Source organism: Neoroseomonas soli, assembly GCF_018129065.1.
GTDB lineage: Bacteria > Pseudomonadota > Alphaproteobacteria > Acetobacterales > Acetobacteraceae > Neoroseomonas > Neoroseomonas soli.
This window is the reverse complement of record NZ_JAAEDM010000035.1, coordinates 1-44,598: the sequence shown is the minus strand read 5'-3', so window position 1 is coordinate 44,598 and position 44,598 is coordinate 1. Positions and strand designations below refer to the sequence as shown.

Below are 44,598 nucleotides of genomic sequence, written 5' to 3'. Positions count from 1 at the left end.
AGCAGGGCCGCGGCCCTCGCGCTCGCCGCCGCGGCATCGGCGCCGGCGATCCAGAGGGTGAACTCGTCCCCGCCGAAGCGGCCGGCGATGTCGTCCGGGCCGGCGCCGTCCCGCAACAGCCGGGCGGTGGCGCGCAGCGCGGCGTCGCCGGCCTCGTGCCCGTGGCGGTCGTTCAGCGGCTTGAGGTTGTCGAGGTCGAGGAAGACCAGGGCCCCGCCTTCTGCCGGCCGGGAGGCCAGCCGCGCCTCCAGCGCATCGAGGAAGGCGCGGCGGTTGGCGAGGCCGGTCAAGGGATCGGTGTTCGCCTGGCGCTCCAGCTCCTGCTGCATGCGGCCGAAGCCGAGCGTGGCGCCCAGCATGGCGGCCATGGAGCGCAGCACGGCGAGGTCCTCCGTGTCCCAGGCGCGGTTGCCGGGTTCCCGCCACGCGGCGAGCAGGGAGCAGGCGGGTAGCCTGCCATGGTGGTGCAGCAGCGCGGCCGGGCTGCCGTCCGCGAGCGGGCCGAGCCAGTCCTGGCCGGTGGCCAGGGCCGGGCCGCCGGCGGCCAGCAGGCCGGGCGGCAGGTCGGCCGTGGCGGCGGCGACCTCCGGGCCAGCCTCGGCGGGCACGATCATCGCCGTGCCGGCGCAGCCGAGCGTCTCCCGCAGCCCGGCGAGGCCGCTGTCCACCGCTTCGCGCGCGGTGCCCGTCAGGCGCACCGTCTCGGCCAGCGCATCGAGCATGGCGGCGCGGCGCAGCCCCGCGGCGGCGGCGGCGGCGGCGGCCTCCTGCTGGGTCACGTCATGCGCGGCGCCGCGCAGCCCGATGAAGCCGCCGCGCACGTCGCCCAGCGGCACCAGGGAGAGCGAGAGGCAGCGCGGCCGCCCTGCCGCATCCGCCACCCAGGCGCGGTGGTTGCGCACCGCCTGGCGCAGGTCGAAGGGGCTCGGGCCCGCGCCGAGCAGCAGTGAATCCGCCCGCCGCCCCAGCAGCCCCGCGGCGCGGTGGCCGAGCACCGTTTCCGGCCAGAGGAAGGTGAAGCGCCCGGCATTGTCAGTCTCGAACACCAGGTCGGCGCCGAGGCCGGCGAGGTCCTGCCAGCGCTGGCGCGATTCCAGCAACGCGCCGTGCAGCGCCGCCGAGGCCGCAGCCGCAGGCGGCACCGTCACCGACCAGTCGTCTGGGTGGAGCGCCGAGTTCATGCCCGGCATGGAACCGCCGGTCCGGTGAATCCGGCGTTAGCGTCACGCCGCCGGGCCTTGCCGATGGTCCCGTCATCGGCAAGGCGAACGGCAGGGTGCACGGGGCTGGTGGGGCGGTCGCGCGCGAAGCCGCGACTCTGATACCGGCCAGCGGCAGGGCCGGCCGGCATCAGGCGCGTTGACAGCCCGGCGCCGGGGCCTCAAGGAACCGGGCCGTTCAAGATTGCCGGAGACCGTCGCGCCCATGGACACCACCGCCCTTCAGGCCCGCATCGAATCGCTGTGGCAGGTGCGCGACCGCGTGAACTCCGCGACCGGCGGTTCCGACCGCGCGGCGGTGGAGGAGGCGCTGGAGGCGCTCGATTCCGGCAAGGCGCGCGTCGCGCAGCCGGACGGCAAGGGCGGCTGGCATGTCAACCAGTGGCTGAAGCAGGCGGTGCTGCTCTCCTTCCGCCTCGTCGATTCCGCGCCGATGGACACCGCCGCCGGGGCCTATGACAAGGTGCCGCTGAAGTTCGCCGACTGGGGCGAGAACCGCTTCCGCGAGGCCGGCTTCCGCGCCGTGCCGGGCGCCGTGGTGCGCCGCTCGGCCTACATCGCGAAGAACGTCGTGCTGATGCCCTCCTTCGTGAATGTCGGCGCCTATGTCGATGAAGGCACGATGGTCGATACCTGGGCGACCGTCGGTTCCTGCGCGCAGATCGGCAAGAACGTGCACATCTCGGGCGGCGTCGGCATCGGCGGCGTGCTCGAACCGTTGCAGGCCAACCCGGTGGTGATCGAGGACGACTGCTTCATCGGCGCCCGCTCGGAAGTGGCCGAGGGCGTCATCGTCGAGCGCGGCGCGGTGCTGTCGATGGGTGTCTTCATCGGTGCCTCGACCAAGATCATCGACCGCGCGACGGGCGAGGTCTTCATCGGCCGCGTGCCGTCCTACTCGGTCGTCGTGCCGGGCTCGCTGCCGGGCAAGCCGTTGCCGGACGGTTCGCCGGGCCCCTCGCTCTACTGCGCCGTCATTGTCAAGCGCGTGGACGCACAGACGCGCGCCAAGACGGCGATCAACGAATTGCTGCGCGACTGACGCGCAGCCGATCCCGGCGCGAGGAACGGAGGCGCCCGACATGACCGCGACGGACCCCGTCCCTCTCGCCCAGGCCATGATCCGCTGCCGGTCGGTGACCCCGGCCGATGACGGCGCGCTCAACGTGGTGCAGCGCGCGCTCGAACCGCTCGGCTTCGCCTGCACGCGGCTCGCCTATGGGCCGGACGACTACCGGGTGGACAACCTGTTTGCCCGGCGCGGCAGCGGCGGGCCGCATTTCTGCTACGCCGGGCACACCGACGTGGTGCCGCCCGGCGACGTGGCGGCGTGGTCGGATGATCCGTTCTCGGGCGTGGTGCGGGACGGCATGCTCTATGGCCGCGGGGCCTGCGACATGAAGGGCGGCATCGCCGCCTTCATCGCGGGCCTGACCGACTACCTCGCCGCGAAGCCCAGCCATGCGGGCTCGATCTCGCTGCTCATCACGGGGGACGAGGAAGCGCGCTCGGTGGACGGCACGGCGCGCGTGCTGGAATGGATGCAGGCCAACGGCCAGATCCCGGACATGGCGCTGGTGGGCGAACCGACCAGCCGCAAGGCGCTCGGCGACACCATCAAGATCGGCCGCCGCGGCAGCCTGACGGGGCACATCACCGTCCACGGCAAGCAGGGGCACAGCGCCTATCCCGCGCTGGCGGACAACCCCGTGCACCGGCTGGTCGCCGCCCTCGGGCCGCTGCTGGCGGCACCGCTCGACCATGGCAGCGAGTTCTTCCCGCCGACCACGCTCCAGGTGACCGGCTTCGATGTCGGCAACACCGCGTCGAACGTCATCCCCGCCACCGCGCGGGCCATGCTGAACATCCGCTTCAACGACCTGCACAGCAGCGCCTCCCTGACCGAGCGCCTGCACGCCGCGCTCAAGGCCGCCGGCTGCCGCTACGACCTGCAGGCGGATTGCTCGGGCGAGAGCTTCCTCACCAGGCCCGGTCCCTTCGTGGATGCGCTTTCCCGCGCCGTCCTGCGCAGCACGGGCGTGGAGCCGGCGCTCGACACCGGCGGCGGCACCTCGGATGCGCGCTTCATTGCCCGCTATTGCCCGGTGGCGGAATTCGGCGCCGTCGGCGCGGCGCTGCACCAGGTGAACGAATATGCGCCGGTCGAGGAGTTGCGCCGCCTCGCAGCCACCTACCGCGTGGTGCTCGAGGAACTTCTCGGCTGAGCGGCACCTCCCCCCTGCCGGCCGGCCCGGTGGCGCGCGGCATTGCGGGCGCGCTGCTCCTGGCCCGCGGCAGGGCGGCGGGTGCGGCGGCCTTCGCGCCGACCATGGAGGACGCCCGCGCGTCCTTCCTCGCCGCCCTGTTCTGCCTGCCGCTGTTCCTGCTCATGCGTGGCCTGGCCGGGCCGGAGACGCCGCCCGAGACGGACGCGCTGCGCGCGCTGGCCGCGGACCTGCTCGCCTATGCCTGCTCCTGGCCCGCCTTCGCGCTGGCCTCCATCCCGATCGTCGAGGCGATGGGGCGCAAGGCGCTGTGGCCGCGCTTCATCGCCGCATGGAACTGGGTGAACCTGGTCCAGTACGTGGTCATCACGCTGCTCACCGTGCCGGTGCTGTTCGGCCTGCCGGCGACGGTGGCGGACACGCTCGGGCTGCTCGGCCTTGGCTATGCGGTGTGGCTGCAATGGTTCGCGGCGCGCGCGACGCTCGGCATCAGCGGGCTGCGCGCGGCGGGGTTCGTGGCGCTGGACTTCGGCATCGCGCTGTTCCTGTCGGGCCTGGCGGTGCGGCTCGGCGCGGGCTGATCAGCGCCAGTCGATCGGTTCCGCGTAGCGCACCCCGGTGAAGACGAGGCCCTCGGCCGGCGCGGTCATGCCCGCGCGGGTGCGGTCGCGCCCATCCAGGATGCTGCGCGGCCAGGAGGCCGGGCGCTTGCCCGCGCCGACCTCGGCCAGCGTGCCGACCATGTTGCGCACCTGGTGGTGCAGGAAGGACCGCGCCTCGGCGACGACCACCACCTCGTCCCCGAAGCGGGAGACATCGAGCCGGTCCAGCGTGCGCAGCGCCGACTTCGCCTGGCAGGCGGCGGCGCGGAAGGCCGAGAAATCATGCTTGCCGAGCAGCATCTGCGCCGCCTCGTGCATCGCTGCCGCATCGAGCCGCCGCTGCACGTGCCACACGCGCCCGAGGTCGAGCGCCGGCCGCGCGCGGCGGTTCAGGATCCGATACCGATACGCCCGCCCGGTGGCCGAGAAGCGCGCGGACCAGCCCTCCGGCACCGGCGCGGCGCCGAGCACGGCGACGGGGTGGGGGCGGGTATGGAAGTTCAGTGCTTCCTTCACCCGTTCGGGCGGCAGGTCGGCGGACAGCGTCACCTGCGCCACCTGGCCTTCCGCATGCACGCCGGCGTCGGTGCGGCCAGCCGCGGTGAGGGTAGGGACTTCCCCGCCGTTCAGGTGCGCCGCCGCTTCCTCCAGCACCTGCTGCACGGACAGCCCCTCCGCCTGGCGCTGCCAGCCGACGAAGGGCGCGCCATCGTATTCGAGCAGGAGCGCGTAGGAGGGCATCAGCCGATCACGCTGCCTGCCGGCAGCGCGAAGCCGCGCAGGAAGGCGTCGGCGTCCATCGCCGCGCGCCCTGGCCGCTGCAGCCGCGTCAGGCGCAGCGCGCCGCTGCCGCAGGCGACCAGCGCCGCGCCGTCCAGCAGCGTGCCGGGCGCGCCGGAACCGGGCTCGACGCTTGCGGAGAGCACGCGGATCTGCTCCCCGCCATGGGTGAAGAAGGTGCCGGGCCAGGGGTTCAGCGCGCGCACGCGGCGTTCCAGCGCGGCGGCGTGCTGCGACCAGTCGAGGCGGCCATCCTCCTTCGTGAGCTTGGGTGCGTAGGTGACGCCTTCCTCCGGCTGCGGCACGGCGCGCGGGTCCTCGTCCAGCGCGCGCAGGACCAGCCGCGCGCCGATCTCCGCCAGCGCGTCGTGCAGCGCCTGCACGGTCGTCTCAGGCCCGATCGGCGTCGCTTCCTTCAGCAGCATGGGGCCGGTGTCGAGGCCTTCCTCCATGCGCATGATGGTCACGCCGCTCTCGGCGTCGCCCGCCAGGATCGCGGCATGGATCGGCGCCGCGCCGCGCCAGCGCGGCAGCAGGGAGGCATGGATGTTCAGGCACCCGCGCCTCGGCGCATCCAGCATCGGCTTCGGCAGGATCAGGCCGTAGGCGGCGACGATCGCGGCATCGAGGTTCAGTGCGGCGACGGCCTCATGCTCCGCGGCGTCGCGCCTCAGCCGGGCGGGCGTGCGGACCGGCAGGCCGAGGTCCAGCGCGGCGCGGTGGACGGGGCAGGGCGTTTCGCGCTGGCCGCGGCCGGCGGGGCGGGGCGGCTGGGCATAGACGGCGGCGATCTCGTGGCCGGCGGCGTGCAGGGCGCGCAGGGCGGGGACGGCGAAGTCCGGGCTGCCCATGAAGGCGAGGCGCATGCGTCAGTTCCCGGAGAGGGGCGCCGCCCCTCTCCGGACCTCTCCCCGCCAAAGGCCGAAAGGCCTTTGGAAACCATCACCTGGGGCGCACCACATCGGCTCGGTCGTTCCCGAAAAATAGGTTTCCAAAGGCCTTTCGGCCTTTGGCCGGAGGGGTTCGGGGAGGGCAGAGCCCTCCCTGAGAGAAACGAGGGGTTCGGGGAGGGCAGAGCCCTCCCTGAGAAGAACGTGAGGTTCGGGGAGGGCAGAGCCCTCCCTGAGAAGAACGAGGGGTTCGGGGAGGGCAGGGCACTCCCTGAGAAGAACGAGGGGTTCGGGGAGCGTGAGGCCTTCCCCGTCAGCCCCTCAATCCCGCTGCTTCGCCTTCAGCTCCTTCACGAGCTTCCTCAGCAGCATGTTCCGCTTCAGCGTGCTCAGGTAGTCCACGAACAGCACCCCATCGAGGTGGTCGATCTCGTGCTGCAGGCAGGCGGCCATCAGCCCCTCGCCTTCGATCTCGCGCTTCGCGCCGGTCAGGTCCTGGTAGCGGACCTTCACCACCGCCGGCCGCGTCACCTCGGCGTATTGGCCGGGCAGGGACAGGCAGCCTTCCTCCCGCGTCGCCAGTTCCTTGCTGGCGGCCACGATCTCCGGGTTCACCAGCACGACCGGGTCCTGCTGCTCGTCCTTCTGCAGGTCGATCACGACCAGGCGCAGCAATTCGCCGACCTGCGGCGCGGCCAGGCCGATGCCCGGCGCGGCGTACATCGCGGCCAGCATGCGCGGCGCCAGGTCGCGCACGCGCTCGGCGTCGCCGGGTCCGATCGGCTTCGCCCTGGCGCGCAGCCGCGGGTCGGGAACGAGCAGGATCGGCAGGGTGGAGGTGTCTGTCATGGCGGGAATGCGCGCATGTAGCCCTCGCCCACCCCCCTTGCAACCGCCCGGCCGACCGCCAAAATCACGTGCAGGCGGGATGCTTCGGGTCCCGCCGACCGCTTCGCTCTCGGATGAGGAGGCTTGTTGCCGTGTCTCGCCAGTCGCTTTTCGGCTCGCCCCTGTTCCTCGGCTTCGACCACCTCGAGCAGATGCTCGACCGGGTCGGCAAGAACGCCGACGGCTACCCGCCCTACAACATCGAGCAGCTTGGCGAGAACCGCCTGCGGATCACGCTCGCCGTCGCCGGCTTCGCGATGGACGACCTGCAGATCACGCAGGAGGACAACCAGCTCGTCATCCGCGGCCGGCAGGGCGACGACACTGAGGGGCGCGTCTTCCTCCATCGCGGCATCGCCGCGCGCCAGTTCCAGCGCGCCTTCGTGATGGCCGAGGGAATGGATGTGGAAGGCGCCTGGCTCGACAACGGCCTGCTGCACATCGAACTGAAGCGCCCCCAGCCCGAGAGCCGGGTGAAGACCATCCGCATCGGCGCCGGCGGCAATGGCGCTACGACGATCGTGGAGGGCAGCCCCGACAGGGGCTGAACCCCTTCATCGCATCCGGGCCCATCCGGGACGGAATATCCGCACGGGCCTTCGGGACGTGCCGGAAGGAGACAACGCAATGACCGACAACGACATCGACCGCGACGAAGACGAGCGCGAGGAGGAGCAGCGCGACGAGGATGTGCTGTCCGCCGAGGCTCTGCGGTCCCTCTCGCCCCTCGCCTGGGCGCGCTACGGCGCGGCGCGCATCGCCTATGCGCGGCCTGTGGTGGTGAACGGCCGGAAGGCCGTGTCGATCCACGCTGCGGACGGCACGCCGATCGGCGCCGCGCCGAGCCTCGACCTGGCGACGGCGGCGATCCGGCAGCACGGGATGGGTGCGGCGCTGGTGCACTGACGCCGAATCTGGTCTGTTCTCTCCCAGGACATGCGGGAGGGTGCCGGCTGTCGGGCGAGGCTGATGCATCGGGCGCGCCGGGAAGCCTCGGCGGCATGGATGCCGGGGCGCTGGCGGACCGGTGGCGCGCATTGCTGGCGCGCGCGCCGGCGCCCGGGGAGGTGTTCCGGGACCCGCGCGACGCCGGTTCGCTCACTGCCACGGCCCTTGAGATCCACACCCCCGCCGCCGCGGCCCGCGCCGCCGCCATCCTGGCGCAGGCGGAACTCGACCCTGCCACTCGCCTCGCCTGCGCGCGCGGGCTGGCGGAAGGGGGGCGCGGGGCGGAGGCCCTCGCGGTGCTGCTGGCCGATCCGGCGACGCATGCACATCCGGATGCCGTGCCCGTCCTGCAAGCCTGCCTGCGCAGCCACCACATCCCGCGACCCGTCGCCGCGATGGCGTGGCATCTCCTGTGGCGGTTGAACCCGCGGCGGCGGGGCGGCGGCACCCGGGCGCCGGCATGACCGGCGCGCCGCCGGCACCGCCGCGTGTCGTCTTCGAGGACGAGCAAATCCTCGTGGTCCACCGGCCCGGCAGGTCGGCTTTCACGGTCGTCACCTTCGGCGGGTTCATGCTGCGTCCGGACGGCATGCGCATCTGGGCCGGCCCGCCCATCGGGGCGCTCGGCCTCGAGGCGATCGGCTTCGTTGCCAAGGCCTCGAACTGGTTTCCGGAACAAGTCGTCGCCCGTGCGGCGCCGCGGGTGCGCGCGACCCTGCGCGGCCCGGCCGTCGGCTACGGCTACAGCATGGGCGGTTATGCCGCCCTGAAACATGGCCGGCTGCTTGGGCTCGACGCGGCTCTCGCGGTCGCGCCGCAGGTTTCGATCGACCCGAGGGACGTGCCGCGCGACCTGCGATACCGGGCGCATTTCGACCCCGGCCTGCACCAGGGGATGCGCGTTCGCCCCGGGGATCTCTGCGAATTCCCTGTCGTCGTGGCCGATCCGCATTTCGCGCCGGACCGTCGGCACGTCGATCTGCTCGGCGCCCGGGATCGCGTGTCCCGCATCTGGCTGCCCCACATGCGCCACGGCGTGATCGGTGCGCTGACTTCCACCGCGGTCCTGGGCCGCGTGCTGGAACTGCTGCTCGCGCGGGATGCACAGGGCATCCGCGATGTGCTGCGCGCCCGGCGGCGGACATCGCGCGCCTGGCATACGGCGATGGCGGCCGCCGCCACCGTGCGCGGGCGCACGACGCTGGCCGGGACGCTCTGGGCCGGTGCGGCCGCCCTCGGCACGCCGTCGGCGCTGCTGGATCGCCAGCGGATGGAGGCCGAACGGGAACGCGACCGGGCCCTGGCGATCGGGTGGCGCGCCTCGGCCCTGGAACAGCTTTCCCGCCGGCTGCTGTCGGCCGCGGAGCGTGGCGACTGGCAGGCCGTGCTGCACGTCGCGGCGCGCATGCCCGCCACGGCGAACACGCCGCGCCTCGCCACCGCGACGACGCACGCCGCGCTGGCGCTCGGAGAGCCCGCGGCGGTGGCCGAGGCGGCGGCCCAGGCGGCCGCGGCCGAATTGCCGGGGCCGGTGCGGATCGAACTCGGCCGGCGTTTCGCCATGGGCGGCCATGGACTGCCGGCCCTGGCCGTCCTGCTCGCCGATCCGTCCGTGCTGGAGGATGCCGCCGGTCGCGCGAGCGCCGCCCAGGTGCTGGGAGCCATGCTGGACGATGAGAGCATGCCGCCGTTCTGGCGGGTCGCGATGCGATCCCTTCGGCGTCGTGTCCTTGCGTCGATCGGCAAGCCCGGCGGGGCGGCTCCGGCATGATGCCGGCAACCTTTCGACTGGCTCGGTTTCAGGGTCCTTGGTTTCGCGCGCGGGGGCGCCGATGGGCCTCGCATCGCGACGCCCATGCGAACCCGGCCGCCCCGCCGGCCCCGCGCGCCATGCGGCCGGGCCTGGCCGATGACGACATCAGCAAGGCTCGCGGGCATGCGCCGTGATGCGGGTCAGTCCGCCGCTATCCAGTGGCGGCCCCGAGGCGGCGGCACATCTTCCGGCAGTTCCGACGGCGGCAGGTCCAGCGGCGAGCCGACATCGGCGAAGCGGATCCCGGGACGGAACGTGACCGCATGCGCGTAGGCCGCGAAGAGGATGTTCTGGTCGATCATCCAGCGCGGCCCCGATGCATCCGCGGCGGCGCGCCGCAGGCCTTCCGCCGCCACCCGCGACAGGATCTCCGCGAAGCGCCGCCCGCCCGCGGTCGGCGCGATCGCGATCGCCCAGGCGGCGACGGTCTGCCACGGTACGGCCCGCGGATAGACGTTCGCCAGGCCGGCAACGCGCCAGTGGTGGCCGACCGTGACCTGTGACCGGAGTGCCAGCCCGACATCGGCGGTTCCGAGCTTCCGCGCGACGAAGTCGGCAGCCGGTTCCCGCAGCGTGCTGTCGATGTCCGTGACGAGCAGGGGCCGCGCGGGCGCGATGCGGCACAGCTGCGCCATCCGCAGCATGCGGGCGGTCGCGAAGTAGTAGGGCTCGTTGACCGTGACCGGCTCGCTGGTGAGGGTCACGCGATATCCGGGAAGGATGCGCGCGAGGCTTTGCAGCGTCTCCTGCTCCGCTTCCGGGTCACCGATCAGGTGGACGTGGAGGTTCCCCTCCCGGCTCCGTCGCCTGAGTTGCTGCGCATAATGGACCGCGTGCCGGCGCAGGTAGCGGTCATTGGCGCTGATCGCGACCAGCGGGCCGTTGCGCACCGCGGGGCGCGGCGACAGCACCGTGAAGGCGGGCGCCGGCGTCGCATCCTCCCCCGCCGCGTGCAGGATGGCCGGCACGCTGCGGAAGTCGATGTAGGTGGAGGCCCCGATGGCATGGGGGGAGGTCTTCGTCGCCACGGCGAAGGCGTCCTTCGCCGCCGCGTAGTCCTCCATCATGAAGGCGAAGTATCCGAGGAACAGGTCCCGCCGCGGGTGGTCGATCCGCCGCAGTAGGCCGGCGAGCGCCGCGGCCCGCTCCCGCCGGAAGGCGGCATCCGTCCACAGCCGCTCGCAACAGGGCAGCAGCGTGTGCGCGCAGGAGATCGTCTGGAAGTCGAAACCCTCCGTGCCGGCTGTGGCCTCCGCCAGGCGCATCGTCTCGTCGAGCAGCAGGATCCGCGCCCGCTCCGCATCCTCGAGCATGGAATACAGCAGCAGGGGCTCCCGGATGGTCCGCCAGAGCGCGGTCGCCTCCTCCCGGGGCGGGAGCGCCCGGACCTCGGCGATCAGGTCCCGGCACCGCGCCTCGACGTCGCGGTCGGCGGTCGTGACCAGCGCCAGCGCCGCCCCGTAGGCGGGATCCGCCTCGAGGTATCCGTCGCGCAGGCGCTGCTGCGCCGCGATCGTGCCGAGCGTGACCGCGCGGTGCAGCAGGAAGATGCGCCAATCCTCCTTCGCCGCCGCGACGATCCATTCCGGCACGTTCAGGGCCCGGTGCAGCATGCGGGCCCCGTGCCTGTCGGCCAGCGCCCTGGTCAGGATCAGCAGGTATTCGGAGGCGAGGTTCCGGCCGCCCGGCCCGGCGCCTTCCAGTGCCTCGAGGGCGGCGTCGGGGTTGCCTTCCACCGAAAGGATGCGGGCGATGCCGATGCGCGGCGCCGGAATCTGCGGCAGCGCTTCCGCCAGGCCGCGCAGGATCCGCTTCGCCTCGTCGCGGACGGCGTCCTTCTCGGCGCCCGGATACCTGGCCTCGATCACGCGCCAGCGGGTGGTGATGGCGAGGATGGCGGTGATGGCCTCGGCGCGGCGCGCCTGCGACAGCCCGGCGAGACGGCACGCCCCCGCGAGGGCGGCGAGAACGTCGATCCGCATGGTCGCCAGCAGCCATTCGGCCTCGGCGCGACATTCCGCGGGCCAGTCCTGCGCGGCTGCGGCGAATTCGCCGGCCAGGGCGTCGTGGAGCGGATGCATGCCGTCACGCCGCCAGTCTGGCTGGAAGCGGAGGTTCCGGAGCCGCACGAGCAGCGACGGAGTCGAGTCGAGATCAGGGGTAGGATGAACCTGCTGGTCGGACAGCATATGCAGACTACGATCGCCTTCGAGGAAAAGGGGGCACCCAGCGGCGGGATGCCCCCCGCGATCAGCATTACGCCGGATTGCTAACCGATACTTAGCCGAATTCGGGATCAATCCATCCCACGTTCCCGTCCGTGCGCCGGTAGACCACGTTCAGCGCGCGCGTCGCCTTGTTGCGGAACATCAGCACCGGCACGTGGGCGAGATCCATGCGCATCACCGCCTCGCCCACCGTGAGGAAGGTGATGTCGGCGGGGTGCTCGGCGATGATGGCGCCGTGGTCGGCGCCGTTGGGCGCGGGCGCCTCCTCCTCCTCCTCGATCGCGCGCAGCACGCGCTCGCGGCCCTGGGGGGCCGCCTCGGCGGGCGCCCCGCGATCGGGCGCGGCGGAGCGGGCGTGTTCGTTCATGCGGCGCCGGTAGCGCCGCAGGCGCTTGGCCAAGTGCTCGGCCGCCTCGTCGAAGGCGCGATGGGCGTCGACGCCTTCGCCTTCCGCCCGCATCGTCAGGCCCCGGCCGGCCTTGAGGTTGATATCGCAGGCGAAATGCGCGCGACTGCGATGGAAGGTCACGTTCGCTTCCAGCGCATGGTCGAAGTACTTCCGCGTGATCATATCGAGGCCGTCGCGGACGTGGACCTTCAGCGCCTCGCCGGTTTCGACCTGCTTGCCTGCGACAGTGACATGCATGGGGCTGTGCCCTCCTTCCCTAGTGAAGGGGAGGGGCCGCCCCGTGGCGACCGATCGCCGGCCCGCATCTCCAGGGCGGGCCGCCCAGGCAAGGTCGGATCAGGCCGGGACGGCCTTCTCCCGTTTGCGCTGCACCGATGACGGTATCCGCAGCGCATCCCGGTATTTGGCCACGGTCCGGCGGGCGATGTCCACGCCTTCCGCACGCAGCCGGGCGACGATCGCGTCATCCGAGAGGATGTCCTCGGCGTCCTCGGCACCCACCATCGCCTTGATGCGGTGCCGCACGGCCTCGGCGCTCACCGCCTCCCCGCCGGCCGCGCCGGCGATGGCGGTGGTGAAGAAGTACTTCAGCTCGAAGGTGCCGCGCGGCGTCGCGATCGCCTTGTTGGAGGTGACGCGGGAGACGGTGCTCTCGTGCATCCCCACCTCCTCGGCCACGTTGCGCAGGATCAGCGGGCGCAGGCCGGAAATGCCGTGGCGGAAGAAGCCATCCTGCCGGCGCACGATTTCGGCCGAGACCTTGAGGATGGTGTTGGCCCGCTGCTCGAGCGACTTCACGAGCCACGAAGCGGTCTGGAATTTCTCCGCCACCCAGGCCTTCTCGTCCTTCGACTTCGCGCCGACCACGGCGCGCGCATGGAAGCCACGGTTCAGCAGGACGCGCGGCATGGTCTCGGGGTTCAGCTCCACGATCCAGCCATCGGCCGGGCCGCGCCGCATCAGCACGTCCGGCACCAGCGTCGGCGCCGCCGGCGCGTCGAAGGAGGCACCGGGCTTGGGGTCGAGCCGCCGCAGCTCGGCCACCATCTCCGCCATGTCCTCCGCATCCACGCCGCACAGGCGCTGCAATGTCCGCAGGTCGCGCTTCGCCAGCAGTTCCAGGTTGTCGAGCAGTGCCGCCATCGCCGGGTCGTAGCGATTGCGTTCCTGCAACTGCACCATCAGGCATTCGCGCAGGTCGGCGCAGAACATGCCGACCGGATCGAAGCGCTGCATGCGGCGGCGCACGGCGGTGACGGCTTCCTCCGCGCAGCCCAGCGCGGCGGCGATGACCGCATCCGGCACCGCGAGCCGCCCCGCCGGATCGACCAGCGCGAGCAGGTTCGCCGCGATCACGCGGTCCCGCGGCGTCGCGAAGGTCAGCCGCACCTGCTCGCCGAGATGCTCGCGCAGGTTCGGCGCCGGCGCGGCCATGGCCTCGACGCCGGAGAGATCGTCCTCGAAATCCGACCGCCCGCCGCTGCCCGTGTGCGGCGTGCCGGCGTCGTAGACATTGTCCCACTCGACATCGAGCGGCGCGGCATTCTCGGCAGGCAGCGCGTCGGACGAAGCGGCCTGCGCGGCGTCGGGTGACTCGGGCGCCGCAAGCAGCGGGTCGGTGCTGCGGCCGGCATCGGGGCCGGGCTCCACGCGCTCGTCGCGCTCGAGCATCGGGTTGCGCTCGAGTTCCTCCTCGACGAAGGCGGTGACATCCTGGTTGGAGGATTGCAGCAGCTTGATCGCCTGCCGCAGTTGCGGCGTCATTACCAGCTGCTGTGAATGACGGAGGTCGAGCCGCGGGGCGAGGGACATCAGCCGGCGCCCCGCATCGGTCGCCGCGCCGTGGTTTCGCGCCGGGCATCCAGGGTCGGTGTGGAGGCCTGATGCACGGCGCGCAAGTTAGAGGCTGAACCTTTCGCCGAGGTAGACACGGCGCACGCCCTCATGCGCGACTATGTCGCGCGGGCTGCCTTCCATCAGCACTTGCCCGTCGTGGAGGATGTAGGCGCGGTCAATGATCTCGAGCGTCTCGCGCACATTGTGGTCGGTGATGAGCACGCCGATGCCGCGATCCTTGAGGTGCTTCACCAGGTCGCGGATCTCGCCCACGGCGATCGGGTCGATGCCGGCCAGCGGTTCGTCGAGCAGGATGTAGGCCGGATGCGTCGCGAGCGCGCGAGCGATCTCGCAGCGCCGCCGCTCACCGCCCGAAAGTGCCAGCGCGGGCGCGCGCCGCAGGTGGGATATGCCGAATTCCGCCAGCAGCGCGTCGAGCATCTGTTCGCGCCGGTCACGCACGGGTTCGACGGCTTCCAGCGCGGCGCGGATGTTGTCCTCGACATTCAGGCCGCGGAAGATCGACGCCTCCTGCGGCAGATAGCCGAGCCCGAGCCGCGCGCGCCGGTACATCGGCAGCGTCGTGACATCGTGCCCGTCCATCAGCACCTGGCCCTCGTCGGGCTGCACGAGGCCGGTGATCATGTAGAAGGTCGTGGTCTTGCCGGCGCCGTTCGGGCCGAGCAGCCCGACCGCCTCGCCCCGCTTCACCGAGATCGAGACGTTCCGCACCACGGGCCGCTTCTTGTAGCGCTTGCCGAGGCCCTTCGCGACCAGTCCGGTTCCCGCGGCGCCGTCCACCACGCGCAGCGCCTCGCTCATCGCGGCGCCTCCGGCTGCGGCGTGCCGCCGCCCGGGCCGGGCAGGCCCTGGCCGCCCTGCGGGACCACCAGCCCCTGGACACGCGCGCCGGGCGCGGAGACGAGGCGCGCGACGCCGGTCTGCATGTTCACGATGGCCTCCTGGCCGGAGAGCGTATTGTCGCCCCGAGTGATGCGCACCTGCCCAAGCAAGCGTGCGAGGCCCGAATTCGGGCCGTAGACGCCGCGGTCGCCGCGCACGACTTCCTCCGCCGTGCGGATCTCGACATTGCCGAAGGCCTCGACGCGCTCGATGGAAGAAGGCTGCTGCGGCCCGCCCGGCTGCGCGCCGGGCTGGCGCGGCGCCGTCGCCGCCGGCTGCGGCCGCGTGGCGCCGGGCGCGGCGGATTCCGCAAAATGCGCGACGAGCGTGTCGGCGCGCACGCGGCGGCCGTCATTCGTCACCACCACCGCGTTGCCGCGCGCCACCGCCGTGCGGCGCTGCGACCAGTATTCGACGCTGTCGCGCGCGGTGAGCGTGTTGTCCGGCGTGGTCAGGCGCAGCGCGCCGCCGGTCATCACCATCACCGCCTGGTCCATGTCATAGACGGCGCGGTCGCCCTCGGCGCGATCGGTCGCCGAGGTGACGACGACATTGCCCTCGGCTTCCAGGCGCCAGATCTCGCCGCCGCCGCCCGGACCTTCCGCGGGCGCGCGGGCGGCGGCCGGGGCCTGCCCACCGCGCGGGCGGTAGCGGGCGAGCAGCCGGTCGGCCTCGACCGTCACGCCGCCGCGCGTGGCGCGCGCCTGGCCGCGGGCGATCACCACCTGTTCCTGCTGGCGCCACTCGATGCCGTCCACGGCAGTGACCTCGACCGGGCCGCCCTGGCTGAGATCGAGGTTCTGCGCCAGGACCGGACCACCAAGCAGCAGCGCGCCGAGCGCGAGAAGGCTGCGCCTCACTGCCCACCCTCCAGCACCGCGCGGGCGTTTCCGGTGAAGACCACGACCTGGCCGCGCTCGATCAGGCGGAAGCCTTCGCTGACCAGCGTGCCGAAGGGGCCCTGCGCGGCGACCGGCCGGTCGCCCGAGGCCGAGCCCTCGTGCAACTGGATCTCCGCCGCCTCGGTGACCAGCATGTTGCCGCCATCCTGCCAGAGCGTGACCTCGCCGCTCAGGTCGAGCCGGTTCTGCGCCTTGTCGAAACGCCCCTCGCGGCTTTCCAGCAGCACCCAGGAGCCGTCGGTGAGCAGGATGTCGGCGCGCGGGCGTTCGAGGTCCACGATGTCCTGCGAATCGGTCTGTGCCGCGACGCCGGCGGTCACGGTGAAGGGGCGGTTCTGCTCGTCGAGGCCCTGGTAGCGCGGATCGACCACCCGCATCGCGTCCGGCTGTGCCTGGATGACGCGGCGGAAGGAGACGCGGGCGCGATCCTCCATCCGGTCGAGCTCGGGCCAGACGGCAATGCCGACCAGCAGGCCGACGCCGACCACGGGCAGCAGCCACTTGGCGAGGCGGACGAGAATGCGGCGGCGGGCGATCTGCCCGGCCGAGGGCGCCCAGCGCCGGCGGGAGGGCGGCAGCATCCGCCGGGGCGGCGTGGCCCCGCCGGTCGCGCGCAGGGCGACGGGCGGGCCAGGGCGGGGATCCTCGCTGCCGCTCATGCGACACCGGCCCGCAGGAGGTCGTGGATGTGCAGGATGCCGACCGGCCGCCCCTCGGCATCCACCACGAAGAGCGCGGTGATGGAGCGCGCGTTCATCTGGTGCAGCGCCTCGGCCGCGAGGGTTTCGGGCGTCACGCTGCGCGGGGCGCGGGTCATGACGTCGGCGGCGGTGCGCGCGAGCAGCGCCTGGCTGCCGCCGGTTTCCAGCGCGCGCCGCAGGTCGCCGTCGGTGATGATGCCGAGCAGCTTCCCGTCCGCCCCCTGCACGCCGAGGCACCCGAAGCGCCGCGCCGTCATGGCGACGATGGCGGCGTCCATGGGTGTCTCGGGCGGGGCGAGGGGCAGTTCCGCCCCCCCGTGCATCAGGTCCCGCACGCGGGAAAGCCGCGCGCCGAGCTTGCCGCCCGGGTGGAAGACGCGGAAATCCGCCGCGGTGAAGCCGCGCCGCGTCAGCAGCGCGACCGCGATCGCGTCGCCCAGGGCGAGTTGCATCGTGGTCGAGGTGGTTGGCGCCAGGCCCATCGGGCAGGCCTCGGGCGCCTCGGGCAGCACAAGGGCGACATCCGCGGCGCGGGCGAGGGCGCTGCCGGCGCGGCCGGTGATGCCCACCAGCGGCAGGCCAAAGCGCTTGGCATGGCCGACAAGGTCGGCGAGTTCCGGTGTCTCGCCCGAATTGGACAGCGCCAGCACCGCGTCACCGGCGATGATCATGCCAAGGTCGCCATGGGACGCCTCGGCCGGGTGGACATAGAGCGCCGGTGTGCCGGTCGAGGCCATGGTCGCCGCGATCTTGCGTGCCACATGGCCGGACTTCCCCATGCCGCTGACCACGACGCGGCCGGTGGCGCTCGCGAGCAGGGAGACGGCCTTGGCGAAGCCGTCGTCGAGGCTGGCGGCCAGCGCGGTCAGCGCTTCCGATTCGAGGGCGAGGACGCGGCGCGCGGCGTCGAGGTCGGGATGGGAGGAAGGGGCGTTCACGACGCTTGTATGGTGCGCCGCGGTCGGAGGGTCAATAAAAGCAACGACCAGCCTTCCAAGAAGCGTGCCAAGTCAAGGCGCAAGCCGGATGGTGGGGCGGCGCGCCGCGGGTGCGGCGGCGGCGGCGGAAGACGGGGGAACCGGCGGCCTCACGGATCGCCGGGCGGAGGTCATCCTGACCGGCTCCCCCGCGGCCCGAGGCCCTGCCTCGGGCCGGGAGCGCGAAGCGCGACCGCGCGCGACCGACCGTGGTCGCCGGTGGACCCTACCCGCGCGAAGCCAAGCCGCGCGGATGCGCGGCGCCCGGCGTCTGAGGGACGATACCCATGCGGCCCGAGGCCCTGCCTCGGGCCGGGAGCGCGAAGCGCGACCGCGCGCGACCGACCTTGGTCGCCGGTGGACCCTGCCCGCGCGAAGCCAAGCCGCGCGGATGCGCGGCGCCCGGCGCTTGAGGGCAAAAAAACTAATGCGCCAGGATGTCCGGGTCTTCGTAGCCCAGCAGGTCCAGCTTCCCGCGGGCCGGCAGGAAGCGGAAGCAGGCCTCGGCGAGGTCGAGCCGCCCCTCCCGCCGCAGCAGCCCCTCGAGCTTCGCCCAGAGCGCATGCAGGTGCAGCACGTCCGAGGCGGCATAGGCGAGCTGGTCCGGCGTGAGATCCGGCGCACCCCAGTCCGAGGTCTGCTGCTGCTTGGACAGATCGACGCCGAGCAGTTCCTTGCACAGGTCCTTGAGCCCGTGCCGGTCGGTGAAGGTGCGCACCAGCTTGGCCGCGACCTTGGTGCAGACGACCGGCGCCGTGGTGACGCCGAGATAGTGGAACAGCACCGCCACGTCGAAGCGCGCGAAGTGGAACACCTTGGTCACCGCCGGGTCGGCCAGCAGCTTCTTCAGGTTCGGCGCCGCATAGCCTTGCCCGCCGAGCGATTCGGGCACGAACTGCACGAGATGCGCCGAGCCGTCGCCGGAGGAAAGCTGCGCGAGGCAGAGCCTGTCCCGGTGCGGGTTCAGCCCCATCGTCTCGGTGTCGATGGCGACGACGCGGCCGAGGTCGAGCCCGTCCGGCAGGTCGTTGCGATGCAGCCGGATGGTCACGCCGGCGGGTGTGAAGAGGGTGGTACCCACGGGATGCGCCGTGCCTCGTCTCAGTCAGATGGTGCCCAGGAAAGGACTCGAACCTTCACAGCCTTGCGGCCACAGGTACCTGAAACCTGCGCGTCTACCAATTCCGCCACCTGGGCAGGGGGCCGGCGCCTTGCGGCGAGGCCGGGCGTTTACGCGGCGCCGCGCAGGTCGTCAAGCGGGTGTGGTGCTTGAGGCGCATCGGGGTCGCCCATATCGTCCGCCATGGGTTTCACGAACGGAGTGCACGATATGGGCGGTCGTCGGGTCGCGACGGTTTTCGGCGGCGCAGGCTTCATCGGCCGCCACGTGGTCCAGCGCCTGGCGAAGCAGGGCTTCATCGTCCGCGTCGCTGGACGGGACACGGAAAAGTCCGGCCGGCTGCGCACGCTCGGCGATGTCGCCCAGGTGGTGCCGGTCAGCGCGTCGGTGGCGGACGAGGCCTCGGTCGCGCGCGCCGTGGCGGGCGCCGAGGTGGTGGTGAACCTGGTCGGCATCCTGTTCGAGAGGAAGCGCGGCGACTTCGTGCGAATCCACGCCGAGGGCGCCGGGCGCGTCGCCCGCCTTGCCGCCGCGGCGGGCGTGCGGCGGCTGGTGCATATCTCCGCCATCGGCGCCGATGCGGGCAGCGAGAGCCTCTATGCCCGCACCAAGGGGGAGGGCGAGGCGGCGGTGAAGTCCGCCTTCCCGCAGGCGACCATCCTGCGCCCCTCGGTCGTCTTCGGGCCGGACGACCAGTTCTTCAACCGCTTCGCCGCGCTGGCCCCGCTGCTGCCGGTGATGCCGCTGGTGCGCGGGAAGACGAGGTTCCAGCCCGTCTATGTCGGCGACGTTGCGGATGCGGTGATGGCCGCGGTCACGCGCGACGACGCGCAGGGCAGGACCTACGAACTCGGTGGCCCGCGCGTGATGACGATGCGGGACGTGCTGGAATTCGTGCTCGAGCACACGCACCGCCGCCGCCTGCTGGTGCCGATTCCGGACGGGCTGGCGCGCCTGCAGGCCCGCATGGGGGAGATGCTGCCGAACCCGCCGCTGACGCGCGACCAGTTGATCCTGCTCGGCCGGGACAACCTGGTGGCGGAAGGTGCGGCGGGCTTCGCGGCGCTCGGCATCGAGCCCAAGGCGGCGGAGGCGATCGCGCCGGCCTACCTGGCCCGCTACCGGCCCGGCGGGAGGCGCTCGCAGGCGCTGGCGGCATGAATGGTCCGAATCGGACCTGTAATTGACGGGAGGGATGACATCGCATTCATCCATTCCGCCTTCGTGGCGCCAATTGGGTCAATAAAACTGACCTAACGGTGCAAAAAGGACTCGCGCGGCGAATTCCCGTGCCGTATGTGACCCGCCGCCAGGGGTCCGGCGACGGATCACGCGCGGCCGACAGGGCCGCAAGCCGCCCCCCGGCAGGAATGACGCCGCCGCGGGGGTTCGCATGGCCGAGAAGATGCTCCAGTTCGTTCGCCTGCAGCAGCGGCAGCCGGAGAAGCGCGACGCATCCGAGCGCCGCGACGACTGGGGCGAGGTGTACCGCCCCTTCGCGGCCGAGGCGGCGGCCCAGCAGGCCTCCCGCTGTTCCCAGTGCGGCGTGCCCTTCTGCCAGGTGCATTGCCCGCTCAACAACAACATCCCCGACTGGCTGAAGCTCACCGCGGAAGGCCGGCTCGAGGAGGCCTACGAGATGGCCTCCGCCACCAACAACTTCCCGGAGATCTGTGGCCGCGTCTGCCCGCAGGACCGCCTCTGCGAGGGCAACTGCGTCATCGAGAAGGGCTTCGACGCCGTCACCATCGGCGCGGTCGAGAAATACATCACGGACACCGCCTGGGAGCGCGGCTGGGTGAAGCCGCCCAAGGCCGTGCGCGAGCGCGCCGAGAGCGTCGGCATCATCGGCGCCGGCCCCGCCGGCATGGCCGCGGCCGAGCGCCTTCGCATCCTGGGCTACCAGGTCACCATCTACGACCGCAACGACCGCGCCGGCGGGCTGATGATCTACGGCATCCCCAACTTCAAGCTGGAGAAGGATGTCGTGGTCCGCCGCTGGAAGCAGTACGAGGCGGGGGGCATCCGGTTCCGGCTCGACACCACGGTCGGCCAGGACATCACGCTCGGCGAATTGCGCCAGAAGCACGACGCGGTGCTGGTCGCGACCGGCGTCTATCGCGCCCGCGACATCTCCTGCCCCGGCGCCGGGCTGGGTGGCGTCGTGCCGGCGCTCGACTACCTGATCGCCTCGAACCGCAAGGGCCTTGGCGACGAGGTGCCGGATTTCGACAGCGGCGCGCTGAACGCCGAGGGCAGGCATGTCGTCGTGGTCGGCGGCGGCGACACGGCGATGGATTGCGTGCGCACCGCGGTCCGCCAGGGCGCGGCCTCGGTTACCTGCCTCTATCGCCGCGACAAGGCGAACATGCCGGGCTCGATGCGCGAGGTGAAGAACGCCGAGGAGGAGGGCGTGCGCTTCGAATGGCTCGCGGCGCCCGAGGCCTTCTTCGGCGAGGACCGCGTGAGCGGGGTGCGCGCGCAGCGCATGCATCTCGGCCTTCCCGACGCGACCGGCCGCCAGCAGGTCGAGCCCATTCCGGGTGCGCATTTCAACCTACGCGCCGACCTGGTGATCAAGGCGCTCGGCTTCGACCCCGAGGACCTGCCCGCCGCCTTCAACGAGCCGGAACTGACGGTCACGCGCTGGGGCACGCTGAAGGTGAACCACCGCACCATGATGACCGCGGTGCCCGGCGTCTTCGCCGCGGGCGACATCGTGCGCGGTGCCTCCCTGGTGGTCTGGGGCATCCGCGACGGCCGCGACGTGGCCGAGCAGATCCATGCATTCATCGCGGCGCGGGGCGAGGCCCCGGCCATGGCGGCGGAGTGAACGACATGACGCAGCACGAGAACGGGCCCGCCTACGTCCAGTCCTACGCCGCCGGCCGCGACCTGCTGGCCGGCACCGCGCATATCGACCTGACCGAGCATGACGCCTGCGGCGTCGGCCTGGTCGCGGCCCTCGACGGCAAGCCGCGGCGCGAGGTGGTGCAGGCCGGCATCGATGCGCTGAAGGCGGTGTGGCACCGCGGCGCCGTGGACGCCGACGGCAAGACCGGCGATGGCGCCGGCATCCATGTCGAGGTGCCGCAGGACTTCTTCGCCGAGGTGGTGGAGCGCGGCGGCGACCGGCTGCGCCCGGGCCGCATCGCGGTGGGCATGGTCTTCCTGCCCAAGACCGACCTCGGCGCGCAGGAGCGCTGCCGCCAGATCATCGAGACCGAGATCCTGAGGTCCGGCTACAACATCTATGGCTGGCGCCAGGTGCCGATCAACGTCGCCTGCATCGGCGAGAAGGCGAACGCGACGCGCCCCGAGATCGAGCAGATCCTCATCTGGGACCCCGAGCAGCGCGACATCGCGACCGTCGAGCGCGACATGTACGTGACCCGCCGGCGCATCGAGAAGCAGGCGATCGCGGCGCAGATCCCGGAGCTCTACCTCTGCTCCCTGTCGGCGCGCTCGATCATCTACAAGGGCATGTTCCTCGCGGAAGCCCTGACCGAGTTCTACCCCGACCTGCTGGACGATCGCTTCGTCAGCCGCTTCGCGATCTACCACCAGCGCTACAGCACCAACACCTTCCCGACCTGGCGGCTGGCGCAGCCCTTCCGCATGCTCGCCCACAACGGCGAGATCAACACGGTCAACGGCAACATCAACTGGATGAAGAGCCACGAGACGCGGCTCTCCCATCCGCTGCTCGATTCCTGCATGGAGGATCTCAAGCCGGTCGTGCAGGCCGGCGGGTCCGACACCGCGACGCTCGACAACGTGTTCGAGCTGCTGGTGCGCGGCGGCCGCGACGCGCCCATGGCCAAGGCGATGCTGATCCCCGAGAGCATCGGCAACAACGCCATGATGCCCGAGGCGCACCGCGACTTCTTCATGTACTGCAACGCGGTGATGGAGCCGTGGGACGGCCCGGCCGCCATTGCCGCGACGGACGGCCGCTGGGTGATCGCCGGCCTCGACCGCAACGGGTTGCGCCCGATGCGCTACACCGTGACCAATGACGGGCTGCTGATCGTCGGCTCCGAGACCGGTATGGTGAAGCTGGCGGAGGACCGCATCATCCAGAAGGGCCGCGTCGGCCCCGGCCAGTGCGTCGGCGTCGATCTCGAGGAAGCGCGCTTCTACGAGGACCGCGCGCTGAAGGATGCGCTCTCCGCGCGCAAGCCCTTCGGCGACTGGGTCAATCGCACCACGCGCATCGACGGCATCGTGAAGGCGAGCGGCGACGAGCAGGCCGAATACGCCGGCGAGGCCCTGCGCCGCCGCCAGCTCGCGGTCGGCTACACGCTGGAGGAGATGGAATCGATCCTCCATCCGATGGTGGAGGACGCGAACGAGGCGGTCGGCTCGATGGGCGACGACACGCCCATCGCAGTGCTCTCGGGCCAGTATCGCGGCCTGCACCATTATTTCCGCCAGACCTTCAGCCAGGTGACGAACCCGCCCATCGACAGCCTGCGCGAGACGCGGGTGATGACGCTGAAGACGCGGCTGGGGAACCTCGGCAACGTCCTCGACGAGGACCCGACGCAGTGCGACATGCTCATGCTCGACAGCCCCGTGCTGTCGAACGCCGAGTTCGCCGCGATGCGCGCCTACATGGGCGACACCGCCTGCGTGGTGGATTGCAGCTGGTCGATCGAGGAAGGCGAGGTCGGGCTGCGCCGCCAGCTCGACCGCATCTGCCGCGAGGCCGAGGAAGGCGTGCGGGCGGGCTGCACCCACGTCATCATGACCGACGAGCACCAGTCGGCCGAACGTGCGCCGATCCCGATGGTCCTCGCGGTGGGCGCGGTCCACACGCACCTGGTGCGCAATTCGCTGCGCACCTTCACCTCGCTCAATGTGCGCGATGCGGAGTGCATGGACGTGCATTCGGTCGCCGTGCTGATCGGCGCGGGTGCGACGACGGTCAATGCATATCTGGCGCAGGAGAGCATCGCCGACCGTCACCGCCGCGGCCTCTTCGGCAAGCTGACGCTGATGGAATGCGTCGGCCGCTACAAGAAGGCGGTGGACAAGGGCCTGCTCAAGATCATGTCCAAGATGGGCATCTCGGTCCTGAGCAGCTACCGCGGCGGCATGAACTTCGAGGCGATCGGCCTCTCCCGCGCGCTGGTGGCGGAATTCTTCCCCGGCATCCAGTCCCGCATTTCCGGCATCGGCCTGTCGGGCATCGCGCGGCGCGTCCTCGCGCTGCACGCCAAGGCCTGGGCCGAGGGCGCGGTCGCGCTGCCTGTCGGCGGCCTCTACAAGCTGCGCCGCCGGGGCGAGGTGCATGCCTTCGACGGCAGCCTGATCCACACGCTCCAGAAGGCGGTGGAGACCGACAGCTACCAGACCTTCAAGCGCTATTCCGACGCGGTGCGCAAGCTGCCGCCGGTGGCGCTGCGCGACCTGCTCGACTTCCGCAAGGAAGGCCGCGCGCCGGTGGCCATCGAGGAGGTCGAGAGCATCACCGAGATCCGCAAGCGCCTCGTCGCGCCCGGCATCTCCCTCGGTGCCCTCAGCCCCGAGGCGCACGAGACGCTGTCCATCGCCATGAACCGCATCGGCGCGCGTTCCGACAGCGGCGAGGGCGGCGAGGACCCCGCGCGCGCCAAGCCGCGGGCGAATGGCGACAACGCGAATTCCGCGATCAAGCAGATCGCCTCGGGCCGCTTCGGCGTGACCGCGGAATACCTGAACAACTGCCGCGAGATCGAGATCAAGGTCGCCCAGGGCGCCAAGCCCGGCGAAGGCGGCCAGCTTCCCGGCTTCAAGGTGACGGGCCTGATCGCGAAGCTGCGGCATTCGACGCCGGGCGTGACACTCATCTCGCCCCCGCCGCACCACGACATCTACTCGATCGAGGATCTGGCGCAGCTCATCTACGACCTCAAGCAGATCAACCCGGATGCGACGGTCTGCGTGAAGCTGGTCAGCCGCTCGGGCATCGGCACCATCGCGGCGGGCGTGGCCAAGGCGAAGGCGGATGCGATCCTGGTCTCCGGCCATTCCGGCGGCACGGGGGCATCCCCGCAATCCTCCATCAAGTATGCCGGCCTGCCGTGGGAAATGGGCCTGTCCGAAACCCACCAGGTCCTGCTGCTGAACCGGCTGCGCCATCGCGTGAGGCTGCGCACCGATGGCGGCATCAAGACCGGCCGCGACGTGGTGATCGCCGCGATGCTCGGCGCCGAGGAATTCGGCATCGGCACGGCGTCCCTGGTGGCGATGGGCTGCATCATGGTCCGCCAGTGCCATTCCAACACCTGCCCCGTGGGCGTCTGCGTGCAGGACGAAGCCCTGCGCCAGAAGTTCACCGGCACGCCGGAGAAGGTGATCAATCTCTTCTCCTTCGTGGCGGAGGAAGTGCGCGAGATCCTCGCCTCTCTCGGCTTCCGGAAGCTGACGGACATTATCGGCCGCACCGACCTGCTCCAGCAGGTCAGCCGCGGGTCGGAGGACCTCGACGACCTCGACCTCAATCCGCTGCTGGTGCAGGCCGATGCCGGTCCGCATGCCTCCTACTGCACGCTGGAAGGCCGCAACGAGGTGCCGGAGACGCTGGACGCGGAGATGATCCGCGACGCCGACGCGCTCTTCCGCCACGGCGAGAAGATGCAGCTCCAGTACAACATCCGGAACACGCATCGCGCGATCGGCACGAAGGTTTCGTCCCGCATCACGCGCCAGTTCGGGATGAGCGGGCTGCAGCCCGGCCACCTCAATGTCCGGCTGCGCGGCAGCGCGGGCCAGTCCCTCGGCGCCTTCGGCGTGCGCGGGCTGAAGCTGGAAGTCTTCGGCGACGCCAACGACTACGTGGGCAAGGGCCTGTCGGGCGCGACCATCGTGGTGCGCCCGGCGCCGTCCTCGCCGCTGGTGTGGAACGAGAACACCATCATCGGCAACACGGTGCTCTACGGCGCGACGGCGGGCGAGCTCTTCGCCGCCGGCCAGGCCGGGGAACGCTTCGCGGTGCGCAATTCCGGCGCCACCGCGGTGGTCGAGGGCTGCGGCGCGAACGGTGCGGAATACATGACCGGCGGCACGGTCGTGATCCTCGGCGCCGTGGGCGATAATTTCGGCGCCGGCTTCACCGGCGGCCATGCCTTCGTCTACGACGCCGACGAGACCTTCGACCTGCGCGTGAATCCCGATTCGCTGCTGTGGGGGCGCCTCGCGCATCCGCACTGGGAAGGGGTGCTGTGCGACCTCATCGCCCGCCACGTGGCCGAGACGGGCAGCCGCTTCGCCGCCCGCCTGCTGAACGAATGGGCGACCGAACGGCTGCGCTTCTGGCACGTGGTGCCGAAGGAATACCTGAAGTACCTGCCCGTCCCGATGGCCGAGGCCGAGGCCGTCGCGGCCGAATGACCCAGCGGCGGGCGCCCCGGCGCGCCCGTATCCCGTTCGTTTTGCAGGCGGCCGCCCCACCAGCCCCGCCTGCGCATACGCCCGGCAAAGATGCCGGGCGTATGAAATCCTGCACACCGTCGCGCGCGGACATCTTCCGTTTGCGTGACGCGAAGGTAATCTTCCCTGCGGCGGGCCGCTGACCCGCCGCAGCGGAGGAGGAATTCGGCGTGCGTCTCCTGGCCCTGGCCCTTGCGGCCGCTCTCGCCATGGCGGCGCCGGTCTCGGCGCAGCAGGTGCGCGACATCGCCAACGTCAATGGCTGGCGCGCCTATGTCGCGCAGAGCGACAGCGGCGTGCTCTGCGGCATGGGGACCGACGCGAATCGCGTCGGCCGCTACTTCTGGATCAAGGTCGAGCGCCTGCGCGGCGAGCTTCACGGCTTCGTGCAGGTCGGCGACCGATCCTGGAACGTTCGCCAGGAAGCGCGCGGCCGCATCGTCATCGCCATCGACAATCGCCGGGCCGAACTGAACTACATCGGCACCGGCAGCCCCGAGATGATCGAGGCGTCCTACCAGGGCGCCTTCAACAACTTCATCAATTTCGTCGAGGCCTTCGCCGCCGGCTACCGCATGCAGGTCATCTTCCCCGGCGAACGCGTCGAGCCGTGGTCCGCCGATCTGCGCGGCACGCGCGCGGTGACCGAGGCTTTCCTCGCCTGCGCGCGACGTATCTGACCGCGTCGCTTTCCATGAATTCCCGGGACGCGGGCCGCAGGCTTTGCGCCCAGAGGGGGTGGGTGGCATAACCCCCCGCATCGTGCGGTTGCTCTTCCACCTTCCCCTCTCTCCCTTCTCCCGCAAGGTGCGCCTGGCCCTCGGCGAAAAGCGCATCCCGTTCGACATGCGCGTGGAGCGCGTGTGGGAGCGGAGGGACGATTTCCTCGCCATGAATCCCGCCTGCACCGTGCCCGTGCTGCAGGAGGACAATGGCCTGACGATCCCGGATTCCTGCGCGATCTGCGAATACCTGGACGAGGCCTATCCGGACACGCCGCTGCTCGGCCGCACGCTGGCCGAACGTGTCGAGGTGCGCCGCCTGGTCGCCTGGTTCGACGGCAAGTTCCACGCCGAGGTCGGCATGAACCTGCTGTACGAAAAGCAGATGAAGCGGCTGATGGGCCGCGGCAACCCGGATGCCACGGCGATCCGCGCGGGCTATGCGAACATGCGCCCGCACCTCGAATACATCGGCTGGCTGGCGGAGACGCGGCCTTGGCTCGCGGGGCCCATGCTCTCGCTCGCGGACCTCGCGGCGGCGGCGCATCTCTCCGCGCTCGACTACATCGGCGACGTGGACTGGACGCTGAACGAGGCGGCCAAGGACTGGTACGCGCGCATGAAGTCGCGCCCCGCCTTCCGCCCGCTGCTCGGTGACCGCGTGAGCGGCGTGACGCCGCCGGAACACTACGCGGACCTGGACTTCTAGAGGCCCTACCGCCGCGCCGGCCCGGCTTCGATCAGCGCCATGTTCTGCGCGGCGAGGTCCGCCGCCGCCGCGTCCGGCGCCAGTTCGATCACGCGTTCCCAATCCGCCCGCGCCGCCGCGCCCTCGCCCTGGATCTGGCGGATGATGCCGCGCTCGAGCAGCGCCTCGACATTGTCGGGCTCGAGCCGAAGCGCCTCCGCCACGCTCTCCCCTGCCGGCCCCACGCGCTCCAGCCGGCGCAGCGCGGAGGCCCGCAGCACCCAGGCCGAGGCGTTCGCCGCGTCCCCGGCCACCGCTTGCTCGGCATCCGCCAGTGCCTCCGCCGGACGGTCCAGCGCCAGCAGCGCCATCGCACGCTCGCTCAGCAATCCGGGGTCGGACGGTGCCAGCGCCAGCGCCAGCGTCAGCGCCGCATGCGCGCGCAACGGCTTGCCGGCGGCGATCCAGGCTTCCCCCGCCTGGCCGAACACCGCCGCGCGCGCAGCGATGCCGGCCTGGCTGCGCGAGGCGATGCGTTCCAGCGCCTCGGCCGCGCGCTCCGCCTCGCCCAGCGTCAGCGCGGCGAGCGCGGCGCAATGCGCGGCCCCTTCGCCGCCGCCTTCCATGCCCCAGGATTCCGCGAGGCTGCGCGCGCCCTCGGGGTCGTCATCTAGCATGTCGAGGCAGCGCTCGTATTCCGGCGCATCGGTCAGCCGCGGCGGATCGGGCGGCGTCGGCAGCACGTCCTCCCGCCCCTCGCCGCCGAGGAACCACCATGCGCCGCCGCCCGCGAGCAACAGCACCGCGGCGCCGGCGATCAGGATCCGGAAGGGAAACATGCGTGCAATCTACCGCCCGCCCGGCAACCGTGCCAGACCGGAGCGTCGGAGGTGACGATGCTGCTCGTGGCGGGGCTCGGCTTTGCGGGGATGGCGGCGGCGCGGCGTGCGGCCGCATCCGGATGGACGGTGGCCGGCACCGCGCGAGAGCCTGCCGGAATCGTCGCACCCGCCGGCGTCGCCGTCATCGCCTTCGCTGCTGCCGGCGATGCCATTGCGCGCGCCTCCCACCTGCTCGTCACGGCACCGCCGGGGGAAGCGGGCGACCCGCTCATCGCCGCCCATCGCCCGGCGCTGGAGGCCGCTCTCGCGGCAGGCACGCTGCGCTGGATCGGCTACGTCTCCACCACCGGTGTCTATGGCGATCGCGGCGGCGCGGAGGTCACGGAAGCGACGCCCCCCGCGCCGGGACAGCATCGCAGCCGCCGCCGCCTCGACGCCGAGGCGGCTTGGCGTGCGCTCGCCGCGGGGCGCGCCGCGCTCGACCTGATGCGCGCGGGCGGCATCTACGGCCCCGGCCGTTCGCCCTTCGACGATCTGCGCGCCGGCACGGCGAGGCGCGTGCTCAAGCCCGGCCACGCCTTCTCGCGCATACACCGCGACGACATCGCCCATGCCGTCCTCGCGGCCATCACGCAGGACCTGCGGCCCGCGCCGCGCGTGCTGCACCTGGTGGATGACGAGCCCGCGGAAAGTGCCGAGGTCATCGCCCACGCCGCGCGCCTGCTCGGCATGGACCCGCCGCCGGGCATCCCCTTCGAGGAAGCGCGCGCCCGCATGTCGCCCATGGCGCTCTCCTTCTGGGCGGAGAACCGGCGCGTCGCGAACGCGGCCACCAAGGCCGCGCTCGGCATCGCCTGGCTCTACCCGACCTACCGGGAGGGCCTAGCCGCCATCCTCGACGAGGAGCGGCGCGAGGGTCTCGCCCAGTAGCGCCAGGTCCTGCGGCCGCGAGAGCCGGTGGTCGCCGTCCTTGATGAGCGTCACGCGCACGTCGCCGCCGGCCAGCGCATCGGCGATGCGCAGCGCGTGCTGCCACGGCACGTCCGGATCCTGCTGGCCTTGCAGGATGCGCACCGGTGCCTCGATCGGGAGCGGCCCGCGCAGCAGCAGGTGCTGCCGCCCATCCTCGATCAGCGCGCGGGTAATGGGGTAGGGGGCGCCGTACTCGCTCGGGCGGCGCCACTCGCCGTCGCGCTCGATCGCGGCGCGAACCTCGGGCGGGAATTCCGCCCACATCAGGTCCTCGGTGAAGTCGGGTGCGGGGGCGATGCCGACCAGCGCACGCACCTGCATCTGCCGCGCCTGCAACTGCTGCGCCTGCATCCGCCGCGCCAGCAGCAGCGCGATCCAGCCGCCCATCGAGGAACCGACGAGGACCTGCGGGCCTTCCGCCTGCGCCGCGATGACGCAGGCGGCGTCCTCGGCCCAGCGGCCGATGGTGCCGTCCTCGAAGCGGCCCTGCGAGGTGCCGTGGCCGGAATAGTCGAAGCGCAGGAAGGGCACGCTGCGCGCCTCGCACCAGCCGGCGAGGAATTCCGCCTTGGTGCCGGTCATGTCGCTGAAGAAGCCGCCCAGGAAGACCACGCCGGGGCCGCGGCCGGGTATGCGACGCCAGGCGAGGCGGACGCCGTCGCCGCGGTCGATCGTACCGTGCTGCTCCATCATGGGGTGGGCGTGCCCAGGGAGGGTTCTGCCCTCCCCGGACCCCTCCCGCCAAAGGCCGAAAGGCCTTTGGAAACCGGGACTTGATCGGGCACGGGCTCCACGGCGGCACCCGTCGTCACGGACGCGCCATGCCGCTGCCCGATGAATCTCATGGGTTCCGAGGGCCTTTCGGCCCTCGGCGGGGTGGTCCGGAGGGGCGGCGCCCCTCCGGGAATCGTCGCGCCCCTCACGGCCGCGGCAGCCCGCGCCGCACCAGCGACGCGAAGAGCGCCCCTGTCCCGAAGGTCCAGGGCGGGCATTCGTCGGTCCGGTCCACCTCGTTCATCAGCGCCCCCAGTCGTGGACTCGAGACGCGCACGATGTCGCCCTCCCTGTGCGTGAATCCCATCCCCGGCGCGCCGCGGTCCTTGGAGGGAGAGAAGGGCGTGCCGAGGAACAGCACCGCCCCGTCCGGATACTGGTGGTGCGCGCAAATCATCTGCGCCGCCAGTTCGGCCGGGTCGCGGCTGATCGCGCCGACCGCGCCGCGCTCGTCCAGCGTGAAGCCGTCCCGCCCGCTGATGCTCAGCGCGATCTCGGCGCGCCGCACGTCCTCCAGCGTGAACCCCTCGTCGAACAGCCGGATCGCCGGGCCGATCGCCGCCGAGGCGTTGTTGTCCTTCGCGCGCCCGAGCAGCAGCGCGCTGCGTCCTTCCACGTCGCGCAGGTTCACGTCGTTGCCGAGCGTCGCCCCCTGGATGCGGCCGCGGCTGTTCACCACGAGCACCGCCTCCGGCTCCGGGTTCGACCATTGCGAGGTGGGATGCACGCCGACCTTCGATCCCGTGCCGACCGCGGCCATGGGCTGGCACTTGGTGAAGATCTCCGCATCCGGCCCGATGCCGACCTCGAGGTACTGGCTCCACCAGCCCTTGGCGACCAGCGCCGCCTTGACCTTCATCGCCTCCGCGCTGCCGGGCACCAGGTTGGCGAGGTCGTCGCCGATGATCCCGCGCACCTCGAGCCGCACGGATGCGGCGGCCGAGGCGTCGCCGCGGCAGCGTTCCTCGATCACGCGCTCCAGCATCGAGCGCACATAGGTCACGCCGGCGGCCTTCACCGCCTGCAGGTCGATCGGCGCGAGCAGCCAGGGCTTCGCGGGATCGCGCGCGTCGTGCGCCGAATTGGCCAGCAGCGCATCGAGGTCGAACGCCAGCGGCGCGCCGGTCCTGCGGATGGCGGCGGCGGGGGTCTCCTCCTCCATCCAGCGCGACATGGTGCCGAAGGCCGGCGTCATGTCGAAGGCCGCGCCGCCGATCATGCCGATGATGAGCGGCCCTTCGGCCGTCATGACGCGCGCCGCGAAGGTGCCGGCCGCCATGTCGGGCGGCAGGCAGGTTCGGTCCAGGCGCATGCTCGTGTATCTCCACCGTTCGACCGGACAGGCTGACGGTGCGGGCCGATGCTGCCAAGGGGGGGTCAGCAGGCCGGCAGCAGCGCCTTGCGCGGCGAGGTGGGCGGTCGGGCCGTCCGGCGAGGCGGGGCGAGGCCCTGGCGTGCCCGCCAGATGGCGTGGCGCGCGGCGATGGCGCGGGCGAGGGCGGCAGGATCGCGCGTGCCGGCCGCGGCCAGTGTCGCCGCATCCGGCGCGCCGCTGCGGTCGACGTCCAGTTCCTCCTGCAGGTCGGCGAGCGCCTGCATCGTCCCCGCCTCCACCGCATAGGCGAAGAGCGCGAGATCCGGCCCCGGCCGCAAGGCGTCGGCGCCGAGCGGCGCCCAGACCATCTGGCGCAGGATGCGCGCCGCGGTTTCCCGGTCCAGCCCGCGCAGCGCGGCGGCATCGGCAGGCCCGCCGATCCAGACGGAGAGCAGGCCGAGCCCGATCCCGTGCGCGGCCGGGCCGCCGAACAGTGGGTCATGCGGGGTGAAGCCGCCGCGTGCGGCCATCACGGTCGCGGCGCAGGCGGCGAAGCGGTCTGGGGCGGCGGGCATGGCGCAGGATGAGGCCACCGCGGTTAAGGAAGGCTTGCGCCCCTGTCCCGCCATCGTGCGCCCGCACCCCACCGGACCCGCGTGCGGACATGCCAGGCTAAGGTGCCGGGCGCCTCAGGGCGGAAGGGCGTCCTTCCACGGATAGCCGTCCCGCGCCTTGGCGTAGCCGTAGTCGAACAGCGCGCGGAGGAATTCCGTCGCGAAGGCCTCGCCCGCCGGCTCCGTGAAGTCGTCGTCGATATGCGCGAGGCGGAAGGCGATGCCATGCCGCGCGGCCGCCGCCTGGATGCGGAAGATGTCGCCCACCCCCGCGGCGGTGATCAGGGTGGAGATGGCCTGCCCGGTGATCGCGAGGATGCTCCGCCGCACCGGCCCGCCGCGCCCGTGCAGCCAGCCGTTGCGCACGACATAGGCGGTGACGTTCGGCGGCGTCAGCCCGGCGCGGATCCGCTCCGTCCGGCTCTCGCCGAGGCCGGGGGGGTAGAGATAGGCCTGCGCGTAGGTGCCGCCGTCCACGTGCATCTCCTGGTGCGGGCGGCCGTTCACCGTCACGTCGATCATCACCGGCGAGAAGAGGCCGGGGACGGAGGCGGAGGCCAGCAGCACCTGGCGCACGAGGGCGAGGGCGCGCGGATGCCCGCTCTCCGCGATGGCGCCGATGTTCCAGGCCACCGGCCGCTGCGCGTCGAGATTGGTGGTGGCGATCACGAGCTGCCGCCCGGCGCGGTAGCCCTCGGCGATCTCCGCGAGCAGGCGCTCGTCCATGTAGTGCGCGATGATGTGCGCGAGCGGCGCGCTGTCGGCCAGCGAATCCTCGCTCAGCAGGGCGAGCCAGCCATGGCGTTCGAGGATGTCGGAGGGGGCGATCGCGGTGTAGGCGGCGCGCAGATCATCGTCGCGGTGCGGCCCGGCGAAGACCAGCGGCGCGGTCAGGGCGCCGGTCGAGATGCCGGTCACGACATTGAAGCGGGGCCGGTTGCCGCGGGCGGTCCACCCGCAGGCGAGGCCGGCGCCGAAGGCACCGTTCTCGCCCCCGCCCGAGAAGGCGATGATCGAGCCGTCCGGCAGGGGTTCCCGCGGGCCGAGGCCCAGAAACCGGCGCTGGCGGCGCCCGGCTTCGTTGAATTCCTCGATCATGCGCGGCAGATCGATGTGGTCGGCCACGCAGAAGCGCTCGTTGTGCAGGCCGAGCACCGTGGCGTCGCGGATATCGCGCACCGGCACCGGCGAGCCGCGCGGCAACAGGCCGCAACCCGCCAGCATCGCCCCCGCGCCGAGGACGATCCCCCGGCGCCCTGTCACCGCCGCGCCCGCCACGCATCCTCCATCCGGGGAGCCTATCGCGGCAATGCGCCGGACAGGAAGGGCCCCCGCGGTCAGATCGGCGGCTGCTTCGTCCAGTCGTAGCCGCGCCGCGCGCGCTGGAACCCGTAGTCGAAGAGCTGGCGCATGTAGGCCTGCTCGAAGGGTTCCGTGTAGGTGCCGGTGAAGTCCCGCCCGATGAAGGCGAGGTTGTAGTCCACCCCGTCGCGCTGCGTGTTGTTCCAGATGCGGACCACGTCGTTGAGGCCGCTCGCCGCGATCATGGTGGAGATGGCGCGGCCCGCGATCGGCAGGGTGCGCCGGTCCACCGAGGCCCATTCCGGGTCGAGCCTGCCGTTGCGGATCACGTAGGCGCTGGCCGGAACGGTGCGGATGCCGCGCGCCGCGCGCTGGCGCCGCGCCTCGCCGAGCTGGCGCGGATAGAGGAAGACCTGCGCGTAGGCGCCGCCGTCCACGTGCATCTCCTGGTGCGGTTGGCCATCGACGGTGACGTCGATCATCACCGGCGGGAAGGCGCCGGGGATGGCGGCGGAGGCGAGCAGCAGCCGCCGCACCAGGTCGAGCGCACCGGGATGCCCGCTCGCCGCGATGGCGCCGATGTTCCAGATCACCGGCATCTGGGCGTCGAGGTTGGTCGAGGCCACAAGCAGCAGCCGCCCCTCCTGGTAGGCCTGCGCGATGGCCGCGCGCATGCGCTCGTCCAGGTGGCGGGAGATGGTCTCGAAGAGCGGCGCGTTGTCCGCCATCGCGTCGTTGAACACCGCGCCCAGGATGCCGCGGCTTTCCAGCACCTGGGCCGGCGTGATGTCGGTGTAGACGCTCTTGAGCGGCGCGTCCCAGTCGGAGCCGAGGAAGGCGAAGGGCGCGGTCAGCGCGCCGGTCGAGACGCCGGTCACCAGTTCGAAGGTCGGGCGCGTGCCCTGTTCGGTCCAGCCGCAGAGCAGCCCGGCGCCGAAGGCCCCGTTCTCCCCGCCGCCGGAGACGCCGAGCATGTCGTAGCGCGCCATGTCCTGGAACCGCCGCAGGCCGAGATGGCGCACGCGGCGCGCCGCCGCCGCCTCGAACTCGCGCTCCAGCGCGTCCATGCCGCGGGTGGGGGAGCCGAAGAAGAAGCGTTCGTTTGGAATGCCGAGGACGGTGGCCTCCGCCTCGCGTTCATGCGGCACGGCGGGGCTGCGCTGGGGCGACGAGCAGCCGGCGACGAGCCCTGTCGCCCCGAGTGCGCCGAGGCGCAGCAAGCTGCGCCGCCCGGTTCGCGTGACGTCATTCGCGCGCGCATGCGGCATGCCGGAATCCCTTGCGATTGGCGCCGAGACCTTAGAGCAGATTGGATCAGGCGGGAAACGGTCGCCGCACTGGATGCGAATTCACGATATCCGGGCGGATCGCATGCGCATGGCAGCGGGGTCGCGTGCGGGAGGACGGCCATGTCAGCCCCGACGCATGCCGGCGACGGTGCGCGGCTGTTGCCGGAGCGCGGCGGCGCGTCCACTCTCGGGGCAAAGAAGACCACGACGGAGGACGCCCATGACCACCCGCCGCGCCGCCCTCGGCGCGCTTGCCGCCGCCGGCACGCTCGCCCTTCCGCGCCTCGCGCACGCCGCCTGGCCGGGCGATCGCCCGATCGAGGTCATCGTCCCCTACCCGCCGGGGGGCGGGGTGGACACCATGGCGCGCGTGGTGCTGCCGGCGGTGCAGGCCAGGCTGTCGGGTGCGCGCTTCGTGGTGGTGAACCGCGCCGGCGCCGGCGGGCAGCTCGGCTGGGAAGCGGCCTTCGCCGCCGCGTCGGACGGCTACACCCTGGCCGCGACCAGCGTGCCGGCACTGGTGACCTATCCGATGGAGCGCCAGGTGCGCTACCGGCCGCTCGACTTCACCTTCATCGCCAATGTGGTGGACGATCCGGGGGGGCTTTTCGTCGCGGCGAACTCGCCGCTGCGCACGCTGGCGGACCTCGTCGCCGCGGCCAAGGCACGGCCGGGGCAGCTCTCCTACGGCACCACCGGCATCGGCTCGGACGACCACCTGCTGGTCATCGCGCTCGAGGACCGCGCCGGCATGCCGCCGATGACGCATGCGCCCTTCAACGGCATGGCGCCGCTCGGCACCGCCCTGGTCGGCGGGCATGTCGATATCGGCGCCTTCAACATGAGCGAAAGCCTGGCGCTGCTGCAGGCGGGGCGGATCCGCTCCCTCGGCCAGGCTTCGCTGACGCGCTGGTCCGGCACGCCGCAGGTGCCGACCTTCCGCGAGCAGGGACAGAACATGGTCAGCGGCGCCACGCGCGGCATCGTCGCTCCGCCCGGCCTGCCGGCGGATATCCGCACGCGACTGGAAGCGGCCTTCGCCGCCGCCATGGCCGATGCGGACTTCGTGAAGGAGGCCGAGCGCCTCGGCCTGCCGCTCGCGCCGCGCATCGGCGACGACTACCGCAGCGACGTCGTGGGGCTGGAGCGCGACCTGCGCGGCCTGTGGCAGCGGCGGCCCTGGCGCGAATCGTGAGCGAGGCGCCTGAACTGAAGGTCCAGGCCGGCGCGCTGCGCGACCTGGTCCGATCCGTCGTCGCCGCCACCGGCAGCACCCAGGAGGAAGCCGAGGAAGTCGCCGCCCACCTGCTGGAGGCCAACCTCCAGGGGCACGACAGCCACGGCATCATGCTGCTGCCGCGCTACGTGGACCACGTGCGGCAGGGGAGGCTGCACCCCAACGTGACGCCGAAGGCGATCCGGCAGGAGGCCTCGCTCGCGCTGTTCGACGGCGGCATGGGCTACGGCCAGCGGGTCGGGCGCATCGCCATGGACTGGGCGATCAACGCCGCCCACGCGCATGGCCATGCGGTGATGGGGCTGCGGGACGTGCACCACCTCGGCCGCATCGGCACCTATGGCGAGCAGGCGGCGGCGGCGGGGATGATCTCCGTCCACTTCGTCAACGGCGTCTCCGGGCCGCCGGCGGTGGCACCCTTCGGCGGATCCGACGCGCGGCTGTCCACCAACCCGGTCTGCATCACCGTGCCGGGGGCGAGGGCAGGGGAGGCGCCGCTGGTGCTGGATTTCGCCACCTCCGCCATCGCGCTCGGCAAGTGCCGCGTCGCCTTCAACGCGGGGCGGCCGGTGCCGGAGGGCGCGCTGGTGGACCATCGCGGCCAGCCGACCACCGATCCCGGCGTGCTCTACCGGGAGGGACCGCGCGGTGCGCTGCTCTCCTTCGGGGCGCACAAGGGCTACGGGCTCGCGCTGGTGTGCGAGGTGCTGGCCGGCGCGCTGCTCGGCGGCGCGACCGCCTGGCGGCCGGACCAGCGCAACCGCGGCATCGTCAATTCCTGGCTCGCCTTCGTGCTCGATCCGGCGCGCTTCGGGGATCTCGATGGGTTCCGACAGGAACTCGCGGCGGTGATCGACGACGTGAAGGCCTCCCCGCCCGCCGACCCGGAGAACCCGGTGCTGGTGGCGGGCGAGAAGGAACGGATCACCAAGGCGAAGCGGCTGGCCGAGGGCATCCCGGTCGATGCGACCACCTGGGGCAACCTGGTGGCGGCGGCGCGGAGCCTCGGCATCGCGGATATCCCGGAGGCGCGCTGACCGCGCGCCGCCGCATCCCCTTGCGTCCTTGCGGGCAACTTCACCCGATCAGGCGGTTCCTCTGATCGGGATCCGCGCTACCCGCCGGGCGCACCGGGCATCATCCGCCCGCTCGCATCCGGCGCGCAGACCAGCCCCGGACCGGTGCGCCCCGCCGCATGGATCACCTGCCCGGCGGCCGGCACGGTGCCCGTCGTCAGCCAGCCGGGCGCCAGCACGTCGACGCCGTCCAGCCGCATCAGCAGGTCCTGCGCCGGGTCGATGACCGCGGCGGCCATGCAGGTCAGGCTTTCATGGATGGCATAGAGCGTGCCGGCCTCGAACACGCCGGTCCGCAGTGCCGCCATGCCTCGCTCGCGCGACCGGGCGAGCGCATCGGCGTCCACGCGGGCGAGGTAGATCGTATCCGTCGGGATGCCGTGCCTGAGCGCGAGGTGGGCGAGCGCTTGCCAATGCGGCGTGACATTGGCGGTCGGCAGGTAGCGGATGCGCGCATGGCGCCGCGCCGCCTCGTCCCAGAACCCGTCCCGCAGGGGCGAGTTCCAGGCGCTGCCCGCGACGCGGGCCTCGCGCGCGATGGGCAGCCAGCCGGCCGCGCCGTCCCCGGCCTGCAACAGGAGCGCCACGGCGAGCGCCACCCGCCCCCGGCCGCGCCCAAGGCGGCGGCACAGGATGATGGCGGCGCCGAACACCACCAGATAGGACAGCGGCCAGATCATGCGCCCCGAGGAGCGAAACATCGCCACCCAGCGTTCCAGCGCCTCCGGCAGCGGGATGGTGACGAGGACGAGGCTGCCGAGCGCGATCTGGTTCGACAGCGAAAACACCGCCAGCGCCAGGACCGCCGCAAGGAAGGGCCGGTAGGGCGCGGGGATCGGCGGGCGCTGCTCCTTCCGCACGACCCACAGCGCCGCGACGAGCAGTGCGACGCCGCCGGTGCCGATATACCCGAAGCCCTCGTAGTCCCCGGCCCCGCGCGGTTTGCCCGGGATGACGAAGGACCAGGCCGATTGCGGGTCGAGCAGCGTGAGGAGGTTGGCGCGGAACAGGCCGAAGCCGAAGTCCGTGAGGCCGCCGCCCGCCATGGGCCGGAAGCCGCCGAGCCACAGCGCGCCGGCGACCACCGCCACCATCGCCGATGCCTCGAGGGCAAGGGCCGCCGCGCCCTGCCCGAGGATCCGCCGCCGCGCGATGTCCGCGAGCCAGAGCGCCAGGCCCATCGCCAGCAGGTAGGCGTTCACCAGCGCCGCCACCACGCCGAGGAGCAGCCAGGCCGCCCCCTGCCGTCGGCCCGGTGGGCGCAGGCACAGCCACGCCGCCCACAGCAGCACCCATTGGCCGAACAGCGCATAATGGCCCGTCAGCGCGTGCGGTCCGGAAAGCCGCCAGAGCAGCACCGGCGAGAAGCAGGCGAGCGCCGCCACCAGCAGCCTCGCCACCGGGTCCGCCAAGTACAGCCCGGCCAGCCGATGCGCGAAATGCGCCTGGAGCACGAAGCAGGTGAGCAGCCAGGCGCCATGGTACTGCCAGGGTCCGGTGGCCGGCGCGATGGTCGCCTTCAGCAGCAGGGCGACGAGTGGGACGGCGTCCACGAAGAAGATCGTCGAGGCGATCTCGAGCCCGTAGGCCGGGTTCCCGGCCGGCGGCCAGGTCCAGGGCGAGCCGCGAAAGAACGACCAGCCGAGGTAGTAGGTGGCCGCGTCCCGCTCCTGCATCCAGGCGATGTTGCGCGGGTCGAGCACCCCCGGCCCGAGGATGACGGCGAAGCAGGCGGCCCCGGCGAGCAGGGCGGCCAGGACCTCCCACCGGGGTGTCGCGGCGGCGCGCGCCTGCCGCGCCTCGGCGGGCCGGACCTGCGATGCGCTCACGTGATCGGAACGCCTGCCGCGTCCTTCGCCGTGCGGATGGTCTGCAGCGTCTGCACGCGCATGACCGAAGGCGCCCCGGTCAGCCGGCCGGTCAACTCGTTCTCATGCGCGGTGTCGCGCGCGACCAGCCGCAGCAGGAAGTCGCCGCCGCCGCGGATCATGTGGCACTCGCGCACCTCGGGCCAGGAGGTGGCGAGGTGTTCGAAGGCGTCCAGCACCGCCTGCTTCTGGGATTCGAGGCCGACCAGGGCGAAGAAGGTGATCTCCCAGCCCAGCGCCACCGGGTCGATGTCGGCGTGGTAGCCGCGGATGATGCCGCCTTCCTCCAGCCGCCGGACGCGGCGCAGGCAGGGCGGGGCGGAAAGGTTCACCCGCCGGGCCAGCTCGACATTCGTCATCCGGCCATCGGCCTGCAATTCAGCCAGGATGTGCCGGTCGACCGAATCGAGTCCGGGGTCGTCGTGTTCGCGGGGCATGTACGGAAATCGCTTGTTTCGTTGCTCGAGTGAATGGTCTGGCGCAATATCATTGCACGTGCCCGCAACATCAAGGCACCAGGGTTGCGACACGCGCGGGGCTGACCGATATCGGACGCAGCGCAACAGGAATGGGACCCGCCTCGTGGCCGAGACGCACCGCACTCGCCTTCTTATCATCGGCGCCGGCCCGGCGGGGTACACGGCGGCGATCTATGCCGCCCGCGCGGGGCTGGAGCCCATGGTGGTCGCCGGGCTGCAGCCGGGTGGGCAGCTGACCATCACCACCGACGTCGAGAACTACCCCGGCTTCGCCGAGACCATCCAGGGCCCCTGGCTGATGGAGCAGATGCAGAAGCAGGCCGAGCATGTCGGCGCGAAGGTGGTGTACGACATCATCACCGCGGCCGACCTCTCGCGCCGGCCCTTCCGCGCCACCGGCGATTCGGGCGATTCCTACGAGGCGGACGCGATCGTCATCGCCACCGGCGCGCAGGCGAAATGGCTCGGCATCCCGGGGGAGAAGGAACTCGGCGGCTTCGGCGTTTCCGCCTGCGCCACCTGCGACGGCTTCTTCTACCGCGGCAAGGACGTGGCGGTGATCGGCGGCGGCAATTCGGCGACGGAGGAGGCGCTCTACCTCGCCAACCTCGCCCGCCACGTCACGCTGGTCCACCGGCGCGATTCCCTGCGCAGCGAGAAGATCCTGCAGCAGCGCCTCTTCGCGAAGCCGAACATCACCGTGCTGTGGGACACGGTGACGGAGGCCGTCCTGTCCGACGCCTCCGGTCGCGTGCCCGTCGCGCGTGGCCTCGCGCTGCGCAATGCGCGCACCGGGGAACGCAGCGAACTGAAGGTGGACGGCGTCTTCGTCGCCATCGGCCACGCGCCGGCGACCGAACTGTTCAAGGGCCAGGTGGAGATGGACGCGGAGGGCTACATCCTGACCGTGCCCGGCACCGCCCGCACCTCCGTCCCCGGCGTCTTCGCCGCGGGCGACGTGCAGGACAAGATCTACCGCCAGGCGGTGACCGCCGCCGGCACCGGCTGCATGGCGGCGCTGGAGGCCGAGAAATTCCTCGACTCCGCCGACGCCGAAACCGAGCAAGTGGCCGCCTGATGCCGATCGACTGGGACAAGCTCCGCGTCTTCCACGCGGTCGCCGAGGCAGGTTCCTTCACCCATGCGGGGGAGACGCTGAACCTCAGCCAATCGGCGGTTTCCCGCCAGATCCAGGCGCTGGAGGAGGCACTCACCGTGCCCCTTTTCCACCGCCACGCCCGTGGCCTGATCCTGACCGAGCAGGGCGAGACGCTGAACCGCACCGTGCGGGAGGTCTTCGCCAAGCTCGCGATGACCGAGGCGCTGCTGACCGAGAGCCGGGAACGCCCGGCCGGGCGGATCAAGGTGACGACGACCACCGGCTTCGGCAGCGCCTGGCTGGCGCCGCGGCTGCGCCGGATGATCGACCTGCATCCCGAGATCAGCGTCACGCTGCTGCTGGACGATTCCGACCTCGACCTCGCGATGCGGGAGGCCGACGTCGCCATCCGCATGCACCCGCCGCGGCAGCCGGACCTCATCCAGCGCCACATCGCGACCTTCGGCTGGAAGGTCTGCGGTTCCCCCGCCTATCTCAAGGCGGCGGGCATCCCGCAGCGGGTCGAGGACCTCGATGCCCACCGGCTGATCGTCTACGGCGACTACCGCCCGCCGATCGACAACATCAACTGGCTGGCCGAGGCCGGGCGCCGTGCCGGCACGCCGCGCCGGGCCGCGATCGAGATCAACTCCCTGCCGGGGATGATGGAGGCGGTGCGCAGCGGGCTCGGCCTCGCGGCGCTGCCCGACTACATCAGCACCGACATCGACGACCTGGTGCAGGTGCTGCCCGGGGTGAAGGCGCCGCGGATCGAAGCGTACTTCGTCTATCCCGAGGAGATGCGGCACTCGAAGCGGGTTTCGGTGTTCCGCGACTTCCTGATGGCGGAACTGGCGGCGGTGGGTCAGTGAGGGCATGCGTCCGCGCCTCACGCGGGCGTGAGAAGAAGCCATGCGGTATCTGCATATCGGAGTGGTGGTTATCGAGGCTCCTGCATGCCGAATTCATGGGTATTGTACGGACATCCGATGACTAGCTCGGATGGGGTCCTCAGGATCCCTCGTCTCCCAGACGTGAAGCCTCCCTGTTGACTTGGCCCGGCGCCTTCGTGGCTGCCGGGCCTTTCTTTTTGACCGACTGCGCCGGCCGGGCGGCCTTTGCGCGGCTGCCCACGCGGTCGATGCTGGCGACCCACGACACGGAGCCGCGCCATGCCCGACCCCCATCGCTGCGCCTGGGCCGGGGACGACCCCTTGATGCAGGCCTACCACGACGCCGAATGGGGTGTGCCCCTGAGCGATTCCCGCGCCCTGTGGGAAATGCTGATGCTGGAAGGCTTCCAGGCGGGGCTGTCCTGGATCACCGTCCTGCGCAAGCGGGAGGCCTTCCGCCGCGCCTTCGCCGGCTTCGACCCGCCCCAGGTCGCGCTCTTCGGGGAAGCCGACATCGCCCGCCTGCTGGCCGACGAGGGCATCATCCGCTCCCGCGCCAAGATCGAGGCGACCATCCAGGGCGCGCGCATCTGGTGCGAGATGGAGGACCGCGGCGAGAGCTTCGCCGCGTTCTGCTGGTCCTTCACCGGCGGCAAGGTGGTGAGGGGCGACGGGCAGAAGCTGCTGGCGGCGACGGAGCTTTCCGAGCGCGCCTCGAAGGAACTGAAGCGCCGCGGCTTCAAGTTCGTCGGCCCGACCATCGTCCATGCCTGGATGCAGGCGGTCGGCATCGTGAACGACCACACCACCGGCTGCTTCCGCCGCGACGCCCAGGATGGCTGACGCGCGCCGGCGTCAATCCCCCCGCAACACCCCGGTCCCGCCCCGGCTCGCATAGTACCGCAGTGCCCCCGGGTGCCAGGGCAGCACGGCATTGCGCACGAAATTGCCCGGCACCGTCGCCGCCGCCGCCGGATGCGCCTCCATCATCTCGGCGTGCGAATCGAAGACCGCCCTCACGATCTCGAAGGCGAGCGACTGCGGCATCCGTTCATGCGCCACCGCGAGGTTGTAGAGGCCGACCGTCTCGTAGTCCGCCATCAGCGAGGGATAAGTCCCGGCCGGGATCACCGAGGCGCCGAGCTCCGGCGCTGCCAGCCGCGCCCGCGCCACTTCCGCCCGCGACAGCGTCAGGTAGCGGATGGCGCGCTGCGCCTCGAGCCCCGCGATGGCCGGGAAGGGGGCACCGGCCGCGACCGCGATGGCATCGATCTCCCCGGCGCGGAAGCGTGCGGCGAGGTCTTCCCAACTGCCGAAGACGGGCCGCACCTCGACGCCGAGGTCGGCGAGCAGCCGCGGCTCGTACTCCGCCCCGGTGCCGCCCTCGGGGCCCATGCCGACCCGTGCGCCTGCCAGGTCCCCGATGCGCCGCGCCGTCGCGTCGCGGCGCACGACGAAGTGGAAGGGCGTGTCGTACATGGCGAAGAGCGCCCGCGCCGCGCGCAGCGGCCGCCCCCCGGTCCAGGGCGCCGCCCCGGCCCAGGCCTGGGCCGCCGCCCCGGTCGTCACGAAGGCGAGGCGCACCTCGCCGCGCTCGAGCAGCAGCAGGTTCTCGTTCGGCCCCGTGGTTTCCCGCACGCGCACCGCGATGCCGAGGTCCCGCGTCAGCACCCGCGCCAGGCCCAACCCATAGGCGTAATAGGTCCCACCCGCCGAGGCGGTGGCGAGCAGCAGCGCATCCGGCCAGTCCGGCTCGGCCGCGCGGGCGCGGGCGACCGGCAGGGCCGCCGCGATGCCGGCCGCGATCAGGGCCCTTCGCCGCGTCATCGCCGCCTCCTGCATGACCACGGCGCTCAGCGTCCGACCGGCGCGCCGGCCGCCTCCCCGGCGATCTCGTCGGCGACGAGCACTTCCTCGGGGCTGTCGGCCTCGGCCTCGGATTCATTGGCCAGCACGCGGCGCATGCGCGCGACGTCGAGCGCGCCTTCCCACTTCGCCACCACCACGGTGGCGACGCCGTTGCCAACCAGGTTGGTCAGCGCCCGCGCCTCCGACATGAAGCGATCGACGCCGAGGATCAGCGCGATGCTCGCCACCGGCACCGTGCCGAGGGAGGCAAGCGTCGCCGCCAGCACGATGAAGCCCGACCCGGTGACGCCCGCCGCGCCCTTGGACGTCAGCAGTAGGATGCCGATCAGCCCGAGTTCCTGCCCGAGCGAGAGCGGCGTGTTCGTCGCCTGCGCGAGGAAGATCGCCGCCATGGTCAGGTAGATGCAGGTGCCGTCGAGGTTGAAGGAATACCCCGTCGGGATCACCAGCCCGACCACCGACTTCTCGCAGCCGAGGTTCTCCATCTTCGCCAGCATCCGCGGCAGAACCGTCTCGGACGAACTGGTGCCGAGCACGATCAGCAGCTCCTCCTTGATGTAGGCGATGAAGCGGAAGATCGAGAAGCCGCAGAGCGCGGAGACGATGCCGAGCACACCCAGCACGAAGAGCAGGCAGGTGACGTAGAACCCCGCCATCAGCGAACCGAGCTGCAGCAGCGTGCCGATGCCGTAGCGCCCGATGGTGAAGGCCATGGCTCCGAAGGCGCCGAGCCAGGCCACCTTCATGATGTAGCCCACGATCCGGAAGAAGACGTGCGCCACCATGTCGATGACATGCAGCAGCGGCTTCGCCGGCTCGCCCAGCGCCTGCAGGCCGAAGGCGAAGAGCACGGCGATGAGCAGAACCTGCAGGATCTCGCCCTCGGCGAAGGCGCCGACCACGGTCGCGGGGATGATGTGCATCAGGAAATCGACGGTGGACTGCTGCGCCGCGCGCGCCGTGTAGGTGGCGATGGCGCGGGTGTCGAGCGCGGCGGGATCGACGTTCATCCCCACGCCAGGCTTCCACAGGTTGACCACGAGCAGGCCGATGACGAGGGCGATCGTCGTCATCACCTCGAAGTAGATCAGCGCCTTCACCCCGACGCGCCCGACCTTCTTCATGTCCTCCATGCTGGCGATGCCGTGCACGACGGTGCAGAAGATGATCGGCGCGATCAGCATCTTGATGAGCTTGATGAAGCCATCCCCGAAGGGCTTCATCTGCACGGCGATGTCGGGCCAGAAATGCCCGAGCACGACCCCCACCACGATCGCCGCCAGCACCTGGGCATAAAGGTGCCGCCACCAGGGATGATGGGCCCGTGAGGCGGTCGCTGCGAACGCATGCGCCATGGCGCGCGGCTCCTGCTTCGGCCGCGGGAACCGCCCCGGCAAGGCGGACGCGCGGCCGCATGGACGGGCGGCGCCGCGGGCCCGCCACGGCGCGCCCATCCTGGAACGACGTCCGCGGATCCGCGGCGTTCCTCCCTCGGGGCACAGCGCAGCACGGATCGACCCCGTTACGGAAGCGCCACGTGCATGGCCCCCGTTCCGCCACCGCAGACTTGCCTTGACGCCGGCCCCCGCGACGCCGTGCCATGCGCCGGGAACCCGCCACCAGGGACGGGACCGCAGGGAGGAGACGCATGGAACCCGCCAACCGCCGGCCGGGCCTGCGCGGCCGTCGTGCCGCCCTCGC

Annotated in this window: 40 protein-coding genes and 1 tRNA gene; 18 read left to right on the top strand and 23 right to left on the bottom strand. The window is 71.7% G+C overall.

The annotated features are described in order from the left end of the window. Positions 1 to 1,190 (bottom strand): sensor domain-containing diguanylate cyclase (locus GXW76_RS13795; RefSeq protein WP_211862660.1); only part of this gene is annotated, 1,190 nt, incomplete at its 3' end. 235 nt (positions 1,191 to 1,425) lie between these two features. Here GXW76_RS13795 and dapD point away from each other — a divergent pair. From dapD to GXW76_RS13780, 3 genes are read left to right on the top strand one after another with little or no spacing between them, the layout of a single operon-like run. Beyond that, on the top strand, positions 1,426 to 2,262 hold the full coding sequence (gene dapD, locus GXW76_RS13790) for a 2,3,4,5-tetrahydropyridine-2,6-dicarboxylate N-succinyltransferase (protein ID WP_211862659.1): 837 nt from the start codon (positions 1,426 to 1,428) through the stop codon (positions 2,260 to 2,262). 40 nt (positions 2,263 to 2,302) lie between these two features. Then, positions 2,303 to 3,445, top strand: coding sequence for a succinyl-diaminopimelate desuccinylase (dapE, locus tag GXW76_RS13785; protein WP_211862658.1), 1,143 nt, complete (start codon positions 2,303 to 2,305; stop codon positions 3,443 to 3,445). Positions 3,446 to 3,474: 29 nt separating this feature from the next. Beyond that, positions 3,475 to 4,026 (top strand): hypothetical protein, encoded by a 552-nt coding sequence (locus GXW76_RS13780; RefSeq protein ID WP_211862657.1) that lies wholly within the window; start codon positions 3,475 to 3,477, stop codon positions 4,024 to 4,026. On the opposite strand, the gene truA is transcribed toward GXW76_RS13780, so the two are convergent. The 3 genes from truA to def all read right to left on the bottom strand — a co-directional run bounded on the left by truA (position 4,027) and on the right by def (position 6,566). Next, complete coding sequence (truA, locus tag GXW76_RS13775) at positions 4,027 to 4,788, bottom strand: tRNA pseudouridine(38-40) synthase TruA (protein WP_211862656.1); 762 nt, start codon at positions 4,786 to 4,788, stop codon at positions 4,027 to 4,029. It lies immediately after the preceding gene. Beyond that, on the bottom strand, positions 4,788 to 5,693 hold the full coding sequence (fmt, locus tag GXW76_RS13770; RefSeq protein WP_211862655.1) for a methionyl-tRNA formyltransferase: 906 nt from the start codon (positions 5,691 to 5,693) through the stop codon (positions 4,788 to 4,790). Before fmt ends, truA begins: the two co-directional genes overlap by 1 nt. A gap of 345 nt (positions 5,694 to 6,038) precedes the next feature. Beyond that, entirely contained in the window at positions 6,039 to 6,566 is a 528-nt protein-coding gene (gene def, locus GXW76_RS13765) for a peptide deformylase (protein WP_211862654.1), read from the bottom strand. A gap of 113 nt (positions 6,567 to 6,679) precedes the next feature. Between def and GXW76_RS13760 the strand changes: the two genes are divergently transcribed. The 4 genes from GXW76_RS13760 (at position 6,680) to GXW76_RS13745 (ending at position 9,324) form a co-directional block, all read left to right on the top strand. Next, complete coding sequence (locus GXW76_RS13760) at positions 6,680 to 7,153, top strand: Hsp20 family protein (RefSeq protein WP_211862653.1); 474 nt, start codon at positions 6,680 to 6,682, stop codon at positions 7,151 to 7,153. 79 nt (positions 7,154 to 7,232) lie between these two features. Continuing rightward, the gene (locus GXW76_RS13755; RefSeq protein WP_246514275.1) at positions 7,233 to 7,511 is read left to right on the top strand and encodes a DUF1150 domain-containing protein; all 279 of its coding nucleotides are present in this window, start codon (positions 7,233 to 7,235) and stop codon (positions 7,509 to 7,511) included. A 95-nt stretch (positions 7,512 to 7,606) separates the two neighbouring features. Then, positions 7,607 to 8,017, top strand: a complete 411-nt coding sequence (locus tag GXW76_RS13750; protein ID WP_211862652.1) for a hypothetical protein — start codon at positions 7,607 to 7,609, stop codon at positions 8,015 to 8,017. After that, positions 8,014 to 9,324, top strand: a complete 1,311-nt coding sequence (locus tag GXW76_RS13745) for a hypothetical protein (protein ID WP_211862651.1) — start codon at positions 8,014 to 8,016, stop codon at positions 9,322 to 9,324. Before GXW76_RS13750 ends, GXW76_RS13745 begins: the two co-directional genes overlap by 4 nt. 182 nt (positions 9,325 to 9,506) lie before the next feature. Here GXW76_RS13745 and GXW76_RS13740 read toward each other — a convergent pair whose 3' ends face one another. The 9 genes from GXW76_RS13740 to GXW76_RS13700 all read right to left on the bottom strand — a co-directional run bounded on the left by GXW76_RS13740 (position 9,507) and on the right by GXW76_RS13700 (position 18,519). After that, a complete protein-coding gene (locus GXW76_RS13740; protein WP_211862650.1) occupies positions 9,507 to 11,447 on the bottom strand; it encodes a hypothetical protein in 1,941 nt (646 codons plus the stop codon). A gap of 199 nt (positions 11,448 to 11,646) precedes the next feature. Further along, positions 11,647 to 12,240, bottom strand: a complete 594-nt coding sequence (gene hpf, locus GXW76_RS13735) for a ribosome hibernation-promoting factor, HPF/YfiA family (protein ID WP_211862649.1) — start codon at positions 12,238 to 12,240, stop codon at positions 11,647 to 11,649. Between the two features lie 99 nt (positions 12,241 to 12,339). Next, a complete protein-coding gene (rpoN, locus tag GXW76_RS13730) occupies positions 12,340 to 13,815 on the bottom strand; it encodes an RNA polymerase factor sigma-54 (RefSeq protein ID WP_211862648.1) in 1,476 nt (491 codons plus the stop codon). Positions 13,816 to 13,902: 87 nt separating this feature from the next. Beyond that, positions 13,903 to 14,661: an LPS export ABC transporter ATP-binding protein gene (gene lptB / locus GXW76_RS13725; protein ID WP_211862647.1), complete on the bottom strand. Its 759-nt coding sequence runs from the start codon at positions 14,659 to 14,661 to the stop codon at positions 13,903 to 13,905. After that, positions 14,658 to 15,602, bottom strand: coding sequence for an LptA/OstA family protein (locus GXW76_RS13720; protein WP_211862646.1), 945 nt, complete (start codon positions 15,600 to 15,602; stop codon positions 14,658 to 14,660). The genes lptB and GXW76_RS13720 overlap by 4 nt, the downstream gene beginning before the upstream one ends. Next, entirely contained in the window at positions 15,599 to 16,303 is a 705-nt protein-coding gene (gene lptC, locus GXW76_RS13715; protein WP_246514273.1) for an LPS export ABC transporter periplasmic protein LptC, read from the bottom strand. Before lptC ends, GXW76_RS13720 begins: the two co-directional genes overlap by 4 nt. Beyond that, on the bottom strand, positions 16,300 to 17,283 hold the full coding sequence (locus GXW76_RS13710) for a KpsF/GutQ family sugar-phosphate isomerase (protein WP_211862645.1): 984 nt from the start codon (positions 17,281 to 17,283) through the stop codon (positions 16,300 to 16,302). The genes lptC and GXW76_RS13710 overlap by 4 nt, the downstream gene beginning before the upstream one ends. Positions 17,284 to 17,746: 463 nt before the next feature. Then, the gene (locus tag GXW76_RS13705) at positions 17,747 to 18,403 is read right to left on the bottom strand and encodes a ribonuclease D (RefSeq protein ID WP_211862644.1); all 657 of its coding nucleotides are present in this window, start codon (positions 18,401 to 18,403) and stop codon (positions 17,747 to 17,749) included. 29 nt (positions 18,404 to 18,432) lie between these two features. Then, positions 18,433 to 18,519, bottom strand: a tRNA-Leu gene (locus tag GXW76_RS13700). Positions 18,520 to 18,652: 133 nt separating this feature from the next. Between GXW76_RS13700 and GXW76_RS13695 the strand changes: the two genes are divergently transcribed. From GXW76_RS13695 to fzlA, 5 genes are all read left to right on the top strand, one after another. Next, entirely contained in the window at positions 18,653 to 19,603 is a 951-nt protein-coding gene (locus tag GXW76_RS13695) for a complex I NDUFA9 subunit family protein (protein ID WP_211862643.1), read from the top strand. Between the two features lie 232 nt (positions 19,604 to 19,835). After that, complete coding sequence (locus tag GXW76_RS13690) at positions 19,836 to 21,275, top strand: NAD(P)-dependent oxidoreductase (protein ID WP_211862642.1); 1,440 nt, start codon at positions 19,836 to 19,838, stop codon at positions 21,273 to 21,275. Positions 21,276 to 21,280: 5 nt separating this feature from the next. Further along, entirely contained in the window at positions 21,281 to 25,819 is a 4,539-nt protein-coding gene (gltB, locus tag GXW76_RS13685) for a glutamate synthase large subunit (protein WP_211862641.1), read from the top strand. A 209-nt stretch (positions 25,820 to 26,028) separates the two neighbouring features. Continuing rightward, complete coding sequence (locus GXW76_RS13680) at positions 26,029 to 26,538, top strand: hypothetical protein (RefSeq protein ID WP_211862640.1); 510 nt, start codon at positions 26,029 to 26,031, stop codon at positions 26,536 to 26,538. Positions 26,539 to 26,620: 82 nt separating this feature from the next. Continuing rightward, positions 26,621 to 27,289 carry an FtsZ-binding protein FzlA gene (fzlA, locus tag GXW76_RS13675; RefSeq protein ID WP_211862639.1) on the top strand — a complete coding sequence of 223 codons (669 nt, stop codon included), beginning with the start codon at positions 26,621 to 26,623 and terminating at the stop codon, positions 27,287 to 27,289. A gap of 5 nt (positions 27,290 to 27,294) precedes the next feature. Here fzlA and GXW76_RS13670 read toward each other — a convergent pair whose 3' ends face one another. Beyond that, positions 27,295 to 28,107 carry a hypothetical protein gene (locus tag GXW76_RS13670; protein WP_211862638.1) on the bottom strand — a complete coding sequence of 271 codons (813 nt, stop codon included), beginning with the start codon at positions 28,105 to 28,107 and terminating at the stop codon, positions 27,295 to 27,297. A 57-nt stretch (positions 28,108 to 28,164) separates the two neighbouring features. On the opposite strand from GXW76_RS13670, the gene GXW76_RS13665 reads away from it, so the two are divergent. Next, positions 28,165 to 29,040, top strand: coding sequence for a Rossmann-fold NAD(P)-binding domain-containing protein (locus GXW76_RS13665; RefSeq protein ID WP_211862662.1), 876 nt, complete (start codon positions 28,165 to 28,167; stop codon positions 29,038 to 29,040). Here GXW76_RS13665 and GXW76_RS13660 read toward each other — a convergent pair. The 5 genes from GXW76_RS13660 to GXW76_RS13640 all read right to left on the bottom strand — a co-directional run bounded on the left by GXW76_RS13660 (position 28,993) and on the right by GXW76_RS13640 (position 34,355). After that, complete coding sequence (locus GXW76_RS13660) at positions 28,993 to 29,775, bottom strand: alpha/beta hydrolase (protein WP_408904355.1); 783 nt, start codon at positions 29,773 to 29,775, stop codon at positions 28,993 to 28,995. The two genes, GXW76_RS13665 and GXW76_RS13660, sit on opposite strands and share 48 nt — an antisense overlap. Before the next feature lie 226 nt (positions 29,776 to 30,001). Then, complete coding sequence (locus tag GXW76_RS13655; protein ID WP_211862637.1) at positions 30,002 to 31,168, bottom strand: fumarylacetoacetate hydrolase family protein; 1,167 nt, start codon at positions 31,166 to 31,168, stop codon at positions 30,002 to 30,004. Between the two features lie 65 nt (positions 31,169 to 31,233). Next, positions 31,234 to 31,746 (bottom strand): glycosyl hydrolase 108 family protein, encoded by a 513-nt coding sequence (locus tag GXW76_RS13650; RefSeq protein WP_211862636.1) that lies wholly within the window; start codon positions 31,744 to 31,746, stop codon positions 31,234 to 31,236. Between the two features lie 114 nt (positions 31,747 to 31,860). Beyond that, complete coding sequence (locus tag GXW76_RS13645; protein WP_211862635.1) at positions 31,861 to 33,048, bottom strand: patatin-like phospholipase family protein; 1,188 nt, start codon at positions 33,046 to 33,048, stop codon at positions 31,861 to 31,863. A 74-nt stretch (positions 33,049 to 33,122) separates the two neighbouring features. Further along, positions 33,123 to 34,355 carry a patatin-like phospholipase family protein gene (locus tag GXW76_RS13640; protein WP_211862634.1) on the bottom strand — a complete coding sequence of 411 codons (1,233 nt, stop codon included), beginning with the start codon at positions 34,353 to 34,355 and terminating at the stop codon, positions 33,123 to 33,125. A gap of 241 nt (positions 34,356 to 34,596) precedes the next feature. Here GXW76_RS13640 and GXW76_RS13635 point away from each other — a divergent pair, with 241 nt between their 5' ends. Continuing rightward, positions 34,597 to 35,571 carry a tripartite tricarboxylate transporter substrate binding protein gene (locus GXW76_RS13635; RefSeq protein WP_211862633.1) on the top strand — a complete coding sequence of 325 codons (975 nt, stop codon included), beginning with the start codon at positions 34,597 to 34,599 and terminating at the stop codon, positions 35,569 to 35,571. Further along, positions 35,568 to 36,650: a malate/lactate/ureidoglycolate dehydrogenase gene (locus GXW76_RS13630; RefSeq protein ID WP_211862632.1), complete on the top strand. Its 1,083-nt coding sequence runs from the start codon at positions 35,568 to 35,570 to the stop codon at positions 36,648 to 36,650. The genes GXW76_RS13635 and GXW76_RS13630 overlap by 4 nt, the downstream gene beginning before the upstream one ends. A gap of 77 nt (positions 36,651 to 36,727) precedes the next feature. On the opposite strand, the gene GXW76_RS13625 is transcribed toward GXW76_RS13630, so the two are convergent. Both GXW76_RS13625 and GXW76_RS13620 read right to left on the bottom strand, forming a co-directional pair. Continuing rightward, entirely contained in the window at positions 36,728 to 38,518 is a 1,791-nt protein-coding gene (locus GXW76_RS13625) for a DUF6311 domain-containing protein (protein ID WP_211862631.1), read from the bottom strand. Beyond that, the gene (locus GXW76_RS13620) at positions 38,515 to 38,994 is read right to left on the bottom strand and encodes an Lrp/AsnC family transcriptional regulator (protein WP_211862630.1); all 480 of its coding nucleotides are present in this window, start codon (positions 38,992 to 38,994) and stop codon (positions 38,515 to 38,517) included. Before GXW76_RS13620 ends, GXW76_RS13625 begins: the two co-directional genes overlap by 4 nt. A 145-nt stretch (positions 38,995 to 39,139) precedes the next feature. Here GXW76_RS13620 and trxB point away from each other — a divergent pair, with 145 nt between their 5' ends. From trxB to GXW76_RS13605, 3 genes are all read left to right on the top strand, one after another. After that, on the top strand, positions 39,140 to 40,114 hold the full coding sequence (gene trxB / locus GXW76_RS13615; RefSeq protein ID WP_338150959.1) for a thioredoxin-disulfide reductase: 975 nt from the start codon (positions 39,140 to 39,142) through the stop codon (positions 40,112 to 40,114). After that, the gene (locus GXW76_RS13610; protein ID WP_211862628.1) at positions 40,114 to 41,007 is read left to right on the top strand and encodes a LysR family transcriptional regulator; all 894 of its coding nucleotides are present in this window, start codon (positions 40,114 to 40,116) and stop codon (positions 41,005 to 41,007) included. Before trxB ends, GXW76_RS13610 begins: the two co-directional genes overlap by 1 nt. 300 nt (positions 41,008 to 41,307) lie before the next feature. Continuing rightward, on the top strand, positions 41,308 to 41,871 hold the full coding sequence (locus GXW76_RS13605) for a DNA-3-methyladenine glycosylase I (RefSeq protein ID WP_211862627.1): 564 nt from the start codon (positions 41,308 to 41,310) through the stop codon (positions 41,869 to 41,871). Positions 41,872 to 41,883: 12 nt separating this feature from the next. On the opposite strand, the gene GXW76_RS13600 is transcribed toward GXW76_RS13605, so the two are convergent. Beyond that, complete coding sequence (locus GXW76_RS13600; RefSeq protein WP_211862626.1) at positions 41,884 to 42,855, bottom strand: TAXI family TRAP transporter solute-binding subunit; 972 nt, start codon at positions 42,853 to 42,855, stop codon at positions 41,884 to 41,886. A gap of 26 nt (positions 42,856 to 42,881) precedes the next feature. Next, on the bottom strand, positions 42,882 to 44,252 hold the full coding sequence (locus tag GXW76_RS13595; protein WP_211862625.1) for a dicarboxylate/amino acid:cation symporter: 1,371 nt from the start codon (positions 44,250 to 44,252) through the stop codon (positions 42,882 to 42,884). Positions 44,253 to 44,598 lie beyond the last annotated feature (346 nt).

Bases quoted from the DNA above. Each gene is read 5' to 3' on its own strand.
- dapD (WP_211862659.1), top strand. From the start codon at position 1,426: ATGGACACCACCGCCCTTCAGGCCCGCATCGAATCGCTGTGGCAGGTG.
- dapE (WP_211862658.1), top strand. From the start codon at position 2,303: ATGACCGCGACGGACCCCGTCCCTCTCGCCCAGGCCATGATCCGCTGC.
- truA (WP_211862656.1), bottom strand. From the start codon at position 4,788: ATGCCCTCCTACGCGCTCCTGCTCGAATACGATGGCGCGCCCTTCGTC.
- fmt (WP_211862655.1), bottom strand. From the start codon at position 5,693: ATGCGCCTCGCCTTCATGGGCAGCCCGGACTTCGCCGTCCCCGCCCTG.
- def (WP_211862654.1), bottom strand. From the start codon at position 6,566: ATGACAGACACCTCCACCCTGCCGATCCTGCTCGTTCCCGACCCGCGG.
- GXW76_RS13760 (WP_211862653.1), top strand. From the start codon at position 6,680: ATGAGGAGGCTTGTTGCCGTGTCTCGCCAGTCGCTTTTCGGCTCGCCC.
- GXW76_RS13755 (WP_246514275.1), top strand. From the start codon at position 7,233: ATGACCGACAACGACATCGACCGCGACGAAGACGAGCGCGAGGAGGAG.
- GXW76_RS13750 (WP_211862652.1), top strand. From the start codon at position 7,607: ATGGATGCCGGGGCGCTGGCGGACCGGTGGCGCGCATTGCTGGCGCGC.
- GXW76_RS13745 (WP_211862651.1), top strand. From the start codon at position 8,014: ATGACCGGCGCGCCGCCGGCACCGCCGCGTGTCGTCTTCGAGGACGAG.
- GXW76_RS13740 (WP_211862650.1), bottom strand. From the start codon at position 11,447: ATGCATCCGCTCCACGACGCCCTGGCCGGCGAATTCGCCGCAGCCGCG.
- hpf (WP_211862649.1), bottom strand. From the start codon at position 12,240: ATGCATGTCACTGTCGCAGGCAAGCAGGTCGAAACCGGCGAGGCGCTG.
- rpoN (WP_211862648.1), bottom strand. From the start codon at position 13,815: ATGTCCCTCGCCCCGCGGCTCGACCTCCGTCATTCACAGCAGCTGGTA.
- lptB (WP_211862647.1), bottom strand. From the start codon at position 14,661: ATGAGCGAGGCGCTGCGCGTGGTGGACGGCGCCGCGGGAACCGGACTG.
- lptC (WP_246514273.1), bottom strand. From the start codon at position 16,303: ATGAGCGGCAGCGAGGATCCCCGCCCTGGCCCGCCCGTCGCCCTGCGC.
- GXW76_RS13695 (WP_211862643.1), top strand. From the start codon at position 18,653: ATGGGCGGTCGTCGGGTCGCGACGGTTTTCGGCGGCGCAGGCTTCATC.
- GXW76_RS13690 (WP_211862642.1), top strand. From the start codon at position 19,836: ATGGCCGAGAAGATGCTCCAGTTCGTTCGCCTGCAGCAGCGGCAGCCG.
- gltB (WP_211862641.1), top strand. From the start codon at position 21,281: ATGACGCAGCACGAGAACGGGCCCGCCTACGTCCAGTCCTACGCCGCC.
- GXW76_RS13670 (WP_211862638.1), bottom strand. From the start codon at position 28,107: ATGTTTCCCTTCCGGATCCTGATCGCCGGCGCCGCGGTGCTGTTGCTC.
- GXW76_RS13665 (WP_211862662.1), top strand. From the start codon at position 28,165: ATGCTGCTCGTGGCGGGGCTCGGCTTTGCGGGGATGGCGGCGGCGCGG.
- GXW76_RS13660 (WP_408904355.1), bottom strand. From the start codon at position 29,775: ATGATGGAGCAGCACGGTACGATCGACCGCGGCGACGGCGTCCGCCTC.
- GXW76_RS13655 (WP_211862637.1), bottom strand. From the start codon at position 31,168: ATGCGCCTGGACCGAACCTGCCTGCCGCCCGACATGGCGGCCGGCACC.
- GXW76_RS13650 (WP_211862636.1), bottom strand. From the start codon at position 31,746: ATGCCCGCCGCCCCAGACCGCTTCGCCGCCTGCGCCGCGACCGTGATG.
- GXW76_RS13640 (WP_211862634.1), bottom strand. From the start codon at position 34,355: ATGCCGCATGCGCGCGCGAATGACGTCACGCGAACCGGGCGGCGCAGC.
- GXW76_RS13635 (WP_211862633.1), top strand. From the start codon at position 34,597: ATGACCACCCGCCGCGCCGCCCTCGGCGCGCTTGCCGCCGCCGGCACG.
- GXW76_RS13620 (WP_211862630.1), bottom strand. From the start codon at position 38,994: ATGCCCCGCGAACACGACGACCCCGGACTCGATTCGGTCGACCGGCAC.
- GXW76_RS13610 (WP_211862628.1), top strand. From the start codon at position 40,114: ATGCCGATCGACTGGGACAAGCTCCGCGTCTTCCACGCGGTCGCCGAG.
- GXW76_RS13605 (WP_211862627.1), top strand. From the start codon at position 41,308: ATGCCCGACCCCCATCGCTGCGCCTGGGCCGGGGACGACCCCTTGATG.
- GXW76_RS13600 (WP_211862626.1), bottom strand. From the start codon at position 42,855: ATGACGCGGCGAAGGGCCCTGATCGCGGCCGGCATCGCGGCGGCCCTG.
- GXW76_RS13595 (WP_211862625.1), bottom strand. From the start codon at position 44,252: ATGGCGCATGCGTTCGCAGCGACCGCCTCACGGGCCCATCATCCCTGG.